The following is a 57,514-nucleotide window of genomic DNA, read 5'->3' on the forward strand; positions in this document are numbered from 1 at the left end:
CGGGCTGGTGGGAAGACTTTGTCGGCCCCGGGCTGACCGTTGATACAGACAATTACTTTGTCCTGGCCATCAACATCATTGGTGGTTGCAATGGATCCACCGGGCCCGGTTCGCTCGACGAACACGGCGAAGCCTGGGGCTCACGTTTCCCCTTCGTCACGATCAAAGACTCGGTGCGCCTTGAGGCGCGCCTGGCCGACCTGCTCGGGGTGCACACCTGGCATACGGTCATCGGTGGTTCCATGGGTGGAGCGCGGGCCCTCGAATGGGCAGTCGAATTTCCGGAACGGGTCAAGAACGTGGTTGTCATGGCCTCCAGCGCGCAAGCTACGGCGGAGCAGATCGCATTTGCGCAGGTGCAGACCGAGGCGATTCGCCTCGATCCAAATTTTGCGCAAGGCGACTACTACGTCAACGGTGTGCGCCCGGATGCCGGCTTGGGCCTAGCCCGCCGACTGGCGCATATCACCTACCGCTCCGAAGTCGAGCTGGAGACGCGTTTCGCGCGCAAGCCGCAGCCCGGGGAACAGCCACTGGATACCTCGGAAGGTGCACGCGGACGCTACCAGGTGGAAAGCTACCTGGATCACCAAGCGACCAAGCTGGTGCATCGGTTCGATGCGAATAGCTATCTGGTGATCACCGAGGCCTTGATGAGCCACGACGTTGCTCGCGGATACGATTCGCTACGTGATGCCTTGGCCCGTCTGGCTAAGGTGAACGTGGTGGTTGCCGCGGTCAGCAGCGATCGGCTGTACTTCCCGGCACAGTCTGAACTGCTCGCTGCGTCGTTGCCGAAGCCGAAACCGGTGCATTACATCGATTCACCGATTGGCCACGATGGCTTCCTGACGGATGCCAAGCAGCTTGATCCGGTCTTGCAGGCCCTGGTTTTTGACGACTAGGAACTCGCTTAGCTAAGTATCCAAACATAAAAGGAACGCAGGTTGATCCACCAGTAAGCGGTGCATCAACCTGCGTTCCATTGTGCGTCGTGGGGCTCAGTCCTGCATAGGGGCGCTATCCCCAGCGCCCAATGACTCATTCGGCGGTGGCAGGGTGAACGGGGTGGGTACCGGGCGTTTGGCCGTCACCCCGTCACCGGAAGACTGGTGTCGAATGCGGCGCAAAACCCATGGCGCAAAGTACTCGCGTGCCCACTGCAGATCTTCGATTCGCGCTTCGCGCCAGCTTCGTGGCGCGTTGTCCAGCTGAGCATTCAAGGACAGCTCGTGGGGTACGTTCAACGCATCCAAGGCCATCGCGGCGATGAGCTGATGTCCCAGTGGAGAGAAATGCAGCCGGTCGGGGTCCCACATGCGTGTTCGGCGCAGCTCATTCAAGGCCCAGAGGTCGCCCACCACAGCATCGTAACGTTGCGCAATTGCCCGCACGTTTTCGTTGTATATGGCGACTTTCCCGCGTATGCCGCCAAGGACAGGCGTATCGCGAATATCGGGTCCGGTGAGCAATAGTATTGTTGCGCCGGTCTTGCTCAGATCGCTAATCGCCCGCTCTAGCTGTTCGGCGATTCTGTCCGGATCGCCGCCGGGGCGAATGACATCGTTTCCTCCAGCGCAAATGCTGATCAAGTCTGGTTTGAGATTTATTGCCGGGGTCACTTGTTCGGAAATGATCTGGCCGATCAGCCGCCCACGGATGGCCAAGTTTGCGTAGGAAAAGTCCGGAACGGTGGTGCTCAACTGTTGGGCGAGACGATCTGCCCAGCCGCGGTGCCGCCCCGGGTTCTGCGGGTCGGGGTCCCCGATACCCTCGGTAAAGGAGTCTCCCAGCGCCACGTACCGGCGCCAGGGGTGACTTGTTTCGTGAGCGGGGAGGGATGATTCGGACGCAGAATTTTCAGACACAACAATATTGTTACTTTTCGGTAACTAGCTGTCAATGGCGCCAGCGGGAGGTCACCCCAGCAGCGCCTTGCTGCGAGCCGCGGCATATTCTTCGCGGGTGATGATTCGCCGAGCGAACAGATCAACTAGCTCTGCGAGTTTCTGCTCCAAGTTCTTATTCCGCGCCAACAGGTGAGCGTTGGCCGGCAGTATTCCTGGATCGGACTGCGGCGAGTAGTATTTGGCCCCGGATTGCTTGGTTGACTTGAAATTACGCACAAGCAAGAAGGTGGTAGCGGCCGCCATGAGGACAAAAAGAGCGACGATGGCTCCGAAAGCAAAAGGCATCGCGTTAAAGAGCGTGTCAAGAGCGCCAAAGCTTCCGGCGGAGTCATCATCCACATAACCGAAAGGAGTCGAATCATTGAGCTCGCTGAGCTCATCAAATTCTTCCTGAGTGAGTTCTGTAATTTCTGCTGCAACCTCAGTGATATTCATGTCATCCAATATGTTCGCTCCGCGCACGTCGGGTAGCCCTCAATGCGTTGTTCGGAATGCCGCAACGCATGTTGATATCGCTAGTCAACCATGGATCTTTCAGCCTTCCCTTATTTATTCCAAACGTTACATTATTGTAATGGCGACCCAGCCGGTGAATCGATTTGCCGAATCCCTGCTGGCATCTGGTTGACTTGATGCGTGAGTGAAAATATCTGGAATCCCACCGTCATTTGGTCCCGGCCCGAAGCCGAAAGAGCCGGCACGCCGCTATTGGTCTTGCTTCATGGTTATCTTTCCAACGAGGAAGATCTCATGGGGTTGGCTCCCATGCTTCCCAAAGAGTTCACCATCGTCTCGGTGCGTGCGCCTCAGGCGCTGGGGCCCGGCTTCACGTGGTTTCCGCTGATGCAAGACCTGGATTACTCCTTCGATGAGGTGAAGGCCGCAATCTCGGACCTGTGGAGCTGGCTCGAACCGATCACCAGGCAGCACTCTTCGGTGAGCCTGCTGGGCTTCTCGATGGGCATGGCCGTGGCAACTTCGCTGTTGCGGCATCAGCCGGAGGCGATCACGGCAGTTGTCGGCCTTTCGGGGTTTGCGGTGCCGGAAGAGGGCAGCGGCTTCTTCCAAGACGAAAAGCTGCGCCAGATGCGCAAGCCACTGTTTTGGGGCCGTGATCAGGATGATCCGGTGATTACCGCCGAAAAAATTGAATACACGCACGGGTGGGCCACCAGCGACGTTCACGTCACCAAGGTGCTCTACTCGAATATGCTGCACTCGGTGAACGCGCAGGAGATGGCGCACGTGCATGAGTTCCTCAGCGCCGTAGTACTCCAAGGAGCTGCAACCTAAACGCCTTGTATCAACCTATTGACACAAGGCGTTGCCTCCTGCTTGTATTGTTCCAATGATACAAGCGGGAGGCCGGTGTGCCTCTCATCACGTGAGGAATTCACATGAGCAACGTCTTGCCGTTCTTGGTGCTAATAGGATTCGGGCTTGCCCTGACCTTGCTGATTCGTCGTGGCGTGTTATCGCAGCGGCGGGCTGACCTGGTGAATCTGGCGCATCGCGGCGCCGCCGCCGAAGCGGGAATTGCGGGGAAGGTACTGCGAGCCGTGCGTGCACGGAACATGGCGGCGCTGATAGTTGCGCTACTTGCTGGCACTTGGGCAATTTACCTCAATCAAGCTTTCCCGAAGGCCAATGGGCTGCAGCTTGTCGCGGCTCCAGTCGGCATCTGGATACTGGTAGCCATTGTTTTTATCATCTTCCCCATCCCGCACGATTTCGCCGGTGCCGAAGAAGGGAACGGCGCGCGTGTCAGCGCAGACCTCACTCCGCGATCGACGGGAATGTTTGGCCCGGCTTGGGGGATAATTGTCCCTGGAGTGATGCTCGGAGCCACCCTGATCGGACTGCTCGTTGCGGGCTTAGCATCCTCCCCGGACGAACGGGGGCGATACCGCATGCTGCCCTATGCTTCCGCCAACGGCGCCAGTCTCGACGAAAACATGATGGTCACCGAGGTGTCGCTCGGTGACGGCGCCACGGGGCCATTCCCCGGCTGGTACTACGGAATTCCGCTGCTGGTGTTCCTCGTGCTGGGGGCGCTACTGACCTTGTGGGCGTTGAACCGCAATGCTCGGCGTCCGAGCCTGCGCAGCCCTGCGCTCCAAGGTTTCGACAACGCGGTGCGCACACATAATGCTTACGTGCTGAGCACCGGGTTCAGCGCAATGCTTTGTTTTCAGTTGTTGCCGTTGCTCGCCATGGCTGCGTCAGCCATCTACAACGCTGGTTACACGCTGAATTTTGTAGTTGGCGAAACCTACACACGCGGAGCCCTACCCGAAGGTTCCACGGACCTGTGGAACGCGGCACTGGCATTGAGCCTTGCGGGCCTGGGGCTGTTGGTGCTTGTCGTCGGTGCAATACTTCTCGGTCAGCTGGCTGGCTGGATTGCCACGATTTTCAAGGCGACGGATAAGGAAATAGGGGAGGGGGTAAGCGCGTGATCACCCTTGACCCTTCGGATCCCAGCGGGCCATCCGAACAAATCAGAGCCCAGCTTGCCGCGATGATCCAAGGTGGGGAGCTCGCCGCCGAGACGAGGCTACCTCCGGTGCGGCAGCTCGCAGGTGACCTGCGTGTTGCCGTAGGTACGGTGGCCAAGGCGTATAAGGAACTTGAAATCGCCGGCCTGGTACGCACCGGGCGAGCCAACGGAACCCGAGTGAATCCGGGACAGATTCTCACCACCGCGCTGCTCTCCGAAACTCGCGCACTCGCTGGCAACGCAAAGGCCGCCGGCCTGAGCCTCGCGGAATTGCAAAGACTCGTGGCGGCGGCCTGGAACTCCTAGCCGCCGCCACAAAGGGGTGTTCAACTACCTCGAACTAAGCTGTTTCGACAACGACGGATTCGCCTTGGACGGTGACCTTGTCGCCTTGGCGCATCTGAGCGCCGCGGCGCGTTTCGACCTTGCCGTTGACCCGTACAAGGCCCTCTTCGATCAGTTGCTTTGCGTGAATGCCGTCTTCTGCCAACGAAGCGAGCTTGAGCAGCTGTCCCAGACGAATCGATTCGTCGCGGATCTGGATGGAGAATACCTCGGAATTTGCCATGCTTCTATCATCGCGCACATCGGACGGCGCGCATAAATGAATTTTTGGAAAATCCCGTATCTGTGGTGGAGCCGACAGCGCATCGTCCGAGGTATGGCTAAATCTGGCATTCCGCACGACGGCGGCAGAATTCTGGGCGCCCCGAGAGCAAGGAACTGGCGACCGCCCAAACGATGTCAGGCGCGAAGCGCAAGGGAATATCCCTTGGTGTGCGCCAGCCCGAGCAGACACGATAGGCTTAACCGGTATGTGTTTCCTACGGACCGCAACCAGCGGCCTCGTACTTTCCTTTGGAGTTGAAGATGGCGCCACAGTCCAAGCTTGATCAGGTTATTTCCCTCGCGAAGCGTCGCGGATTCGTTTTTCAGGCTGGTGAAATTTACGGTGGTTCCCGATCCGCATGGGATTACGGGCCATTAGGCACCGAGCTGAAGGAAAATATCAAGCGTGAATGGTGGCAGAGCTTCGTGCGCGGACGCGAAGACATGGTGGGGCTCGACTCCTCCATCGTTCTGCCTAAGGCTGTCTGGGAAGCCTCCGGACACGTCAAGACCTTCACCGACCCGCTGGTCGAGTGCACCCAGTGCCACAAGCGCCACCGCGAAGATCACCTGATCGAGGCATTCGTAGCCAAGAAGGGCCGTGATCCAAAGGACGGCATGAGCGAGATCGCCTGCCCCGACTGCGGAACCAAAGGCCAGTTCACCGAGCCGCAGCAGTTCTCCGGCCTGATGAAGACCTTCCTCGGCCCGGTGGATACCGAAGCCGGCATGACCTACATGCGCCCGGAAACCGCGCAGGGCATCTTCGTGAACTTCGCCAACGTGCTCAACGCCAGCCGCAAGAAGCCGCCCTTTGGCATCGGCCAGATCGGCAAGGCGTTCCGCAACGAAATCACCCCAGGCAACTTCATCTTCCGCACCCGCGAGTTCGAACAGATGGAAATCGAGTTCTTCACCGCTCCGGAAGACGCCGATCAGTGGTTCAAGCACTGGGTTGACACCTGCTGGGCCTGGTTCCTGGATCTGGGCATCAACCCGGAGAACCTGCGCCAGTTCGACGTGCCGGAAGACGACCGCGCCCACTATTCGGCTGGCACCATCGACTTCGAGTACCGCTTCGGCTTCCAGGGCTCGGAATGGGGCGAGCTCATGGGCGTCGCCAACCGCACCGACTACGACCTGACCAGCCACAAGGATGCTTCGGGTTCCGATCTGTCGTACTTCAACCAGGCCTCCGGCGAACGCTACGTGCCATTCGTGATCGAGCCTTCCTTCGGCCTGACCCGTTCCATGATGGCTTTCCTGGTGGATGCCTACACCGAGGACGAAGCACCGAATACCAAGGGCGGCGTGGACAAGCGCACCGTGCTGAAGCTGGATCCGCGTCTGGCACCGGTCAAGGCGGCCGTGTTGCCGTTGAGCCGCAACGAATCGCTGTCCCCGAAGGCCAAGGACTTGGCCGCCGAGCTGCGCAAGCGCTGGAATATCGATTTTGACGACGCCGGCGCCATTGGCCGCCGCTACCGCCGCCAGGATGAGATCGGCACCCCGTTCTGCATCACCGTGGACTTCGATACTCTCGATGACCACGCGGTCACCATCCGCGAACGCGACACCATGGCGCAGGAACGCGTGGCCCTTGACCAGGTCACGACCTACCTATCCGAGCGTCTGAACGGAGCCTAGGGCGCATGAGCGATCTAGCATTCCGCGCCTGGCGTTCTGGCGATGACCTCGAATTGCTGCAGATCTTCGGCGATCCGCTGTCTCCGCAGGCGTACCAGGACCGCACCATGCTGCGCGAGGACAGCGATGCGCCGTTCTCGCGCACCCTGGTGGCCACCAGCGAATCCGTAGCTATCGGCGCCGGCGTGATCTTTGCTTCCTCGCTGCACCCGCAGCGTTTGTGGCTCTACGTGGAGGTGGCCCCAACCCACCGCCGTCAAGGCGTGGGCACCGAGCTGGTGGCGCAGCTGCGGACTTTGATTCCGGCCGGGGAAAGCACCGAACTGAAGTCGCGGTACACCGTGACCGCCGGCGACCCGGCGCAGGCCGCCGGCGGTTTCTGTGCGGCCCTCGGACTGGGAGAGATCCAGGTATCGCGGGACGTCATCCTGGAACCCGGTGCGCTGGCCGAACCGGACTTTGACAACAACGACCGGGTCATCGAGGATATCGCTACCGGCAGCGTCGAATTGACCAAGCTTGTCATGGACTTCTACAACGCCACCCACCAGTGGGACCCGGCGAAGATGACCGTGGGCTCGGCGCAGAAGATGCTGCTCGACGAAAGCACCGGCGCCCAGGGCGCCATCGTGCTGCGCGACAAGCCACGCAGCGAAGGCGGAAAGATCCTGGCCTTCGCGATCAGCTATATCCCGGCCCGCGAGGAATCACCCACCGACGTGCTGGTGGGCTCCAACCCGGCATTCAGCGATGACCAGGTGGCCGAGTCGGTTCGCGACCTGGTTGCCATGCTGGTTTACCAATACCCGGTGAAGCTGGAGGTCGACTCGTCGATGTTCGTGCTTTCCTCCTTGGTGGATGCCCTGGCCACCGTTGAGCAGGCAACGATCATCTCAACGACGCACATTCTGGCGAGCGACTACGCCAACTAAGTAGTTCCCAGGCGGGACCCGGCAGGGTCCCGCCTTTGCTTTCCCCGCAATGCATTTGCCCAGTATCTGAGAAAGAACCACGAGTGAACAATTCGCTTAGCACCACCTTGAGCCCCGGCCTGAAGCTGGTGTATCTGCTGATCGCCGTGGCCACCGGACTGCTCATGCCGATTCAGAGCCGCGTCAACGGTGCCTTGGGTGTTGAGCTGGGCGACGCGGTTGCCGCCGCGCTGGTCAGTTTTCTGGTGGGGCTGGTGGCATTGACCATCATCCACCTTGTGGTCCCCGGCGCCCGCCGGGCCGCGCGCTCGGTGCCCCGCGTCATCCGCGAGCGTCAATTCCCGTGGTGGTATCTGGCCGCCGGCGCGGTAGGCGGATTTGTGGTGGTCAGCCAGTCGGCCGCGGTTCCGTTGGTTGGCGTGGCGCTATTTACCGTGAGCCTGGTGACCGGCCAGACCGTCGGCTCGATGATCGTGGACCGGATCGGCTTCGGTCCGGCAGGGCCACGAAAGATCAGTGCGCTGCGCCTGGCCGGGGCGGCGCTCACGGTGATCGGAGTAATCTGGGCCGTCAGCCCACGCATTAATACGGACATCGAGCTGACCACGCTGCTGCTGCCCATGATCTTCTCACTCGTGGTGGGCATACTCATGGGATTCCAATCGGCTTCCAACGGGGTGCAGGCACAAGCTTATGGCACCCCGATAACCGCTACACTGATGAACTTTGTCGTGGGCAGCTTGATGCTCGCGGTGATCTTGCTGGTGCGCCTGCCCGCTGTTTCCCCGCTCGGGGCCCCGCCAAGCCAATGGTGGTTTTACGTCGGCGGGCTGCTTGGATGCGTTTTTATCGGCGTCTCCGCATTCATGGTCAAGCATCTAGGGGTGCTGTTCACCGGCTTGTGCATGATCTGCGGCCAGCTGCTCGGCTCGCTCCTGATGGATTTGCTGGTACCCACCGACGGGTCGCAGATTAGCTTTGCCACGGTAGCCGGCACCGTGCTGACCCTGCTCGCGGTAGCGCTCGCATCGGTCAGCGGCACCGGAAAACTCACCCGCAAGCGCAACTAGGGGATTCTGCTCTCTATGGCTGACGGGCCATCAGGACCGCCGATGCGATTACGGCGCTTTGGGCTCGGCCCCGGGCTGCGCGCATGACCGGGCACCGGGTGCCTATTCGGCCACGAGACTTTTCCGCATCTTTACGCTTGTGGTTTCGTATCCGAGCGACTCGTAGAGCCCTCGCGCCGAGCGATTGAAGCCGAATACGCTCAGCCCCAGGGTGCACGCTCCTTGTGATCGCGCATAATCTTCGGCCAGCAGCATGCCTGCCTTGCCATGTCCCCTGCCGCGGGCATCGGAGTCGACGACAATGTCCCACACCCACCAAGAGGTCGGATCCTTCGACTGATCCGGTCCGACCCAGATATAGCCGACCGCAGATCCGTTCTCGTCGATCAGATTAAATACCGCATTCGCTGAATTGGGGCGCTCCGTGGGAAACGCCCCGCGGAGCGTAAGCTCCGCCTGCGACCTGGCGGCTTCGGTGGTGCTTCCCAACGAGACCAGATCGGCGGCATACTCGCTGGCGCTTCGTTCCATCCATGCTGGGAACTCTGCGGGCTCCAAGGCAACCAGTCGAATAGTCATGGCTCAAGCCTAAGCCGATTTCTGCCACGGGATGAACGCCGCAATCGGCTACCAGCCGGTGAGCCCGGTGGCAGGCACCGCCCGGACGGCAACGAATCCGGTTCCCGCGTTCGCCCTAAAACGGGCGGAAACCGGATCTCGTGCCGAGATGTGGGCAACACCTTCGAGCCGGCCAGCCGCTAGGAACCGAAGGTTTTGGCATCTTCGAGAATGTCGATGAGCTGATCGAACCACTGCACGTAGCTGGCGTAGGTGTAGGGGCGTTTGTCATCCCACTCCACGACTTGGCCGGACTGCACCGCAGGCAGTGAGGAGAACACCGGATGGTCTTTGACCTGTGCTGCCGTCCCCGAGTAGCTGAGCACCACGTCTGCCGGGTAGTCACTGACCTTTTCCCAACTCAGTGAGGCCCACCCGCTATCAGCGGTCGGGCCGGCTATTTCGAATCCCAGGTCCTCGAGCAAGGCGAGCTGGCCGATGGTTTTCTGACCGACGTAGAGCTCATCGTAACCGTTGAGCGCGATGATCCTCAGCCCGGGCTTTTCGGCAGCGATGCCCTTCAGCGTCTCGAGCCGCTCGGTGAAAGCCGTTTTGTCTTGCACCGCCGACTCGGTGTTCGTATCACCGCCGAGCGCTTCGGCTAGGGCGGCATAGTCCTCGATGACGCTTTGAACCGGGCGGCCGCCTGATTTAATCGGCAGGTATGGTGCGGTGGCGGTAGCTTCGCCCTGGACCTTCTCATCCCACCAGGTCCAGCCGGTGCCTTCGGAGTTGCCGTAGCCGATAATCACCTCGGGGTCCAAGGAGAGCAGCTTCTCCAGGTTGAACTCCGCGTCCTTGCCGACGATCGTCATCTGGCTGACATCCGCGTTGCCTACCGAAAGTCCGCCTTCTTCGGTGAGTCCATAGCCAAAGACACCGGTGGGGCGGACGCCGTAGTCCCACAGCGCGGCCGCGGAGTAGGAATCCACGACAATCGATTCGGGCAGCTGGTCCAGGGTAGTGGTCTTCTCATAGAACGAGTCGGTAAACGACCACGAGCCGTGCAGGGTCTCTGGCGAAGCGCCGGTGCTCGCATTTTCAGCGCTCTGCGCTCCACAGCTGGTGAGCGCGATGATTGAGGCGGCGCTGAGCATGGTCAGCAGCGTGCGTCGGGTAGGTGCAGTCATATTCGGTTCATCTTTCGGTTAGGTGCGGCGCGTCCGGAGCCGGCCGGCCAAGGCAATATTCTGGTGGTGTTGACGAGCCGCTAGGCCCAGCTCTCTACGTCACCCAGGGGAACGACCAGCGGCGTCCGGGATACGGGGTCCTCGATGATCCGGCAGCGCAGCCCGAAGACCTCGTGAATCAGCTCTTCGGTGACGATCTCGGACGGCGCACCGGTGGCCACGATGGCGCCGTCCTTCATGGCAATCAGATGATTGGCATAACGGCATGCGTGATTCAGATCGTGGAGCACCGCGACCACCGTGTGCCCCTTGCTCCGGTTGAGCTGGCGGCAGAGCTCCATGATTTCTATCTGGTGCGAAATATCGAGGTAGGTGGTGGGTTCGTCCAGTAGCAGCAGCGGGGTTTGCTGCGCAAGCACCATCGCGACCCAGACGCGTTGGCGTTGTCCTCCGGAGAGCTCATCGACCAGCCTGCGTGAAAGGCTGGCCGTATTGGTCGCTAGCAGGGCTTCGAGCACCGCGCTCTCGTCCGCTGCAGACCATTGCGAGAGTAGCTTCTGATGCGGGTAGCGACCGCGAGCCACCAGATCTGCGACGGTGATTCCATCCGGGGCAATCGAGGACTGGGGGAGCAGCCCCAACCGCTTGGCAACGTCCTTGGCAGGAAGCCTATGGATCGGTTTTCCGTCCAAGATAACCTGCCCGGCCAGGGGCTTGAGCAGACGCGACAGCGCGCGCAGCAAGGTTGATTTGCCGCAGGCGTTCGGACCGATAATGACGGAAAATGATCCGTCGGGGATCGCGACGTTCAGCTCCTGGGAGATGGTGCGCTGTTCGTAGCCCAGAGTAAGATCGTGGCCGCTTAGCCGAGAGGTGGTTGACTCCCCAAGGCGGCCAGGGGCATTGGTGAGCTGGGGATCTCGAACCGATGGCTGGCTTGTTCTCATCTGCAACTTATTGCCTTTCAACTTCTTTTCGCCTCGCGGAGCAAGAGCCAGATCAAATAAATGCCGCCTACGCTGACCGTGACCACGCCGACCGGTAGCGCGGTCTCCGGAACCAGGCGCTGGGCCATCAGATCGCTGAAAAGCAAGAGCACCGCACCGAGAATGGCCGATGAGCCCATGCGGACTCCCGCGCTGCGCGTTAAACGCCGGGCTACTTGGGGTGCGGCCAGGGCGATAAACGAAATAGGCCCGGCGGCGGCCGTGGCCAGTGCGGTGAAGCCGACGCCGACCACCATCAGCAGGAGCCTGGCGGGCTCAACTCGAATGCCCAACGCGCTGGCGGCGTCGTCTCCCATCTCCAGCATGTGCATCCGCGGGGCCAGCATGGCGGCGGCGATGAAAAAGACGGTGACCGCGAGCAACGCCGGTTGTGCGTGCTCCCACCCCATCGCATTGAGCGACCCGGCGCCCCAGACGGCCGCGGACATCGCTTCTTCGAGCCCGGCACGCAGGATCAGCCAAGTATTCAGCGACGCGAGAATGGCGCTGAACGCAATCCCGACGATGATCAACCGGAAACCTTGGGACCCGCGGCGATAAGCCAAGAGATATACCAATGCAGCCGTCAGCAGGCCTCCGAGAAGTGCCCCAGCGGCAATCTGAAAATATCCTCCGCCAGCGAGAAAAATAACCGCCAAGGCGCCGGTGTATGCGCCGGTGTTGAACCCGATGATGTCCGGGCTGCCCAAAGGGTTCCGAGTCAGCGACTGGAAAATCGCTCCGCTGATACCCAAAGCCGCGCCGAGCGCCAGGGCCATGACTACCCGCGGCAAGCGCCAGGAGAGCACCACCAGCTCGCTCGAGCTGCTGCCGGTGCCGAGCAGCGCACGCAGAAGCTCTATGGCCGAGAAAGTTATTTCGCCTGTGGCTAGGGCCCAGAGCGCTAGCACGAGACCGAGCGCAGCAAAGATCGCGCAGACGATGATCGAACGGCGCTGCACGCGGAGCGAGAAGCGGCCGCCAGGCGATGAAAGCACCGTGTGCCCTGGCCCGAAATCCACGCGTTGAGCGGAAGCGAGAGTGTTGCCCGTGGTGGTCATAGCCCGCTGACCTGCTTTCGGCGGACCAGCCAGATCAGCACCGGCGCGCCCACGAAGGCCGTCACGATGCCGACCTGCAACTCACCGGGCGGAGCAACTACGCGGCCGATGACGTCCGAGACCAAAAGCAGCACCGGTCCCAACGCCAGGCTATAGAGGACAATCCACCGTTGATCCGCGCCGACGATCCATCGGGCGATGTGCGGAACCATCAGCCCCACGAACCCGATGGGGCCGGCAGCCGCGGTGGCGGCGCCGCACAATAATGTCACCGCAACGATGACCGCAACGCGGGTTCGCGTGACGTTGCTTCCCAATGCGCGGGCCATGTCCTCACCCAGCGAAACCGCATTGAGCGAGCGTGTGCAGAAAAAGGCCAGGCATAATCCTGCCACGACAAAAGGCAGGATCACCCAGACCATATCCAAGGTCCGGTTGTTCAAGGTACCGGCGCCCCAAAACCGCATCCGGTCGAATGCCTCCGGGTTCAGCAACGTGATGCCACTTGAGATCCCGCCGAGCATGGCGCCCAAGGCAACGCCCGAGAGGGTCAGCTTGATCGGTGTAGCGCCGGACCGTCCACGGGAGCCTATGAGATACACCAGCACGGTGGTGATGATTGCTCCACCGAATGCGAACCAGATGTAATCGGCAATGGAGACGATGCCGAATACGGCAACTGCAAGGACAACCGCGAAGGCGGCACCCGCGTTGACACCAAGAATTCCCGGGTCAGCTAGCGGATTGCGGGTCAAGGCCTGGATCAACGCGCCGCCCACGGCTAGCGCCAGCCCAGCCATGAGGCCGACCAACGTACGCGGTACGCGCAGTTCGTTGAGTATCACTAAATTTTCCTGGGTGCCCAGGCCTGCTAAACCCCGGAATACCTCGACGGCCGGAATCCACTTAGCGCCAACAGCGAGCGACAAGAGCACCGATACGCCGAGCGCTGCGAGTGCTAGCGCGAATCCAACCGCGCGGGTCGCATTGCTCGCAGCTAAACCGGTACGGGTTTCAGTTGAATTTGCTTCGGGGGCAGCAAGGCCAGGCAGGGACGCGACGGCCTCATCGGTCGCCGGAGCGGGTTCGACCCCTGGGACTAATTCCTCGGGCTCTGCGGAGATCTGCGTCGGAGTTCGCATCAGACCTTCTTGAGTTAGGTAATGCTCACCTATCTGATGGCACAAAAGAAAACAGTATCATCTTCTTATTCGGAAGTATCGCAAGATTACGACGGGGACCCCGTGGCCCCTCGGTCGAATAACCGGTCGCCGGCTTGGAATGATGGACGAGCTATGAAGAAATTCGGGTTGGAGGACCCAGTGTTGGGTGCCCTAACTAACTTCGCTGAAACGCCTTGCTCGAGCGGCAGGCGTACCGCGCTTCACGCGGTGTGCATGAAATGCTCTATTTGATCCATCGGCTGGCGCTGAGCAATTGCATTGAGATAAAAAACCGCCATCGTGCCCTGAAATAGGGCACGAAGGCGGGGTGAAGCAGGTCGCAACCGGGGCTGGAATTTCCCTATTCGGGTCGCATCTGGGCTCAGGCCAGTGAGACGAATTGCGCTTTGCCGGAAGAATCAACGGTTACCAGCAGCCCGGACGCTTCAGAATCGATTCGGGTGGAGACTTCAGTGAGCAGCTGGTCCAGGGCGTCCTGCGCAGGAGCAGTGCCTGTGCAGGGCACCCAGTGAAGTTGGATGTGCTTCAGTTGACGCAGTCCTTCGAGCAGGTAATCGGAGCCTTGCGGCGCAACGATCATCAGGCTGCGTGCAATTTCGGCTGCCGGGAGATTCTCCGAGGACACGGAGCTCAGCAGCTGGCGATCCGAACGCCACAAGAAGAAGTGGTACGTGGCAACCAGCGCGGTGGCAACTAGCCAGCCGAAAGGTGCTCGGATCATCTCCAAGAGGCTTCCCGAGCCGGTGCTAACCAGCAGGAATTCGAAGATTCGGTAGCCAACAACAAGCAGCGAAATCAGGGCCACCAGTGCACTGCAACCGAAGAACATCACCAGGTAGACGCGTCGGGAGGCCGGTTTGGCAGGTGCCATGGGGCGGAAGAAAAACACCCAAGCTAGCGCGCCGACAACCAGAAACGCGATTCCGGCGCGGAGCACCGATGCCGAGGTGCCTGTGGAGAACGGAACCGCGAGCGAGGCCAGAAGGGCATTGATGACCATGCCCAAACCGCTGGCGCCGATGGCCAGTGCGGCGCCGCTAACGATCTGCCGGGAAACCTCCGCTGACCACGTGCCGCGTGTGTTCAATTTTGCCTGATGATAGATCCACACGATTAAACTGACCAGCAGCCCGGCGATTAATGGCGGGCCGTCGATGGTGAGGTCCTCGACCCAGGTGTCCGACCCCACGGGTAGCGGGAGCAGTAGGGACAGCAGCCCCGCCGCGCAGAGCAGCGAGAACACCGCGGGCAAAGAAATTCCGATGATGACGTAGCTGAAATCCGTAAAATCATCAACCATGCTGTGCACGCGCTGCACTGTCCAATGCCACCACCATAGGAGGAGTGCGCCAAACGTCCAGACTGCAGCCGCCAATAACTGGGGGAGAGCGGTGGGCGCTCCTAGCAGGATTTCCTGCGGTGAAAGGAGCTCGCTGACGGCACGCTGCACCAAGTACACGGACGAAATGCCGGCCAGTACCAGGGCGTAGGCAGAACCCAGCGCAGGAGCGAGCGAGGGGAGCTCTGTGGGTGCGTACTTCGGGCTATTGATCAAGCGGTACTGCCACACAAAAACCAGGCCCCAGCCCAATCCGGCGCCCAGCAACGACTGCCAGCCGGTGCCGTTCCTGGGGTCGACCAACTCGGCGAATAATCGGAGGAAGGATATTGAAGACATTGCCAGGGCAAGCACGTACACGGCCGCGGCCTGCAAGGACCAAATAGCGGCGTCAACCGGATTGACCTGTTGGAGGTTTTTTCGGACCGTGCGCCACAGCAGCCAGGTGAGGGGGCCGGCGATCAAGGTGAAAGACAGTCCCACCGCGAGTTCGGTGGATCCGCTGTAGGCCGGAACGAAGCCACGCAAGAGCATCGAGATCAGGGTCGAAAGTCCCGAGCCGAGGACCATGAGCAAAATGAACAACAAGCCGTGCAGAATTAGTTGGCGAAGGCTGGTCACCGTTTGCCCGGCCACCGCGTGATTGGGCCGTTGCGTGGTGGGGTTGCTCATGGCTAGTACCCCAACATTTCTTCGTCGGTGCACATATTGACCTGCCATGGGGCAACCAGGATTTTCCACTCCGAGCCGACCTGGGTCAGCTGGAAGGAATCCTGGTACGCGTACATGCCGAAGAAGGAATCGTAAACAGCGCTGGTGTCATCGTTGAAGGTCACGTGGACCTCGGCGCTGTTGCCGGTGATCACGGTTTTTATCAGGCTCACCTCGGGGTCGCGCAGCTCTGCAGACAAGGGGTCGCAGAGCTGCTTGTCTGCAGCGTTATGAACGAAATTCTTCGCGGTATCCATATCGGCGTCGGCGATGGCCATGATGTAGCGCTGGACGGCGCCCTCCGGGGTGTTCTCGGCAAGCAACGGGGCCGCGGGGCGCAGGGCAACGGAGATCAGGGCGGCTATAACCAATGCCACACAGAGCGCACCAAGGGCTATCAATGACAGCCGTACGCGCGAATAATTACTTGTCATCCCATAATTCTGCCTGTTAGATATAAGATAATCCAGCTACGCATGGTTGCGATTTGATATAGATCTCACCCGAGATTTGCTCGGGTTTGAGATAATGGTTGTGTGACGATCCTTTCTGCTACCCAAACCACCGAGTCGACCGACGTTCCGGCCCTTGAGCTGCCCCCGCTACAGCTGGGCAAGCACACCATCGAAACCCCGGTGATCCTGGCCCCCATGGCTGGCATCACCAACCGAGCGTTCCGTCGACTGTGCCGTGAATACGGTGGCGGCGTGTATGTAACCGAAATGGTCACCGCACGCGCCCTGGTGGAGCGAAACGCCGAGTCGATGCGCATCATCTCCCACGACGAGGATGAGGAGCTGCGCTCCATCCAGATTTACGGTGTGGACCCGAATACCGTGCGCGCCGCGGTGCGCATGGTCATCGACGAAGACCGCGCCGACCATATCGACCTGAATTTCGGTTGCCCGGTCCCGAAGGTCACCCGCAAGGGCGGTGGCGCCGCGCTGCCGTGGAAGACGGACCTTTTCACCTCCATTATCGAAGCGGCCACCTCCGAGGCAGCCAAGGGCGAGGTGCCGTTGACCATCAAGATGCGCAAGGGCATCGACGAGGACCACCTGACGTACATCGAGTCGGCCAAAATCGCTCGTGACCACGGCGCCGCCGCAGTCACCCTGCACGGCCGCACCTCCCGCCAGTACTACGCAGGAAAGGCCGACTGGGAAGCCATCGCCACCTTGCGCGAAGCCCTGGCGGATATTCCGGTGCTGGGCAATGGAGACATCTTCAGTGCCGAAGACGCCATCGAGATGGTCGAGCAGACCGGAGTCGACGGCATCGTGGTGGGCCGCGGCTGCCAGGGGCGCCCGTGGCTTTTCGGCGATCTGCAGGCCGCTTTCGAAGGGCGGCCGCAGCGTTTCCGCCCCGGCGTGCGCGAAGTGGCGGACACCGTGTACCGCCACGGAGAGCTGCTGGCCGAGTACTTCGAGGATGAAGGCAAGGGGATGCGCGACATCCGCAAGCATATTGCCTGGTACTTCAAGGGCTATCCGGTGGGCGGCGATATCCGCGCCCAGCTGGCCCAGGTGCCGTCCTTGGAGCGCCTGCGCGAACTGCTGAATGAACTCGATCTGGATTTGGGCTACCCGGGCTCTGCCGCCGAGGGGACCCGTGGACGTGCCGGAACGCCGAAGAAAACCCACCTGCCAGACGGCTGGCTGAGCTCGCGTGAGATGTCCGATGAGCATCGGGTCATGATCAAGGCAGCTGAGTTAGACATCTCCGGTGGATAAGTGAACGAGTGACCCAAAAAGTCACTAGACTCTTTATATGACCGAGATCAACGGATATACCGAAGCTGATCAGGAACGTTGGGTGCCCGAACCGGCTAAGAAGTCGTATCGCACCGCGTTCGCACGTGATCGCGCCCGGGTTTTGCACTCCTCGGCGCTGCGCCGGCTGGGTGCCAAAACCCAGGTGGTCTCACCCACGCTGAACGATTTCGTGCGGACCAGGCTGACCCACTCCCTGGAAGTGGCGCAGGTGGGACGCGAACTCGGGGCCGCCTTGGGCTGCGATCCCGACATCGTAGACACCGCGTGCCTGGCCCACGACCTAGGCCACCCGCCCTTCGGCCACAACGGTGAGAAAGCCTTGAACAAGCTGTCCAAGGACATCGGTGGTTTCGAAGGCAATGCGCAGACCCTGCGCCTGCTCACTCGGCTGGAGACCAAGACATTCCGTCATAACGGCCATTCGGCCGGGCTGAACCTTTCACGAGCTGCCCTGGACGCCTCGTGCAAGTACCCTTGGCGGCGTGAAGATGCGCCGATGCGAAACGGGAAGAAGACGAAGAAATTCGGCGTCTATACCGATGACCGGCCGGTCTTCGACTGGCTGCGCAGCGGCCCGGATTCGGTGCTCGGCCAGGTGTGCATGGAAGGCCAAGTCATGGATCTGGCCGATGACATCTCCTACTCGGTGCATGACGTGGAAGACGCGATAGTCGGAGGGCGCCTGCAACTGCGCTGGCTGCTCGAATCCGCGCAAAGGGACCGCGCCCTGCAAGTGACCAAGGACTGGTACCTGCCCACCACGAACGAGTCAGATATCGAGGCGGCATTGGCTCGCCTGGAAGCCTCGGCCGAGTGGGTATCGCACGCCGACGGCTCACGCCGGGCACGAGCGGCGCTCAAGGATATGACCAGCCAATTCATCGGACGGTTCTGCCAGGCGGCCATGGACGCCACGCGCAGCGAGTACGGGCAGGGAAGCCTGACCCGGTACAACGCACAGCTGATCGTTCCCGAGGAAACCGAACACGAGATCGCGGTGATGAAGGGGATCGCCGCGAACTTCGTGATGACCAACGAAGAGCGCCAGCCAATCTATGCGCGGCAGCGGGAAATACTCACCGACCTGGTGGAGTTGTTATCCGATAAGGAAGACAAATACCTCGATTCCATCTTCGCCGCCGACTACAAGGACGCGGCGGACTCGCATGAACGTTTGCGGGTGATCATCGATCAGGTCGCCTCGTTGACCGACGCTTCGGCCCTGGAATGGCACACGGCGCTGGTCAAGGGCGAGAGCTTCGAACCGAAGCTTTTCTAGGCTGAGCATCATGCACAGCCCGTGACGCGCGCAGCCTAGGCGGCGCGCAACTTCTTAGAATGGGAAACATGGCAGGGCTGATTAAACGAGAAGACATCGACGAGGTGCGTAACCGCATCGACCTTCGTGAGGTCGTCGAATCCTATGTCACGCTCAAATCCGCGGGCGTGGGCTCCTACAAGGGCCTGTGCCCGTTCCACGATGAACGCAGTCCTTCCTTCCATATCCGCCCTCAGCTGGGAACCTTCCACTGCTTCGGCTGTGGCGAGTCCGGGGACGTGATTGCGTTCATCCAGCAGATGGACCACTCTTCATTCACCGAGACCGTTGAATCCCTGGCGGCTCGCATCAACTACGAGCTGCATTATGAGGATGGCGGAACCGGGCCCCGCCGCGAAGAATACGGTAAGCGCCAGCGACTGGTCGACGCCCATAAGGTGGCCGAGGAATTCTTCCGCACCCAGCTAGCCAGCGACGAGGCGCAAACCGCTCGAGAATTCCTGAACGGGCGCGGCTTCGAGCCTCAGGCAGCAGCCGATTTCTCCGTGGGGTACGCACCCAAGGGGTGGGACGCGCTGCTCAAGCACCTGCGTTCAAAGGGTTTTGCCGACGAGGAACTCAAACTCACCGGCATGTTCTCGGAAGGCAACCGCGGGATCTACGACCGGTTCCGTGGCCGGCTGGTATGGCCCATCCGCGACCTGTCAGGTGCCACGATTGGCTTCGGCGCGCGCAAACTCTACGAGGATGATCAGGGCCCTAAATACCTGAACACCCCCGAGACCCAGCTGTATAAGAAATCGCAGGTGCTCTACGGGCTGGATCTGGCTAAAAAACAGATTTCCAAGACCAGGCAAATCGTCGTTGTCGAAGGCTACACCGACGTGATGGCCTGCCACCTTGCGGGGATCACCACGGCGGTGGCGACCTGTGGCACCGCCTTCGGCACCGACCACATCAAGATCGCCAGGCGGCTTTTGCAGGATGACGGTACCGGTGGCGAAGTGATCTTCACCTTTGACGGCGATGCCGCCGGGCAGAAGGCGGCTTTGCGTGCCTTCGAAGAAGACCAGCGTTTTATCGCGCAAACCTATGTGTGCGTTGAGCCGACCGGTGCGGATCCCTGCGATCTGCGTTTGCATCGCGGGGATGAAGCGGTGCGTGAACTGATCGAGCTCAAGCGCCCGCTGTTCGAGTTCGCGATCCGCGCGGAGCTGAAGAAGTTCAATCTGGACACCGTTGAAGGCCGTGTGCAGGCCCTGCGGCAGACCGCACCGATCCTCGCGCAGATTCGTGACTCGTCGATCCGTCCGGCCTACGCGCGTGAACTGGCCGGCTGGCTGGGCATGAACAATGAAGACGTGAACCGTTCGGTTGCCGCCTCCATCAAACGCGCCCGGCTGCCTAAGAACACCCAGGCGGCCGCCGGTAGCGCCCAGGCTGCGGGGGAGGCGCAAGAGCAGCCCGGCAACGCCTTCGAACGTCCCGACAAGCGTGATCCGGTGATGCGTTTGGAGCGTCAGGCGCTGGAAGTTGTCATTCAGCAACCTCACCGGCTCAGTGAAGAGCAGTGGCAAGCCTTTTACGAGGCCCGCTTCATGGCTCCGGCGCACGCTGCCGTACACGACGGGGTGGTGGCTGCCAGTGCGGTAGGCGCTTCGGCATCGTCGTGGGTCGAGGTGATTCGTGATGAGGTGCCCGAACAGTTGCGTTCTTTCGTCTCCGAGCTTGCGGTGACCAGCATTCCGGCCTCCGATGAGCACAACTTGTCCCGCTATTGTTCAGACATCATCAATGGGCTGATTGAGCTTCAAATCACACATCGCAAAGCCGAGCTCATTGGCCGGTTGCAGCGGGCCGAAATGGAACCCGAAGGGGAGGAATACACCCAGATCAACCGCGAACTTATGGAACTTGAGATGCGTCGCCGAATCCTCCGTGGGACCTGAGCGGCCAGTTTTGGTTTTTGGTTGAGCGTCGGGTAAAGTTATATCTCGTTGCATTCCTCCATAGCTCAATTGGCAGAGCATTCGACTGTTAATCGAAGGGTTACTGGTTCAAGTCCAGTTGGAGGAGCTTTCAAAAGGCCCCGGTTCTCATTGCGAGATTCGGGGCCTTTGCCTTTGAGTATTCCTGCCGGATGTTTGAAGCCTCACGCCCGCCTAGGGCGCTAAAGGGATCCACTGTTGGGGCCTATGCCTGCGCGGGGTGGTTCCACAGTCTTCGAGATTCCAAATACCAGAAATAGGTGAAGAGGCCGATCTCGTACCACTCGATGATAAATAGCGCCTGCGCTACGCCCATGAGGGTAAGCACGAGCCATCCGACGATGCCCAAAGCCATGAGTACCAGCAAGACGGCGTACTGGGTTGAACGCCCACCGCTGGTATCGGTGTCGCAGAGGTCTTCGCGCCCCAGATGGCTGGCGATGGCTACTCCCATGCTGATAATCAATAGAAACGCGGCAGCATAGTGAACACCGGCAAAGTCTGTGCCTTCGATGCTGCGCCACAACAGCAAGCCGATAAACGCGATCAGCAGCACGGTACTGACGAGGGTCAAAGTTTTACTGAGCGTGCTGAAGTGCAACGAGCGCGGCGACCACTTGCTAGTTTTCCATTCAAGCCAGACAAATACCGCGGAAACCACGAGGACGGCAAACACCGATATTTGCACGGAGCGGATCAGCTGTAGTTGACCGTGCGGGGTCAGCGTGGAGAGCGTCTCGCCCAGCCGGGTTGGAACCAAGGCTACAAATATCGCGTAGAAACCGGCAAGGTTCAGGGCATAGTCCTCCAGGGGCGCGCCTTTGTAAACTACGAGCATTACTCCGGTGGCGACAAGCATTGCGACGAATAGGTCCCGGCTAGGTCCCAAGTAGTAGGAACTGATCGAGTCTTCAACTTTTCCGTTTAAAAGCCCATAAATCACGATGGCAACAACCAGTAAAAGCGGTAGGACCAGCAGAGCTAGCCTGACGTAGCGTAGCGTGTCGCGGCCATGATCGATTTCGTCGTTGGTGCCCATACTTGAATTCTGCAACAGCAACTGCGCTGGCTAGGAATTGTTTTCATCTCAGCGTGTCGCTGGGTTAAGCGGTTGAGCACCGTGAATCCCCGCATCGCTTAGCCGAGCAGCAGCCGGGATAGCGAATCCAGAACTTCCTGGATCTCTGGATCCTTCGAGGAGAATGTACGTATGCGCATCGAATTGTTGGTTATCGAGAATTGCCCCAACTCCGCCCTTGCGGCCGAGCGACTGGGCGCTGCCCTCGAAGCACTCGGAGTCAGGAATACGCCGATACTGCAACACGTTTTGAAAACAAGCGCCGAGACGCTTGGCACTGGTTTTGCCGGTTCCCCAACGATCATTGCAGGAGGCATTGATCTTTTTCCGGCGGCGACTACGCGCGAACTCGCTTGCCGCATCTATCCGACGCCGGATGGCCTGCAAGGTGCGCCAACTGTTGACCAGCTGACCGCGGCATTGTCGGCCCGAGGCTACGGGCAGCGGCAGGCAAACCGCTAGGGCGTCTGGTCTGCGGCCCTGTACCCGGCTGGGTCCGAAAGCAATTGGGCGAATGCCAATTCGGCGGCGCCAATGAGCAATAGATCCGAACCCAGCACAGCCTTTCTGATTCTGACCTCGCGGCCTAGCCCTGCAATGGGGCCGCTGGAGACCGCATCGGTCAACCGTTCGGCGCGCATTGCGTAGATGGTTCCCAAGAAACCGCCAAGGACGATCATTTCTGGGTTGAATATATTAACGAAATTGGTAAGCGCCACGGACAGCAGATCAATCTGCCGGTCGATTTCTTGGTGAAGCTGCGCGGACTCATTGCCGGCAATTGCCTGCTCAAGAGAGTCTAGGTCGGCGCTGTCGAACTGGAGGATATCCAAGAGACTTTCAACCCGCACCTCGGCATCGAGGCAACCTCGGCGCCCGCAATGGCAGAGGACCCCGCCGGTTCTGACCAAGGTATGCCCCAGTTCTCCGGCAAAGCCCGAGGCTCCACGAAGCGGGGCACCGCCGGTGAGAATGCCGCCGCCAATGCCACTGGCGCTTCCATTGAGATAGAGCACATTGGCGTAACCTTGCGCGGCACCGTGAATGCTTTCGGCAACGGAGCCTAGGGTTGCGTCGTTTCCTACGAGTACCGGAAGTCCGAGCGCGGGTTCCAGCAATGACGACAAGGATTCATTCGCCCATTGCAGGTGCGGTGCGAGGAGGATCTTTCCGTCGCTGTCTTGCACCAGAGCGGGCACCGCTACGCCCACGGCGACGATGCGATCCAGCACATCGATATCCGCGCGCATGCCGTCAAGAATTGCCTTGCTGATGTTGGCGGTTTCAACAGGAGTCGGTTTCGCGGCGGCTTCATAGCGAATTCTGCGATGGACCTTGCCGCCGAGCCCGACAAGCCCAACATGCACGGCATCGATGTCCGGGTTGATGGCGACCGCGACGACTTTGTCGTTGGGATGAACGAGCGGGCTGGGCCGGCCAGCCCTGCCAGCTGCTTGTGGCTCGCTTTCGAAGACCAGCCCCAGCTCGCAAAGTTCGGCGACTAGTGCGCCGACCGTGGAACGGTTAAAACCGGTGCGCTCGGTAAGTTGGGCACGCGATAGCCTGCCTTCGCGGTGCAACAAGGTGAGAATGACAGACAGATTATTGCGCCGCATGGTTTCAGGGCTCTGCACCGCCTTGGACGCACGGGGTGAGGCCGTCATCTAGTGTCCTTCAATTCTTCATTCTTAGGCTGAGCTGGCTAGCTGATGGATGAGCAACGGCGGCCAGCGACCGAGTGCCATAAATTCAACCGGCTGGGCAGGGGTAACGAGCCACGAGCACCAGTGGCGTCCGTCTTGTCAGTCGTTGGAACATCTTCAAACTTTCGCCATTTTATCAACTACGTTGCCGCTCCCAATGACCGTTCTTGCGCCTGCAACCCACGTGACGTGACGATGGGATGCCATGCGGCACGGGCGCGGCAGAAGATTGCCGCGTTTCAAGGAAATGGACAATCAAAATTCCCATAAGTTGTAAACGTAAACTTATAGGAGTTAGGGCGCTACATCAAGTCTATACCCCTTGTTTTACTTGGTGGAGGAACTCTGCCAATTTCGTTTATTCGCGAATGAGGGGGAAATTTTCCTTGACTCTGAGGATCGTTCTGCAATAAGTTGTTGCTAACTACAAATCATTCAGGAGTACGCATGACTTTGCAACCAACGCCAGCAGACCGTTTCACCTTTGGCCTATGGACGGTGGGATGGACCGGGAACGATCCGTTCGGCACGCCAACCCGCCAGGCACTCAACCCGGTCGAAGCGGTCAATCGGCTCAGCGAGCTGGGTGCTTACGGTATTACCTTCCACGACAACGACCTGATCCCGTTTGATGCAACGGCAGCAGAACGCGAGAGCATCCTCAAGGATTTCCGTGGCGCCTTGGAAACGACCGGTTTGAAGGTCCCAATGGTTACCACCAACCTGTTCAGCCATCCGGTCTTCAAGGACGGCGGCTTCACTTCCAACGATCGCTCCATTCGCCGCTATGCCTTGCGCAAGGTGTTGGAAAACATTGATCTCGCTGCCGAGATGGGTGCCGAAACCTTTGTCATGTGGGGTGGCCGCGAAGGCAGCGAATACGACGGATCCAAGGATCTGGCATCTTCGCTCGATCGCATGAAGGAAGGCGTTGATACCGTCGCCGCCTATATCAAGGAAAAGAACTACGGGCTGCGCCTTGCGCTGGAACCTAAGCCAAACGAGCCACGCGGTGACATCTTCCTGCCCACGGTAGGCCACGCGCTGGCTTTCATTGCCGAGCTTGAGCACGGCGATATCGTAGGCGTTAACCCGGAAACCGGCCATGAACAGATGGCAGGATTGAACTTCACGCACGGCATCGCGCAGGCGCTTTGGGCAGAAAAGCTGTTCCACATCGACCTCAACGGACAGCGCGGAATCAAGTACGACCAGGACCTCGTCTTCGGCCACGGCGATCTCACCAGCGCCTTCTTCACTGTCGACCTGCTTGAAAATGGATTCCCGAACGGCGGGCCAACCTACAACGGTCCACGCCACTTCGACTACAAGCCATCGCGAACCGACGGCTATGACGGGGTATGGGACTCCGCCAAGGCGAATATGTCCATGTACTTGTTGCTCAAGGAACGCGCTACCGCATTCCGCGCCAACCCAGAGGTGCGGGAAGCGCTGAAGACCGCAGGCGTCTTCGAGCTGGGCGAAAGCACTCTGGCCGTCGGCGAAACCACCGCGGATCTGCTGGCGGATACGTCGGCATTCGAAGGCTTTGATGCAGACGCTGCCGCCGAGCGTTCCTTCGGGTTCATCCGCTTGAACCAGCTGGCCTTGGAACACCTGATGGGCGCACGCTAAGCCTGAGGTTTTTACAAGAAAAGTTTGACCGCGTCCCCGGTTCTGTTGCCAGATCCGGGGACGCGGCGCTGTTATTCATCCCAAGCCCGAAAGTTACCTAAATGCAGCTGGTTGCCGGAGTGGATAGCTCCACCCAATCTTGTAAGGTCGTCATTCGTGACGCCGGTTCCGGAGCCCTGATCCGACAGGGCTCCGCGCGCCATCCATCGGGCACCGAGATCGACCCAGAGCACTGGTGGACGGCACTGCAGCAAGCCATCGAAGAGGCCGGCGGCCTGGAGGATGTCTCGGCTATTTCGGTGGCAGGCCAGCAACATGGCATGGTTTGCCTCGACGCCGACGGCGCGGTAGTTCGTCCCGCCCTGCTGTGGAACGACACTCGCTCGGCGGGCGCAGCTCGGCAGCTCGTCGAAGAATTCGGCGCCGACTATTGGGCGCGAAGCATTGGAACCATCCCGGTGGCCTCGCTCACCGCGACCAAGCTGTTGTGGCTGGCTACCGCGGAACCAGGGAACGCCGCGCGCACTGCCGCGGTATGCCTACCTCACGATTGGCTCAGCTGGCGCCTGGCAGGATTTGGCCCAGGCAGCGGTGCCGAAGGCCTAGCCGCGTTGCGCACCGACCGTTCGGATGCCTCGGGAACCGGGTACTGGTCACCGAGCACCGGCGAGTATCTGCCAGAGGTGCTCGAACGCACTCTGGGGCATGTGCCGGTCCTGCCAAAGGTCCTGGGGCCATTGGAAGTCGGACAGTTGACCTCAGCTGGAATGCTGATCGGCCCCGGCTGCGGCGATAACGCCGGAGCGGGATTAGGCGTGAACGCCACGCTGGGCACCGTGGTGATCTCGGTTGGCACCTCCGGGACGGTATTCACCGTGTCCGACCAGCCTACCGGGGATCGTTCGGGGCTGGTGGCCGGATTCGCCGATGCCACCGGCAGCTACCTGCCACTGGCTTGCACCTTGAATGCCTCCCGCGTGCTGGATGCGACGGCGGCGCTGCTGAAAGTCGATCTTCCGCAACTGTCCCAGCTGGCATTGACCGCGCCTGCCGGTGCCGAAGGTTTGAGCCTGATCCCTTACTTTGAGGGGGAACGAACCCCTAATCTGCCCGACGCTACAGGCTCGCTGCACGGGCTGACCTTGGAGAACTTCACCGCCCAGAATCTGGCTCGAGCCGCCTTCGAGGGGATTATCTGTTCGCTGGCGGACGGGCTGAAGGCACTGACGGACTTGGGGGTGCTGGCCGAGCGTATTGTGCTGGTCGGTGGGGCGGCGCGTTCGGTTGCACTGCAGGAAATTTCGGCCAGTGTGCTGGGCCTGCCGGTAAGCGTTCCGGAACCCGGGGAGTACGTTGCCGATGGGGCAGCGCGCCAGGCGGCGGGAGTGTTAAGCGGAGTATTGCCGCTCTGGCCAACCAATGAGGCCCTGCTGGCGACAAGCGAACCGGACAGCCGGGTCCTCCGCCAGTACCGGCAGGCTGCTTCCGGTTACTGAGAGCCCAGAGGACTGCCCTTCGACTACATGGTCAACTTGAAATCGAGGGGCAGTCCTTTGCCGGAAGCGCGAGCTAAGCCGAGGCAGGGGCGGAACTTCTCGGGAGCTGAAAATTTACTGTGAGGCTAAAGTGTCGGAGCGTCCTCGTAGTGTCGTTGATGGATCAAGCAAGATTCAATCCGGATCACGACCATGGGGTATGAGCCGGTTTCACTTAGGCGCTGGCTAAGCGCCGTCATCACTTGAGGAAATATTCATGTCTGCTGGAACTCCACTGGAGCCTGCACCGCACTCGCAGCTCCCACCCGCAAAGTCCACTGCCGGCAAGGGGCTGGGAATTGCCGCACTGGTCATTGCCATCGTTGCCCTGACCCTGTGCTGGGTCCCGATCGTGAACAACTTCGCCGCGGTTCTAGGTTTTGTCGCCCTGATCCTCGGCATCATCTCGCTCGCCATCGCCGCGAAGCGGCGCGGCAGCAAGGGGCTGGGGATCGCCTCTAGCGTGATCGCCATCGTTGCCATCGTGCTGGTCTTCGTCACCCAGTCCGCCTACGTCAAGGCCTTGGACGGTGTCTCGGCTGCCATCGATGACGCCGCGGACGGAGAGGTCGCGGCTCCGGAGAAGGTCATCGAGCAGGCGGCAGATGAGTCTCAGGTGCTCAAGCTGGGTGAGGCGGCCACTATCGGTGAATATTCGGTCAACGTCAGTTCCGTGAACCTCGAAGCCGACGAGGCCATGGCCAAGGCCAACACATTCAATGAAAAGGCCGAGGGGCAATATGTCCTCGTAGATCTTTCCGTGGTGTACAACGGCGAGGAAGAAGGCGACGCCTGGCTTGACCTGTCTCCAGAGCTGGTTGGCTCCGATTCGCGCATCTACAGCACCTCTAGCTCCATGGCCATGGCTCCGAAACCAGCCATGGATGTGCCTACGCTGACCAAGGGCGGCAAGGGAACCTACCAGGTCGTCTTCGATGTACCGGCCGATGCGCTCGATGACGCGAAGATCCGCGTCACCGAAACCCTGTCCTTCGACGACGAAGCGGGACTCTGGGAGACCAAATAGTCGAACCGCAATAACGAGCTCCAACGCGAATGCACGGGCTGCGCCGCAAGAAAAGACCATGCGGCGCAGCCCGTGCCTTGTGCGCCGCAAGCCGGTAGGCGCCCCCACGCCGGAGCCATCGAACTCACCGTCGCGCAGACCGTGATCGGGAGCCCGTAAGGTACCTTCTCACCTTCTCATATTCTTCTCATCGACGAATCATAAACCTCTCACCAGTACTTAATTTGTGTCTCACAAGGGTTTTCTAATGTAGAAGCATGATCCGTCGCATACTTCTCATCCTTGCTGTCCTGGCCGTTCCCGCCGGGCTGGCAAGCGCCAGCCAAGCGCTGGCCGACTCCGCAAGTCCGCCGACTCCGCACCAGCAGCCGATCGTGGTTCAGCTGGACGTGCGACCGCAAACTGCGCTGCCCAGCGCGCAGCCGGAACGCGGTGGCGAGGATGGCTGAATCTGCTGAGCAGCAGGGGTCCACGGTCTCGGCCCGGTTGCGGATTGTCGGCTGGATCGTTCTCACCACGGCGCTGGCCTTGCTCGCGGTGACGGTCACCATGCGTTCGATCATTTTCGGGCAGGTCGCCGAGGCGGCCAATGTGGGCATCACCCAGGAGATCGAGGAATTCAGGACCTTCGCCGCCGAGGGGCTGGATCCGCAGACCGCGCGCCCCTTCGCCTCGATGGACGAACTGCTCGAACGTTATCTCGCCCGGCAGCAGCCCATGGCGGGCGAAGCAATTGTCGGCCAGGCCAACGGCCGCGTGTTCAGCGCGCACGGCGCCTTGGACCAGACCGGTGTTGTGCTGGCCGCGGATGCGCAGCTGCTGGCTCGGATCCTCGATGATTCGCGGACCTCGGCGGTGTATGAAACCAAGTACGGCACCGTGCGCTGGGCCAAGGCGGTAGCCGAGGAAGCCGCTACCGCTAACCGGTCCGGCCCGATGCAACAAGCCCAGCTGGTCGTCGCACAGTTCACCGCCGGCGCGCAGGAAGAAGCCAACCGGCAGGCGGTGCTCCTGTTCGCGGTGGCCGCCGGAGGGTTGGTGCTGACCGCGGGGATCGCCTGGCTAGTGGCAGGCCAAATCATGCTCCCGATCCGCACCGTGCGCGAGACCTCTGCTGCCATTACGGCGCATGACCTTTCGGCCCGCATCCCGGTGTCCGGGCGCGACGATCTGGCGCAGCTGGCCCAGACGCTCAACGCAATGCTCGACCGGGTCGAGTCCTCCCATCTGGCCCAGCGGCACTTCATCGCCGAAGCGCGCGAGCATCTCAACGAACCGCAACGTCGGCTCGCGGCGACGCTGCACGAACTGGTCCGTGAAGACCTGCCCGCGGTACAACGCGCCGACATCGCTTGCGGGGCGCAGGAGCTCATCTCGCAGATGGGCCAAACCCTCGCCGACCTCGACGTACTTGCACACAGCGGCCACCCGGATTTCGTCAGGCCGCAGCTGGTGGCCGTGGGCGAGGTCACCGCGGATATTGCCGCCGAGGCAGCGCAATCGGACACCTACCTGCAACGGCATTTCCGCATCGAGCAGTCGGCTGGCGCCGAGGCGTGGCTTGACCCGGAGCGCATCACCGATGCCTTGCGCCAACTGATCCAGAACGCCGTCGCGCACACGGACCACGGGGACACCATTCGACTGGGCTCCGCCGCCGATGAACAGTCAGTCAGCTTCTGGGTGGCCAATGACGGCCCGGGCCTGGATTCCGAGGTGGCCCGCGCATTGCTTGATACCTATCGCAGCGGGGGCACCGGCACTGACCAGGAACCGGGCATGGGCCTTGGGCTGGCCGTGGTCAAGGCGGTAGCCCAAGCGCATCGGGGGACCGCGTGGGTCGAATCCGGCCCAGGCGCCGGAGCCCGCTTCGGCCTCTCGCTACCGCGACTGGCTTTGGCTCCGGAAGCAGGCTCCGAGGAGAACTTCGCCGAGCGCATGGCGAGCACTCTGGGAGCCGAGTCATGAGCACGAGGCAACGCACTACGGATACCGGATTCCGCTACAGCACCGACGCACCGCAGCCGGCGGCTGCCGTTGGACCGGCACAACGCGCCCCGCGGCGGCGCTGGAACCACCGGCGCGCCAGCGGGTTGCTGGCCGCGATGCTGCTCGCCGCCTTTCTGGTCTGGTGCGCCTTCGGGGCTTTTGGCTCCGCGGCGGGAACGGCGACCGCGCTGCCGTCCCAGGGCGCACTGACCCTGGCGGTCTTCGCCGTCGCGATCTGGCTATGGGTCTTCTCCCCGGTCGGGGACACCTATGTCGCTCTCGGCGCGGCCTTGGTGCTGGTGCTCATGGGCGTGCTGCCCGAGGACGTCCTCTTCGCCTCGCTGGGTGAAGACACCATCTGGCTGCTGTTGGCCGCGTTCGTGATTGCCGCCGGAATCACGGCAACTGGTTTGGCCACCCGCGCCGCCGCCTGGATCGCTGTCGGAGCCCGCAACCCGAGACAGTTGATGCACCTGACCACCGGTGCACTGGTGGCCACCGCATTCGCGGTGCCTTCCACCTCGGGCCGGGCGGCGCTGGCAATTCCCGTCTTCATGGCCTTGGCCAAGGTGCTTGCCGCCCGCCCGAGGGTTGTCCTGGCCCTGTCGCTGCTCTTCCCCTCGGTCATCCTGCTTTCTGCGGTCGCCTCGTATTTGGGGGCCGGGGCGCATCTGATCACCAGCCAGATCCTCGCCACCTCCGGCTATCAGGACTTCTCATTCGCAGGTTGGCTGCTCTACGGGCTGCCGCTGGCCTTCGTCTCCTCGCATCTGTGCGCGGAACTGGTGCTATGGCTCTTCACCCGCGGCTCGGATCGCCGCCAAGCGCTGGAGGTGAGCATTGGGCAGCTCCAAGAGCATTCCCTGGTACCGCTGACCGGACCGCTGAGCGTCGGGCAATCGCGCGCCGCCTTGCTGGTATCCGCGGTGGTGGTGCTCTGGTGCACCGAACCATTGCACCACTTGCACCCGGCCGTTGTGGCTCTGCTCGGATCCTTGCTCGTGGCCAGTCCGGGCTTCGGCTCGGTGGGCCTGGCCAAGGCGCTGAAGGCGGTGCCGTGGTCAATGCTGATCTTCATGGCCGCCACGCTGACCCTGGGCACCGCGCTGGCCCGCACCGGCGCCGCCGACTGGCTGGCACGCCGCGTGCTTGGACCGGTCGAGGGGCTGGGAGCCGCCGCCCCGTGGGTGTTCACCATCGTGGTGGTGGTCGTATCCGCCGCGGCCCACCTGGTGATCCAGTCCCGTTCGGCGCGCTCGGCGGTGCTGATTCCGCTGGTCGTTTCGCTTGCCCCGGGTGTGGGGGTGGACGCGGTGGCTATCGCTTTCGCCTCCACTGCCGCCGCAGGTTTCTGCCACACGCTCACCAGCAGCGCGAAGCCCGTCAACTTGTTTTCCGATATCGAAGGTGTGGACAGCTATCAACCCGCGGACCTGCTGCGGCTCAGCGCGGTGCTGGGACCGGTCATGGTCGCCCTGATCCTAGTGTTCTCCTTCTGGATCTGGCCGGCCATGGGCCTGCCGCTGTTCACCTGAGATCGCTGACCCAACAACCATTGCCTACACCTAATCACATTAAAAGGACTCATCCTCATGGTTCACGCATTGCCGCAACGCATCCTGGTTGCCCCCTCCGGATTCAAGGAATCCCTCGACGCCTCGGCCGTCGCCGCGGCAATCGGCGCCGGCGTGCGCCGCGCCTTGCCCGGGGCAGTGGTCAAGGCCGTCCCGATCGCCGATGGCGGGGAAGGGACCGCCGAAACCCTTGCCCGCGCCACCGGCGGCCATCTCGTCCCAGCGGTCGTCACCGGACCGGTAGGGCAAAAGGTCGGCTCTCACTATGCGATGCTCGGCGGAGAATCCGCCGGCACCGCCGTCGTGGAGATGGCCGCCGCGGCCGGTCTGCGGCTCGTTCCCCGGGCCCAGCGCGACCCGGGAACCACCACCAGCTACGGCGTCGGCGAACTGATCGCCGCGGCAATCGACGCGGGCGCGACCAAGGTGCTTGTCGGATGCGGAGATTCCGGAACCTCCGACGGCGGCATGGGGGCGCTGCAGGCGCTCGGGGCACGGATCCTAGATGGAAAAGGCCGGGAGCTCACCGCCGGAGGAAATCAGCTCGGACGCATCGACCGGCTTGATTTAGCCGGGCTGCACCCGGCGCTCGCCGCCGGAACCGTGCAGATCACGCTTGCGCTCAATCAGCACAACATCCTGACCGGGCCGCGCGGCGTGGCCCGAGTCTTCGGCCCGCAAAAGGGCGCGACGCCTCAGCAGGTCGAGGCAATGTCCACTGGTTTTGAGCGCTGGGCCGCGGTGCTGCGCCGCGATGCGCTTGCCTCGGCGCGTGAGACCGACTTCGCGACCGCGCCGGGCACCGGGGCCTCGGGAGGGCTGGGCGCCGGACTCGCCGCAGTGGGAGCGGTGCTGCTGCCCCGCTTCGAAGCGATCCTCGACTCCGGGCTGGCCGGAATCGACCTCGATTCGATGCTGCGCGGAGCGGACCTGGTGATCACCGCCGAGGGCGCCATCGATTTTCAGACGCCTAAGGGCAAGGTTCCCGCGGAGGTCGCGCGCCGTGCCGGCCTGCAAGGAGTGCCGGTGGTGGCTCTCGCCGGAACGCTGGGGCGCGGCTGCCGCGACGTCCACGACATCGGCATCGATGCGATTGCCTCGATCGTGCCGATCCCGATGACCCTGCAAGAAGCGGTGGATGACGGGGAACGGCTGCTCATCGAGGCCGCCGAGCGCTTCATGCGCACCATCATCCTCGGCGCCTCGATGGCAGCCAGCAAACTGAGCCCGCACGAGGCCTGGTGAGCGGACGCCGGTGAGAGCCAAGGGTGCGCTAGCCGGAGGCGCCAGCCCGGTCGATGTGCAGTTGGACCGCCGCCGCATACTGCTCGACGACCTCGTCGGAATCGAAATCCTCGGCCGCGAAATAGCCTAGGACTCGAATGCCCTCGGCCAGGCCCAGCAGCTGGCAGGCCACGGCCGAGGCATGGCGGTGGTCGGCGGTGGTATCTGCGATGGTCCTTGCCAACCCGGCCAGATAGGTCTCGCGCAGCTCGCGCTGGGTTACCTCCGGTGTGGGCGATTGCCTGATCCGCGGGACCAGGGTCTCCCATGGATCAACCACCGCGGCATCACGCCGGTTGAGGATCTGCTGCACCAGCGCCCGGCCCAGGCGTTCGCGGGGCAGGTCCAGGTCTGCCAGCGGAACGGTGATGGTGCTGGCCACGGTGTACAGCTCGGCCTTGGAACCGAAGAGCTTGATCACCAAGGCGGGGGAGACCTGGGCGGCCTCGGCGATCTCGCGCACGGTAACATCATGAAATCCGCGCTCGCCGAACAAGGCCGACGCCGCTTGGCGGATGCGTCCCCGGCCATCGATGGCGCTCATGCTGGCAACTCGATATCCACACGCTCGGTCCGCGCCCGCAGAATGAGCTTGACCGAAGTGGCGGTGTCACTGTGCGGTGACGCGGCGGTTAAAACGTAGGTTCCCACCGGAGGCAGATCCAAGGTGTAACTCCCGCGCCCGTCGGTGTGGGTCGCGGCGATGAAGTCGCCGGCTCCGGCACTCAGGCTGACCAGGGCCCCGGTCACGGCCATATTGCCGGTAGCCACCACGCCACTGAGCGAAAGCGTATCGTGCAGTTCCACATTGTGCTCCGTGGTTCCGCCGGAGAAGGTCACCAGCTGGGAATTTGGCACCCAGCCTGCGGCGTTGGCGACCACGAGATAGCGTCCTGGTCCGGGCAGCGCCGCGGTGAAAAGCCCCTCATGGTCGGTGCGCGCCCAGTCACCGGGGACGCCGTCCTGGCGCACAAAGGTCACAATGGCCGGACGCTGGGTACCGCCGGCAGCGGACATGATGACCCGGCCATGCACCATGGTCTCTTCGACGTTGTTGTCTGCCTTCGGCGTGCGCCCGCCGCTGGGGATGAACAAGGCAATGGCGATGCCGATGGCCGCGGCCAGCGCCGCGAGCCAGAACGCCAAATGCAGCGCGTCGATCGAGGGCAGCACGGTGCCGTTGTGCTCGACGACCAGCGTGGCGAGGATCAGGCCGGTCAGTGCGCTGGCCACGCTGGTGCCCAGCGAACGGATCAGCGCATTGACCCCGTTGGCCGAGGCGGTTTCGGTAATCGGCACCGCGCTCATGATCAGCGTCGGCATCGCGGCGTAGGAGAAGGCGACTCCGACGTTGACCAGGGTTGCCCCGACGATCACCTGCCACACAGCGTCATCCAGGAAGACCCGGCCCACGTAGGTGAGGGCCATAATCGCCGCGCCGAAGATCATCGTCGGTTTGCCTCCCCAGCGATTGAGCATCGCGCCGGCAACCGGGGACAAGAAGACCATGGCCAGCCCCGAAGGCACCATGGCGAGCCCGGCGACCAGCACCGACAAGCCAAAACCATAGCCGGTCTGCGTGGGGATCTGCAGCTGTTGGGTGGTGATGAGCATGTTGACGAACATCGCCACGCAGAGGAAGAACGAGGCGACGTTGGTCAGAAGCACCGGCCGCTTCACCGCGGTGCGCAGGTCCACCATCGGCTGGTTGACGCGCAGCTGCAGCGGGATCCAACCGGCAAGCAGCGCGAGTGCCAGAGCAAATAGGCCGAGTGTGAGCGGACTGTTCCAGCCCCAACTGGCACCCTTGGTGACGGCCAATAGGGCGGCGGTGAGTATTACGGAGAGGACCAGCGCCCCGGAGATGTCGAAGCGGCCGGGGGTGGTGATCGTCGATTCCTTGACCAGCAGCAGCACGCCTACGAGGAATACCAGGCCCAGGCCTGCGGAAACCCAGAACAGCGATTCCCAGCCATAGGCGTTGTAGAGCAGTCCGGACATCGGCATGCCCAGCGCCGAGCCGATGCCCAAGGTTGCGCTCATCAGCGCGACGGCCGAGGCCACCTTTTCCTTGGGCAATTCGTCGCGAAGCACCGAGATTCCCACCGGGATCAGCGAGGAGGCGAAGCCCTGCATGGCCCGCCCGGCGATCAGTGCGCCAAAGGATCCGCCGAGGGCGGCAACAAGCGAGCCGAGGGTCATCACGGCCAAAGCGAGCAGCAGCATTTTGCGCTTGCCGTACATGTCGGCCATGCGGGAAATGACCGGGGTGAAAATCGCCGCGCTGAGCAGCGTGGCGGTGACCAGCCAGGAGGAATCTTCGGCCGAGACGTCGAGGATCACCGGAAAATCAGGCAATAGTGGGACAACGAGGGTCTGCTGGAGCGCTACCACCATCCCGCACAAGGCGAGGATGGCGGTGGTCGCCCACGCGGGAACGGAACGTATCGGCACGACGGTGGCCTTCGGATAATAGATGGCGCAAATGGGGTGAACGGCTGTTTACCCTCTCTAAGAACACACGGACATTCGGTGTACTGTCAAGTAGGTTCCGGTGCCGGAGGGGGCGATGAGACCGTCGGAACCGGACTATCGGATCCTCAGCGTGCACGGCAGCAGGGCGTTCAGTGCCCTTTCGGTTGCATGGATTCCAGCTAGCAATTGTTGATCCGGAAAAGTTCATCCCGGACAATTTTTCAAAAGCGCCAGCGTACTTCTACAGAACGTAGCCGGCGATCACTTGGGAGAGGGCGCGAATATCGACTTTGCCCTTGAAATCCAGGCTCACCTTGCCCAGACCGCTAAACCACAGCTCCAATTCCGCGTCGAGATCAAAGGTTCCGGCCGTTTCGACGGAGAAGGCCTGGATGCGGGAGTAGGGCAGCGAGGTGTAGTCGCGTTTCTTGCCGGTCAGGCCTTGGACATTGACCGCAACGAGCCGCTTATTGGTGAAGACTACATAGTCGCGTGCACCCTTGAACGCGGCGAGCAGTTCTTCCCCGGAGACGAGCATGGGAGTTATTTCCGGGGCTACCTCGGCCAGATTCCATGGGCCGAGCTTGAACACCGAGGAGTTATTAAAATCGATCATGCCTTGATCCTAGGCATGACTTGGGACAATTTGGAGCGCATTTCTCGGTGGGCGTGCCTATGTGATGTTGGCAAGGAATGAAGCGCTCCGGGCGCATCTGTCGGAAGCTGGTGATACGTTGAGCCCATCGGGCCTTCGGGCGCATTACAGGGGGAACACGTGCCACTTTTCGCAATGAATTCGATCGAGCATGACGACGCAGTCGCCGATCTCAAGAAGTACTTTGAAATCCGAGAGAACGGTCGACCTCGATATTCAGGTTCGCAGTTCGAATCCTTCGCAGGTGGAGGTGACCTTCGCGAACCCAACAAGATCACTGCCGAGGATTTGATAGCGGTTTCGATGCTCTCGGTTCACGTTCCAGGACAGGCCGCATTGGGGATTTTGGGAACCTATGCGGAACAGCTCGGCGAACAACTTGCTCAGATTCCAGTGGGCCTTCGATTCGAGGAGCTGACCGAAGGAGAATTCCAGAAATTTCTGGCCGACGGATCTCCCGCAGACAAGTTGTGGGAGATCCTTCGTCAACCAGGGAACAGGTGGGGGATTGGGCAGACTACCGCGAGCAAGATCCTGGCCCGCAAGCGTCCGCATCTGATTCCTATATTCGATTCCGTGATCGCCAAGCGGGTAAAAATACCTGGCTCCGGTACTCAATGGACTCGTTGGTGGGACGCGTTCCATCAGGATCCAGCTGAGGATGTAAAACTCGTTGAGAAGCTGAAGAGCATTCGCGAGGACGCGGGGCAAACGCACCTCTCGCTCTTGCGAGTGCTGGATATTGTGCTGTGGACAAGCGGCGGAAGGCAAGGCATCGTTCCCGATGCAACACTCGACGAGGCGTAACGAGCTGAACGACGAGCATCCCGCTTAGCTCCGCAAATTCCCGCCAACGGGTCAAGAATTTCATACGAAAAAATGCGTGATGGTCGCTCCGGATAGTTCTCGAAGCGACCATCACGCATTGCGTATTAGAAGCGAACGCTACTCGCCGAGCGCCGCGATTGCACGCACCGCGCGCGCGGCTTCGGCGCCCTTCGTGACGAAGTGCTCGAAGTAGAACTTTTCGTGCTCTTCGCTGGAGTGGAAGTGGTGCGGGGTCAGGCTCACCGAGAAGGTCGGCACATTCGTGTCCAGCTGCACGCGCATCAACCCATCGACAACCGCCTGAGCGACAAAATCGTGGCGGTAGATCCCGCCGTCGACTACTAGCGCGGCGGCCACCACGGCATCATACTTTTCCGACTGCGCTAGCCGCTTGGCCTGCAGCGGCATCTCGTAGGCACCAGGCACGGTGACCACATCGATGCCGTATTCAACACCGGAAGCATCCATATCTGCTTTGAACCCTGCCAGCGACTGGTCCACGATATCTGCATGCCAGCTGGCCTTGATGAATGCGATATTTAGTGGCTTGCTCATGTAATTCTCCTGTGTCAGTTTTTCTTGTATTAGGCAAAATCTCATCGGAGCCATTCGAACTGCTCAACGGCTCGGGCAGTCTGAAAACCAAGCTCTCCCTATCCAGCCTAGTGTCCTGCGTCTCATTCGCTTCAATGGCGGCGAGAATTGTTGTAACGATTGCTCTCCGCCGAGTGCCTACCCCGTAGCAGCGCCAGCGGCACCGATCTGGAATCGATGGCTGGCCCGTTGTACTTGATGCCCGGCTAGTTCGGGGCAACCGGACTATTTTCCTGCGGCGTGCTGCACTAGGCTTAAATCGCCTCGGAATCGCGTCTGATCTCGACATCTTGTTCATCGCGACGCGCTGTGGAGTGCCATCCGGCGGAACCTGCCCCGACAAGATCAAACCGAACGGAAACTTGATGCACGAGTATGATTTCTGGAATGCAATCCACGCTGAACGGCACAGGCTCCTGGAAATATTGTCGCGACTGGATCATGAGGCTTGGCAATCTCCCACGCTGTGCAGCAATTGGTCGGTCTCCCAGGTTGTCGCGCATCTGAGCGCCGCCGCAAACACCGGCACGATGTCTTGGCTGCGCAGCATCGTGTTGGCAGGTTTCAACTCCGCTGTGCATAACGAGCGTAGGCTGCGCAGATATTTGGGCGACACTCCTGCCCAGACGCTCGCGAACCTGCGTGCATCCGCCGAGAACACAGTCGCCCCGACCAAGGATTACGCGGCGATGCTCGGGGAAGTGATCGTCCACGGTCAGGACATCGCCCGGCCGCTTGCCCTCGAGCTGATCCCTGATCCGGATGCGGTGCACGAGGTTGCCAAATTCTTCTCCGAGCGGGATTTCGCGGTGAACAGCAAACGCCTCGTCACTGGTCTGGCCCTGAAAGCCGAAGATTCTTCCTTCTCGGCGGGAGACGGGCCGCTGGTCAAAGGCAAGCAACTCGATCTTGTCATGATCATGGCGGGACGGCCTGACTACCTGTCTTCCCTTCGCGGCGACGGGGTAGCGGTGCTCGCACAGCGGCTAGCCTAGGGAATCCCGTGAAGTAGCCAGGCCGGTAAAGATCAGCTCGGCGTTCTCCCTAGCGCCAGCCCAGCAGCGGAGCGACATGTTTGAGCACCGATTCGATAACGTGTGCGTTGTACTCGACTCCTAGCTGATTGGGCACGGTCAGCAGCAAGGTATCCGCCGCGGCAATGGCCTCATCCTCGGCCAGCGTCTTGGCCAGTTCATCGGGTTCTCCGGCATAGGACTTGCCGAAAATTGCGCGGGTTTTGGCGTCGATGTTGCCGATCTGGTCGGAGCTGTAGCGGTCGCGTCCGAAGTACTGCCAGTCCCGCTCATCGGTCAGGGCAAAGATGCTGCGGCTCACCGAGACCCGCGGTTCGCGTGCATGGCCAGCGTCTTTCCATGCCTGTCGGTAGAGCTCGATTTGCTCGGCCTGCTGCACATGGAACGGTTTGCCGGATTCGTCGTCTTTCAGCGTGGAGCTTTGCAGGTTCATTCCAAGTTTCGCCGCCCACACGGCGGTGGCGTTCGAGCCCGAGCCCCACCAGATGCGCTCGCGCAAACCCTCGGAGTGAGGTTCTATGCGCAAGAGCCCCGGGGGATTGGGGAACATCGGCTTGGGGCTGGGCTGGGCGAATCCTTCTCCGGAGAGCACTTGGAGCAGACGCTCGGTATGCCGGCGTCCCATCTCGGCGTCGCTCTCGCCCTCATGCGGTTCGAAACCAAAATGGCGCCACCCGTCGATGACCTGTTCCGGTGAACCGCGGCTGATGCCCAACTGCAGGCGGCGGTTGGAGATGAGGTCGGCGGATCCGGCGTCCTCGGCCATGTACAACGGGTTTTCGTAGCGCATGTCGATGACGCCGGTGCCGATTTCGATGCGGCTGGTGCGCGCTCCGATGGCGGCGAGCAGCGGGAAGGGGGATGCGTATTGCTGGGCGAAGTGGTGCACGCGGAAGTATGCGCCGTCCGCGCCGAGTTCCTCGGCCGCAACCGCTAGATCGATTGCTTGCAGCAGCGCATCCGAGGCACTGCGGGTTCCTGACTGTGGGTGATCAGTCCAATGCCCAAAGGACAAAAATCCGATGTTCTTCATACTTGTGCCCAACGCATATTGCCCGGCCGGTATTCCGCAAGGTCGCCGCGCCCGGGGGGCTAGGCGGGAATCGGAGCCAGCGCACGGGCCGCTGCGGCCAGCGCCTCCGGGCGGCGTGCCGGATCGCGGACCAGATTTGCGGGCAGTCTCCCGGCGAAGCTCCACCCGAAACGGGTGGCTAAGGCCCGCAGACCCGCCAGATTGCATTCGGCAAGCTGCGTGGGGCGGTCCGGGTAGCTGCCCAGCACCAGCGTGCCGCGGGAGAAGCCGCGGGCCGCACAGGCCTCCAAGGTCAGCGCGGTGTGGTTCAGGGTTCCCAGGTCCGGGCGGGTGACGACCACCAGCTCCGCCGAGACGGCCGCGGCCAGATCAGCGATGGTTTCGCCCGCGGACGTCAGCTCGACCAAGAGCCCTCCGGCGCCCTCGACAAGCACCTCGTCATAGGCAGCTGCCAGCTCGCGGATCCGCCGCACGTGCTCGGCCAGGGGCGGCAGGACCTCGGCGGGGTCGGCGAATCCCGCGCACCGGGCCGCATCCAGCGGTGCCATCGGCGCACACAGCCGCACCCCCTCGGCGGTGCCCAGCCGCTCCGGGTGGCCAAGCCAGCCGGCCGCGTCTTGCACGTCTCCGGGCTGTCCGGGAAGCACACCGGTCTGCGCCGGCTTGTAGATCGCCGCCCGGGCACCGCGGGCCAGCGCCCGGGCGGCGAGCACGGCGGTGGCCACCGTCTTGCCCACCTCGGTGTCGGTTCCGGTGATGGCGTGGATCATCGGTGGGTCCTTTCGAAGGGGAATCCAGTCGGCACCGCGACCGGCGCCTGGAAGGAGAGCAGGTGGGCGAAGCGTGGGGCCGCGCCGGCGGCTTCGAGGTCCGGAAGGCAACGGGCCGTTTCGGCGAGCACCAGTTCGGCCTCCATCCGGGCCAGGCCCGCCCCCAAGCAGCGGTGGACGCCATGGCCGAAGGCCAGCGAATCGTCGCCGCCGGTGCCGAGGATTCCGCCGGACAGGCGCAGCACCAGCTCCTCGCCGACGGCGAATTCGTGATCGCCGACGCGGGCGTCCACCGCGGCGATGCGCCGCCAGGTTGGCACCGAGGAGGCGACGGCCAACACCTCGCGCACCACGGCTTGGGCCGCGGCTGGTCCGGTGTCCGGGTCGGCGCAGGCGGCCCAGTGGCCCTCGCGCAGCGCCGCGTGCAGAGTGCTCTGGATGAGCATCGCGGTGGTCTCCTGTCCGGCGATCCCCAGGAAGTAGGCCAGCGAGCGGATTTGGCGTTCGGGAACTCCCGAGCGATGCAGCACGGCATAGAGGTTCGGCTCCTGGCTCCTGACCGCCTCGTGAACCGTCTGATCCAGCCAGGCATAGAATTCGGCGGCGCTGGCGGCGAGCACCAGCTGTCGTTCCTCCTCGGGCCACCCCCAGAACAATTCCAGCGAATCCTGGCTCCAGCGTTTGAGTTTTTCGGCCGGCGGCACGCGCACCCCGGTCAGCACCGCCATGATTTCGACGGGGATCACCGCGGCCAGCTCTACGGCCAGATCCAGGGATTCCCCGTTGCGGTAGCGCGGTTCGAGCCGGGCGCAGATTTCCCGCACTCGTTCGGTGACCGGCTGGCGCTGCGACTGGACCTTGGCGGGGCTGAAGAATCCGGCGACGAGCCGGCGCACGGAGAGGTGTTCGCTGCCCGAGGCGCTGGCGAGCACCGGTGGCAGCGCGAATTTCACCGCGGCCAGGATCCGCAACGCGGCCGGGGTGAGGTTGATGGCGGTGCTCAGCGCGTTGGCCGTGGTGAATTCCCCGGGGCGGCGCAAGATGCCGCGCACCGTGTCCGGGTCCTCGACGCTGCGGTAGCGCCGGTTGATGGCTTCGGGAAAGGCCGCGGGCAGCGGGCCGGCCAGCGGGGCGTCGGCCAAGCTGCCGGCGGTGGGGGCGTAGGGGCAATTCATGATTCCTCCTCGATGGCCGCCCGGGCTACCTTCCCGATGGCCGTGGACAGTTCGGCCGGTTGCTGGTGGGCGTGGGCGGTCAGCCGGATACGGGAGATTCCGTCGGGGACGCTGGGCGGGCGGAAGCAGGATACCGCGATGCCCTGCGCGGCCAGGGTGGCGGCGGCCCGCACGGCGGCCGCGGCGCTGGGCATCTTCACCGAGTGGATCGGTCCGGCCCCGGATTCCACCCGCCCGGCCAGTTCCGGGTACTCCGCCAACAGACCGCGGATCAACCGCTGGTTCCGGGCCAGCGCGGCAAGCCGGGCCCGGTCCGCCAAGCGCAGGGCGGCCAAGGCACCGCCGGCGGCGGCGGGGGCCAGCGCGGTGTCGAAGATGAAGGTGCGGGCGGTATTGAGCAGATGTTCGCGCAGCGCTGCGGCAGCCGGGCCGCCGAAAAGCACCGCTCCGCCTTGGGCGCCCAGCGACTTGGACAGGGTTGCGGTGGTGATTACCTGGCCGCGAGCTTCGAGGCCGGCGGCGCGCAGCGCCGACCCGGATTCGCTGGCGGCCAGCGAGTGGGCCTCATCCACCAGCAGCAGCGCGCCGAACTCCCGGCACGATGCTGCCAGCTCGGTTAGCGGCGCAGCGTCGCCGAAAACCGAGTAAACCGATTCGACGGCCAGCAGCACCCGAGGCTTGGGGTGCGCGCTGCTGTGGTTGGCTTGGAGCAGCCGCCGGAAGCTGGCCAGGTCGTTGTGCCCGGCGGTGGCCACAGCCGCGCCGGAGAGCCTGGCCCCGTCGACCAGGCTGGCATGGGCATGCTCGTCCAGGATGAACAGGCTGCCCGGACCGCCCAGGGAGCCGAGCACCCCGAGGTTGGCGGTATACCCGCTGGAGAAGACCAAGGCGGCATCCCGGTGCGTATACCGGCACAGCGCGGCCTCCAGCTCCCGGTGCACTGCTAGAGTTCCGCTGGCCATTCGGCTTGCACCGGCCCCGGTGCCGTAGCTTTCCAGGGTTTCGGCGGCGGCCCGGAGCACCTCGGGATGATTCGAGAGACCCAGATAGTCGTTGGAGGCCAAATCAATGGATCCGGCCCGCAGCGCATCGCTGCGGCGCAGGCCGCGGCGCTCGCGCACGGTGGCTCGGGCGGACAGCCAGCGCTCCCAGCCGGAGGTATTCTCAGCCATGGACCTGCTCCACCGCGGCCAGCAGTCCGCGGCCGAGCGCGGCGAGCTCTTCGGGGGTGCTGATATAGGGAGGCATGACGTAGACCAGATCGCGGAACGGGCGCACCCAGACCCCCTGCGCTACCGCCGCTCGAGTCACTTCGGGTACGTCAACCGGGGCGTGAAGTTGGATGACTCCAACCCCGCCGAGCACCCGCACGTCCTTGACTGATGCCAGTCCGGCCGCCGGGGCGAGCCCGGTGCGCAGCCCGGATTCCAGCGCGGTAACCTGGGCCTGCCAGGGTGCCGCCGGTGGGCTGCCGGCCGGTGCCCCGACGAGCAGGTCAAGCGAGGCGCAGGCCACCGCGCAGGCCAGCGGGTTGCCCATGAAGGTCGGCCCATGCAGCAGCGCGGACCCGGCGGACCGAGTTCCGCTGGCAAGCGCGGAGCCGATTTTGCTGGTGCAAAGCATCGCGGCCAGGGTGAGATACCCTCCGGTCAGCGCCTTGCCCACGCACATGATGTCCGGGACGATGCCTGCATGCGCCACGGCGAACAGCTCGCCGGTGCGTCCGAATCCGGTGGCGATTTCATCGGCAATCAGCGGCAGGTCGTGTTCGTCGGCGAGTTCGCGCAGGATGCCGAGCGCCGCCGGCGGGTAGATGTGCATCCCTCCGGCGCCCTGGAGCACCGGTTCGCACACGATCCCGGCCAGCTGTGCGGAGTTTTCGGAGATCAATGCGCGCACCGTGCATTCCCAATCGGCCAGCTCGGAGACGAGGTATTCCCAGTGCCCCTGTGCGCTGCGGCGTGCGCTCGGGGGCTTGGGCAGGAACAGCTCGGCGGAGGAGCGCGGCGCGAAAGCCGCGTGCATTCCGTCCTGCGGGTCGCAGATGCCCATGGTGGCGAAGGTGTCCCCGTGGTAGCCGCCGCGCAGGGCCGCGAAGCGGTGGCGCGTGGTGCGGCCCTTTGCCTCCTGGTATTGGAGGGCGAGCTTCAGGGCCACCTCGACGCTGATCGACCCGGAATCGGCGAGGAACACGTGGCGCAGCTCGCCCGGGGCCAGGTCCACCAGCCGCTCGGCCAATTCGATGGCCGGGGCGTGGGTCAGCCCGCCGAACATCACATGGCTGAATTTCTCCAGCTGCCCGCGCGCCGCGGCATCCAGCGCCGGGTTGCGGTAGCCGTGCACGGCTGACCACCACGAGGACATCCCGTCGATCACCTCGCGGCGGATGCCGGTTTCGTCTTCGAGGACCAGCCGGGCGCCGCGTGCCTCGGTGACCGCGTAGCCTGCCCCGGCATCAAGCGCGGCATAGGGGTGCCAGAGCAATCCTGCGTCGCGGGAGAGCAGGCTGGCATCGGTGGGCATCACGCGTTGGGGTTCTCTGCGGTCCCGGCGCCGCGGCGGCGCAGCACCGGTTCGGTCTCGCCGGTGCCGCCACCGGAGGCCGCTTTGCCGCAGGCCGCCGAGGCCGCGGAGGAGCAGCAGGATCCGGCGCACCCGGCCGCCGCGGCATTGCCTGCGTCCGCTGGTTGGCGGGCGGCGTGGGCGGCGGCTGCGTGCAGGGTCTGGGCGATCTGCGCGGTGTTTTTGCCCTCCTGGCCCAGCACCACGAATCCGGCGTCGGCGATCATCGCCAGATCGGCGCGCGCATCCTGGCCTTCACTGGTCAGGTAGTCGCCCAGGAAGAGCGAATTGGCCACTTCCAGCGCGGTGGACTGCAGGGAGCGCAGGTGCATTTCTCGGCCGGCGGCGATGCGCAGTTCCTTGTCTGGACAGGCCAGACGAACCAGTGCGAGGATGCGCAGGCAAGCCAGCGGGGTGAGGTTCCAAGTTCCTTCCAGCGGAGTGCCGTCAAAGGGCATCAGGAAATTGACCGGAATTGAGTCGGTATCCAACGCACGCAGCGCGAAGACCGCTTCGATGAGCTGGTCGGTGCTTTCGCCCATGCCGACAATGAGTCCAGAACAGGGGGAGAGGCCTGCCCCCTTGGCCTGTTCGACGGTGGCTATGCGCTCCTGGTAGCTGTGTGTGCTGCAGATTTCCGGGTAGAGGGATTCTGCGGTGTTGAGATTGTGGTTGTAGGCATCGGCGCCGGCCGTCTTGAGCTGTTCGGCCTGTCCGCCTTTGAGGATGCCCAGGCAAGCGCAGACCTCTACCTGCGGATGTTCTTCTTTGAGCTGGTCAATCATGGTGCTTACGCGATTGACATCCCGGTCGGTGGGTCCTTTGCCCGAAGCCACCAAGCAGACTCGCGAGGCACCTGCGGCAATGCCAAGTCCGGCCTGGCGGACCGCTTCGTCTGGTTTGAGCCAGGTGTATTTCAGGATTTCTGCCTTGGATCCCAGGCGTTGCGAGCAGTAGGTGCAGTCTTCCGGGCACAATCCAGATTTGAGGTTCACCAAATAGTTCACCTTCACGGTGTTGGAGAAGTGCTTCCTGCGTAGCCGGCCGGCTGCCGTGACGAGCGTTAGTGTCTGCTCATCGGATGTGGCCAGGATAGCGCGGGACTCGGACGCGGTCAGGCGGTGCCCTTCGCTAATCCGTGCGGCGAGGGCAAAGGGGTCAAGCGCGGTGCGCTTCGGGCCGGTTAGTGTTGGCATCAAAAATCTCCTGTTGAACAGTGTTCAATATTGTTTGAATTCACTGTACAGCGGATTTCCGAATCATTGAACACTGTTCAGGTAATTGACTCGAAGATTAAATGAAGCAGCTCGCGTCGTTTGATGCCAACCAAACGACGCGAGCTGCGAGAAACTAGCGCTAAACCGGAGAAACCACCTGAACCAAGGGATTGTCCAAATCGCCGGCATAGAGCAACCCGCCGGATTGATCCGAAAGATCCAGCATCTGCTGGTTATTTCGCAGTTGCAGTCTGTTCAGGCAGGAGAGCGGGAAGCTGTCGGCAAACAGGCCCAAGGCCTCGAAGCGGTCTGCAAAATCAGGATGCTGTTCCCGGTAGTTCAACAGGCTTTCGGTGACGACCTGCCAGAATTCGGCTTCCGGAAGCAAGTCTTCGGCATCCAATAACGGGGCGAGGAAGCGGAAGAAGGAATCAAAAACATCGGTGAATATCGAAAGCACCGGGTCGCCACCGGTGCGCACCCGACGAATTGTTTCCGGAAGTTCTACGCGGTCCGAGAGCACCGCAATTTCTTCGCCCAGGTCCTTGAGCAGCACCCGCTGCACCGCCCCGTCGCGCAGAACCAGGATGATGTTCTCGCCGTGCGGCATGAACACCAAGTCATAGGCCGCGAGGCAATGCACCAATGGAGCCAGATAGGCGTCCAGGTATTGGTTAAGCCACACCTTCGGTTCAAGTCCGCTGCGGCGGATAAGCGCCGCGGCGTAGCTCTTGCCGTGGGCATCGACATGGAGCAAGCTGGCCATCGTGGCAAGGGTTTCGCCCGGTTCCAGCATGTCGATGGGCGACTCACGCCAGAGCGCGGCAAGCATCTTGCGCTGTGGTGCGCTGGGCGTGGTGGCCGCCTCGAACTGCTGGTTTCGATATCCGACTGCCGCGACCTCGCGCAGCAACGCTACCGGTTGCGAGGCGAGTACCGGATCCGCGGCGAAGAGCTCATAAAGCCACTGATTGATGGCCGGGGTGACCTTCATATAGTCGGCGCTGAGTCCGCGCATGAACCCCATGTTAAGAATTGACATCGCGGTCTTGACATAGTGCTTGCGCGGTGAGGTGACATTGAAGAATGTGCGTATCGACTGTTGCGCCTGATACTCGTCCGCAGAATATCCCAGCCAAATCAACTGACCACGAGCAATGTCGTTGGCAAAGGTGGTGGACAGCCGGTTCTCCCACTGCCAGGGGTGGACCGGAAGATAAATGTATTGCGCAGGATCGAGTTCGGTGCCGGCCAGGCGCCGGGAGAGGTGCCGATCCAATGTCGCTTTGGCTTCACCGCCCAGTTCTTGTTCAAGCAACGACTGGTAGTCCAGCCCGTCGATGGAGTCGAATGAGGCCTGTGAAATATGCGCGGCAACCCAACCGAGCCGGATAGCGGATCCGGTTTCCGGCGCATAACGCAGGTAGTCGGAGCTTCCTACGCCGATGCGCCCATTATTGGCCACGAAGCACGGATGCCCCTCGGTCATGGAGGATTCGATGCGCTGGAAGGATTCTGCCGGGCTGCCGGTGGCTTCGGCAAGCTGTGTGCTGTCGTGGAGCGCATGCGCCTGCTTGTAGCAATGGCTGCCTAGCGTGCTGTTTAGCTCCTCTAGATAAGTGGGGAGCTGTGCCTCGCTGAGCGTGAGTTCGGTGGCGAAAAGGGTGACAAAATCCAATACGTCTACGTCGCCACCGTGCCAGCCCTCGGCGGCCTGGATTAGATGTTCAACCGATGACTGCGAGATCTGCCAGTGATTCAGCGCGTAGCGTTGGGCGGTAAATTCGTAGCGGTGTCCCTGCTTTTCGACCCGGTAACGGTCCTCTCCCAGGGGGAGCGGCTCCAGCAGGCGCTCGTGGCTGAATTCGCCTAGGGCCTTGGCCAGAACATGCCTATTCGCCCGTTCCCAGCGGGCCGGACTTAAGTGGTTGGCGCCGGCTGATATCCCGGTGGTGCGCTCAAAATCCTCGCGGGTACAAATCGAAAGCAACGCCTGCTTGGGACCTTGCGGCTCATCAAGCGTGACTTCCTTCAGCGGCTGTAAGCCGACGCGCGAGTTGAGAGCTTGAATCGCCTTGTTCCGTACATCGGGTTCGACCACCACCCGTTCAATTCCCGGTTGCGCGAAAGCGTGCCGGATGGCCGCACCGAGGGCATGCAAGGTAAACCCGGTCTCGACTTTCCCCGCGGGGACCGGAGCAAGGAAGTGCAGCCCGCGGTCTCCACGGACATACGGGTACTTTCCCGCGAGCGTGGATGTCGAGGGATCGTAGAGTTCAACCAGGAAGCGTGGTTCACCGCGAAGCTCTCCAAGGAGCACCTCATAGTTGGGGAGCTCCAGCAGTCCGCGATATTCGGTTTCAACCTCGTCAAGGCTCGCGGTGGCCATTCCCCAATAGCGGGCATGCTCGGTGGCGATCCAGGAGTGCAATAGCTCAGCGTCGGAGGGCAGCTGAATGCTGCGGAAGGTAAATGAGTCGTAGGTCGTCATGGGGCTCCTAGTCTTGGGCCGAGATTGGCTGCGGTTGGGAAGTTGGCAAGTTCTCCAGCGATGCGGCACCGAACCGTTGGAAGGAGATGCGCTCCTCGACTCGGTAGACCTCGCGCCCGGCAATGCGGTTGATGAGTACCGAATTCCTGTAGGCGCCCATGCCGAGATCCGGGGCGGTGAATCCGTGCGTGTGCAGTTCAGCGTTTTGCACGAAGATGTCGTGGTTCGTGCCTACCGAGTAGTTGCGGTCCACGTCCAGGCGGCCGTCGGGCAGGCGGGTGATTCGGTCTTCGAGGCCTTCGAGGAAGTCTGGTGTGCCGTTGCGGTAGCCAGTGGCAAGGACCAGCGCGTCGGTGAGGAATGCGAGATTCTCCTTTTCCCGTTCGTGGTGCAGCTCGACAAGGATCGCTCCGTCCTGAGGGGCCACGGCTGTTGCGGCGCATCCTGTGCGCAGGTGAATGGGGGCCGGAGAAGTCACGCTGCGCTGGTAGAGCTCTTCATGTATTTCATCGATCAGGTCGGCATTGATGCCCTTGTACAGGCCTTTTTGCGCCTTGGACAGCGCGTCGCGCTCCGAGATCGGCAGGGCATGGAAGTGGTCAATATATTCTGGCGAAGTCATTTCCAAGGTCAGCTTCGTATACTCCAGCGGGAAGAAACGCTCGGAGCGTGTCGCCCATACCAAATGGTCTTGTTCCGGCAGGTTGCGCAGCAGGTCGAGGAAGATTTCCGCGGCGCTCTGTCCACTGCCCAGCACCGTGACGACCTTGGGCGTCTGCTCGGCCTTTGGCTCAATGATGCTCTGCCGTGAATGCAGGTACTCGGAGGAATGGGTCACCGAGCTCGTGGACAGCAACTGCTCGTCGACAAAGTCCGGGAGATAGGGCTGGGAACCGGTGCCGAGCACCAGCTTGTCCGCGCTGAAATGGGTCAGGCCTCGATCGGTGAGCACCGAAAGCTGGTAGGCGCCGTCCGCAAATTCGGCAGAAAGTACGCGATGTCCGAAGCGGACACTGGGCAGCAGTTGCGCAGCCCACGCTAGATAGTCGCTGTATTCGTTGCGCAGCGCGTAGAAGTTTTCGCGGATGTAGAACGGGTAGATTCGCCCCTTTTCCTTCAGATAGTTCAGGAAGGAAAACTTGTTGGTGGGATCTGCGAGCGTGACAAGATCTGCCATGAAGGGCACCTGCAGGTGCGCGCCGTCCAGCATCATGCCCGGGTGCCACACGAAGTTGTCGCTGGCCTCCAGCACCGCGACCTTCAACTCCGGGAGCGGGTCGGTGAGGGCAGCGAACCCTAGATTGAAGGGGCCAGCGCCAATGGCGATCACATCAAAGTGCTCCTGGGCTAATCCACGGTTCATGCGCGAGCTCCTTCTAAGCGTTCGAGCAGCAAGTCATTGCCGACGCGGCAAATTGCGTCGAGTATCTCGGTCAGGTCTTTCATGGTGGTATTCGGGTTCAGCAAGGTCAGCTTGAGCACGCGCTGACCGTCCACGGTGGTGGCAGCGATCATCGCTTCGCCGGTGCGGTAGAGCCGCTGGCGAATCTGGTTAGTCAGTTCATTCATTTCGGAGCAATTCAGGTGGCTGCCGGGATCTTTGAAGCTGAAGACCAAGGTGCTCAGTTGCACCGGGGCCGCCAGCTCCAGCTGCGGCCGGAGAGAGACCTCGGCCTCGAGGGATTCGGCGAGTTCGATCACCCGGTCGAACATGGCACCCAGACGCACCGCCCCAAGTGTGCGGAGGGTAACCCAAAGCTTCAGCGCATCGAAGCGCCGAGTGGTCTGCAGCGACTTGTCGACCTGGTTGGGGGTCTGCTGGGCTTGGGACTTCGGGTTCAGGTATTCGGCGTAGTGGACAATGGATTCGAAGGAATCTGCCTCGCGCAGGATCAAGGCGCTGGAACCTATTGGCTGGAAGAAGGACTTGTGGAAGTCCACGGTCACCGAGTCTGCAAGCTCTATGCCCGACAGCCGTTCGCGGTGCGAGGAGGAAAGCAGCAGTCCACCGCCATATGCGGCGTCGACGTGGAACCATGCGCCGACCTCATTGGCCAGGGCAGCTATGGGTCCCAGCGGATCGATGGCCCCGAAATCGGTGGTTCCCGCGGTCGCCGAGATCGCCATCGGAACCAATCCACGATTGATATCGCGGGCAATCTGCTCGCGTAACTTGTCGGCGTCCATCCGGTGGTGGCCGTCGGTTTCAATGCCGACGGCGGCCTCATGCCCCAGCCCCAGCATCATCGCTGCGTTAGAGATACTGAAGTGGGCATCTTGTGAGGTATAGATGCGCAGGTTCTGCAGCCGCTGAGGCAAGGAGCCGGAGGTTTTCGACACCGCGGCGTTGCGGGCGATCAACATGGCTTGCAGATTGGACTGGGTGCCACCGGAGGTGAAGATGCCATCCGCGGCGAGTTGCGGGAATCCAATGAGCTGCGCGGTCCACGCGGTGAGGCGACGCTCAATGAGCGTGGCCCCGGCGCTCTGGTCAAAGGTATCCATTGAGGTGTTCAGGCTGGTGACGAATGCTTCGGCGGCCACCGCAGGAATTACCACCGGGCAATTGAGATGCGCGGCGTATTTCGGGTGATGGAAATAGACGGCGTCACGCAGGTAGATCTTTTTCAGCTCGTCAAAAGACTCGGCGTTGCTCCCAAGCGGTGAGTCGAGGTCGATGGCATCGACCAGGCCTTGCAGATCCTCCGGCGAGGGGCCGGTGGTGGGTGATTCGACGGCGGCTAGCTGATCGGTGACCCGCAACAGTGCCTCTCGGGCCTCGGACTCATAATGATCTAAGGTGCCCGAGCACAGCAATGAGTCATCAAAAAGCTGCGAGTCAAACAGGGGGATGTGCAGGGTCTCAAGAGAGGTTCCCACGGATACTCCTCACATGGTGAATTAAGTATTTGGTTAGTCTTCCCTAACCGCGAACTATTAACATCACAACTAGGTAACGTATTGCAAGCCCTTTGCGGATATGACGATCCGCGGGGAACCATTTGAAGATGCTCAAGGAGTCGAAATCGCAGCGAATCTTGGGCGCGAGACGAAGATGGGAATCTCGCCAAATTTCGCCGCTCAAACACGCAAGATTGCCGGTCGACAAGGAGAAATGCTGGTCGACTCGGTTCGCGATGAGGTAGCGTTGCCGTGAGGCCTCGGTGTGACCTTTCTGACAATTTTCATGGAGCGTAATGGAAACGATTTTGCGTGGTGAGCGACGTTTCCTTTATTCAAATGCCAGCGACGCAGCCGGCAGAAACCTGGCGGACTTCACCGTGGACCTCATCTTCGTCACCGCACTTGGTGCAAGCGCCTGGCAAATGGGCCTGCTCAACACCTTGGGTTCCGCCGCATTCCTCGTCGCCACAATTCCCATCGGATACCTGGTTGACCGTTACCGGCCTCTGCGGTTGCTGCGCATTGGGCTTGCCGCCAAGCTCGTGCTGGCCGGTTGCCTCTTGCTGTTGACCTTCACCGGGACCCTGAACATCGGCTACGGATTCCTGCTGGTCACGCTGCTGGGCGTCTGCAATGTCGTAGCAGAGACTGCACAAGTCTCGGCCGTCCCGCAATTGAACACGAACACCGGCGCGAAACGCGCAACCTCGATGAGTCGGCTGATCGCTAAACTCACCGCCGCGGATCAGTCGCTGGCGATTATCATCCCTGTTGTCGCGGGCACCAGCTTCGTCATCTTCGGAGCGTCAACCCTTCTGGCGGTCGTCGTGGTTCTAGCCATGCTGGCCCTGGGGTTCGCCTATCTGGTCAGGCTCCCACGCAAGCCAGGGTCGCAAGGAAATCAAAGTCCCGGTACTGAGGAAGAAAAACACGATACCCGCTGGCTTTCCGGGCTGAAATACCTGCGCACAAACCGGATTCTGATTGCGGTCACCGTTGCGGTCATGTGCTCAAACTTCGGGCTCGCGCTAGGCTCCGCGGTAGAAGCGTTGTTCATCGTGAATTATCTAGGATTCGGTGCCCAAGGATTTGGCATTTTTGCCGGACTTGGCGGTGCCGGTGGGCTGCTAGGCGCCGCGCTGGCCACACGCATTGCCACTCGGTTTTCAACGGCTCGGCTGACGACGGTGACATTGCTCAGTCAATTTTTCTTGGCCTCCATGGTTTTTATCGCCGCATTCACTGCCCCGTTGGTTTCCATGATTCTGCTCGGTGTGCAAGCAGTGGCGTGGGGGATCGTGGTGATTGTTTTCAACATCGCCGTCTCGGCGTGGGTTGCAGAAATTACGCCGGAGCAGCTCTTGGGCAGGGTGAGCAGCGCTCGCCGATTGTTCACTTTCGGCGCGATACCGTTGGGAAGCCTTGCCGGCGGCGCCATCGGTTCGGCCTTCGGCATTCCGGCTGCGCTGGGGCTGTGGCCGCTGGCCGTTGCCGCCGGGCTCATCGGATACCTCATGGTGCGCCCGCGAAAGGCACTTTTGAGCGCAGGTCAGACTCGGTGACCTTAAACGATAAGCTTGGAAAACCAGCTCCCCAAACGAAGGCTTCCACGCTCGTGAAACTCGTCATCGATGCCCGATATACCCGGGTCACCCATCACGACGGAATCAGCCGCTATACCGCGGGACTCATCGAAGCAACGGCCAAGATCGCCGACGTGACGATGCTGATCAACGATCTGCGGCAGTTGGACCTGCTGCCAGATGTTCCGCACCTCAAGATTTCTGCCCCCACGAGCGTCCTTGAACCGTTGGTGGCGCTGCAGATCAATAAGCTGCAGCCAGATGTGGTGTTCTCCCCGATGCAAACCATGGGCACGCTGGGGCGAAAATTCCCGGTCATTCTCACCCTGCACGATCTGATTTACTATGCGCACCCGCATGCCCCGAAATTCTTGCCCGCGCCCATCCGCTGGGGCTGGTTCCTGTTCCACCAGGTCTACTTCCCGCAACGAATTCTGCTGAACCGTGCCGACGCGGTAGCTACCGTTTCACAAACCACCGCGGATCTGATGCGCAAGCACAGGCTCACTAAGCGACATATCGGCTTGGTATCCAATGCTCCGTCGCGCGAGAGCGCAAGCCGCGATCTGCGAGCGACCGCGAAGAACACGCTGCTCTACATGGGATCATTTATGGAATATAAAAACGTCGAGACGTTGATCCGGGCCATGCGGCTGCTGCCCGATTACGAGTTGCACCTGCTCAGCGGCATCAGCCAGCAGCGTCGCGCCGAGTTGGAAGCTGAAATTCCGCACAACGCCAAGGTGGTATTCCATGGGGGAGTGAGCGACGAAGAGTATGCCCGCTTGCTGGCTTCGTGCACCGCCTTGGTGACCCTGTCGCGTGAAGAAGGATATGGGCTTCCGCTGGTGGAAGCGATGAGTGCGGGCACTCCGGTGGTAGTCACCGACATGCCGATCTTCCGAGAAGTGGCCCAAGATGCGGCCCTTTTTGCGGACCCCGATAGCGCGGAAGCCTTCGCGCAACAGGTGCAGAAGCTCTCGGACCGGGATGTCTGGAGAGAATATGCGGACCGTTCGCTTGTTCGTGCCGGCCAATATTCGTGGGATGCCTCGGCCCGGCAATTAGTTGAACTGGCGCAGTACGCGATTGAGAACTCGCGCCGTTCGCCAAAATAGGTTTCGACTTGGATTTGAAAGGAATCGCCGACTCTCGGGTCGGGTAGCTGCATGCCTTGCGCGCGAGTTGAATCCCTGATTTCAAAACAGTACTTGGCTAGTGCTAAAGTAGTTCTCGTAGCTTTCCTCCATAGCTCAATTGGCAGAGCATTCGACTGTTAATCGAAGGGTTACTGGTTCAAGTCCAGTTGGAGGAGCCAAGTGAACACCCCGTATTCATCTTCAGATGAATACGGGGTGTTTTTTAGTATCGATCCGTTGTTCGGCACCCGGGCACGCGAATGGTCCTTCTGGTGGGTCAATGCCTGTGCGTTTACAGAACTATTACGCGCCACGACGGTCTCAAAAATTGCGTTGGGTTGCTGGGCGCAGCCGTCGGCGTCAATCAGGAACAAGCTTCCTCACTGGCCTAGTTGGAGAAGGAGTTATTTTCCGCGAAAACGAGTAGGGTCGGCGGTCACGAAACCAATTGATGCAAGAGGGTCCTTCACTTCCGACGCTCACGTGTTTCATGGTGGTTCTTGCCACGTCTGTTTTCGTTCGTATCATTGATATTTGCAACTGTATCCACGCGAGGGCGCGCAGACGGACGCTCCAGGAGCAGGCCAACTCCGGCAAGAATGATGAAAAGTCCGCCAATGAGTCCGAAGGTCACGGGCTCGTCCAGCCACAGCACGCCTATGGTGGAGGCCGAAATGGGAACCAGAAGCGCAACGGTCGATGCAGTCACCGGCCCAGCTTGGCGAATAACCCAGAAATAGACCAAATAGCCCGCGGCGGTAGCTCCGAGGCCCAGCGCAAGGACGGCAATTAGCGGACCGCCAGTGATTGGGCCAATCGGGGGTGCGATGGCGGTAAGTGGGACCAGAAGTGTTGCAGCGGCAAGTTGCTGGCCGAGGGCGAGTGTCATGGGAGGAGTGCCGAGAAATGACTTTCGGGCGTAGACGCCGCCCACAGCGTATAGCAGAGCCGCTGTCAAGGAGGCTCCAACCGCCACCAGTGCGCGGCTATCGACCTGCAACGGAGCTCCTCCCACGAGCATCGATACACCGACAATGCCAGTTATGACACCTACCATCTGGCGTCGAGTGACCCTTTGCCTAAGCCAGAAAGCGGCAACGAATACCGTGAACATTGGTGTTGTGGCGTTCAAGATCGACGCCATCGACGCGTTGAGTCCAACGATTGCCGTTGCGACAAGCGTGAGTGGAGCCGCGACATTAAGGGCCGCTAACAGTAGGAATGCAGGGAACCGCCGGCCGACTGCGTGCCAAGTTGCTTTGCTGGCAGCAGTCATAAGCGTAAGCGCCAACGCTGCGACGATGAAGCGACCATGGGTCGTTCCGACGGCTCCGAATGCCGGAGCGGCAATGGCAATCAAGGGGAACGAACTTCCCCAGAGCAGGCCAACTAGCAGTAGGGCGCCGGTTACTCGTACTCGGCCGGACAGGGCAACTCGCGCGCGTCGCCTTGGCCTTTGGTTGTAAGTTTTCGAAATGTCCGGTCGATGTGCGTCAGTCATGCTAAATCGCGACCTTTCGCTTCAGATCTTGGAACAACTGGAAATGCGCGGAGGATCCGTACCACGCGCTCCCTGACTGGAGTAAGTTGCTGATTCGCCGTCGTTCTCCTTGGCGCCACCGCACGGCCGTGTCACGCGGCATGTCCCGATCAATATTGGCGTTCGTGCCACTGATTCCAGCTGCGTCCAGCCGATTCGCAACGGAGTGTTCGGCTTGGTGCCAATCGAAGCCAACGGTCTCAATGCGTTTCGTCAGCAAATTAGATGCGCCGAAGAGTTCTGTGGACTCTCTCATTAGGTCTCCTTGGGTGAGGTTTCCGGAAATTCGATGTTGTTTGCCCTATGAAGAGCGTTAGCTGTCATTTGAGGTCAGCCATCGGGCCTTTCTCCTGCCGTATGACCGGTCGTGATGACGTCTCGGTGTGCTTAATTGACAGATATACCCCCCTATGGGTATACCTTATACCCATACCCCCTATGGGTATAGATTGTATCCATACCGGATATATCCTGGAATCTTTCAGGAGGAACTCACATGTCTGTCCACCCACCACCATCGCCAGCAAAGCGATGGTTCGGCTGAGCTGTCATGATGGCACTGATCGCCACGGCCCAGTTCGTAGTCATCATGGACACTTCGATCATTGGCGTCGCCCTGCCCGACATGCAACGAGATCTCGGTTTCACCCCGGAGTCCCTATCATGGGTATTCAACGCCTACGTAGTGGCATTCGGCGGCTTGCTCTTACTTGGGGGTCGTCTTGCGGATGCCTTCGGAGCGCGGAAGGTCTTTGTGTTGGGCTGGCTCGTATTGATCGCAGGATCGCTGATGGCTGGAGCAGCCACCAGCATTGGGCTTGAGATCGCAGGCCGCGCCGTTCAGGGTGCCGGATCTGCCCTGATCGCGCCGGCGGCGCTGACTCTGCTCATGATGCTCTTTGGCGGCACTGCCGATCTTCCTAAGGCCTTCGCGGTCTACGGAGCTGCGGCACCAATCGGGGGCACCGCCGGCGTCTTCCTCGGCGGAGTGCTGACCGAATACGCGAGCTGGCCCTGGGTTTTCTATGTCACCATTCCGATCGCGGTCTTCGTGCTGGCATTCACCGCAACGGTGCTTCCTCGAACCGCGAGGAAGGCGTCGGGATCAATTGACATCGCCGGGGCATCCACCGTGACTGGCGGGCTTGCTGCGACCGTCTACGCTATTGTGAATGCCCCAGAAGTGGGGTGGCTTACCGCGCCTACTCTCGGCGTCCTGGCCGGAGGCCTCGTCCTTTTGGCTATTTTCTTCGTGATTCAGGCAAGAAGTCGCAACCCCCTGCTGCGCCTCGGACTGCTTCGCACGCCGCTCCTCGGGGCGGCCAATGGCGCACAGCTCCTGCTGGGTGCGGCATGGGTATCCATGTGGTTCTTCCTGAATCTGTATCTACAGCAGGTGCTTGGTGCTACCGCTTTCGCTGCTGGTGCCGCGCTCCTGCCGATGACCGGCCTGGTCGTGCTCGTCATGGTCGCGTTGGCGCCACGGCTTCAAGCCCGGTTCGGTGCCAAGGCGCTGATTGTCACCGGGCTGCTCGTGCTGGCGGCCGGACTCATGTGGCTCTCCTTGATGCAACCGGACGGAAACTATGCCACAGACGTTCTACCGGCATCGCTGCTGGCGGCCCTCGGGATGTCATTGGCGTTCGTCCCCTCACTTGGTACCGCGATCAATGCCGCACCGCCCGTCGAAACGGGTGTTGCCTCCGGGTTGGTGAGTACCAGCTACCAGATCGGATCGGCCCTCGGCCTCGCAGCCCTCACGGCAATCGTTTACGGTATCTCCGGTGCCGAACCGTCCGCGGTGGATCTGACGCGGGGGTATTCGGCGGCCTTCATCGGTGCCGCCATCCTCGCCTTTGCAGGAGCGGTGATAACTGCCACCACTATGAGCAAATCCGCTGCTTCCACTCCCTCGTCAGGCGAATCAATCTCCGCATGACAGCGGGGACGAGGTATTAGGGCGCATCACTTCAGCTTCTTTTATTTCAGTCTGGATGCATCAACAGGTAATCAATAATCGACAGGCGGATACAAAAAGCCCAACACCAACTGCTGATCGCTCGCGAAGGGTCACTCAACTCATTGGGAGCCAAGCGATCCGCGGCAACCCTAAATCCAGAGGTAATGGGGGTGTGGCTCATAACCTGTGAGGAATTGAGGGCCGTGCGGCGGATTTAGCAGCGTCTTGACATCGCAGCCAATTCGCTAGTTTAGAAACTGGGGCCGGAGGCGGGCAACTAGCTCGTCTTCGGTTTCGTTAACTGTCCGTTGAGTTCTTCAATTATTGATACGGCTTCCGGAGCCTATATGGACACCGTCAAAGAACCGACCGTGAACTTCATGATTCGAGAGTACTGCGGACTAAGTGGGAGCTGTCACGGACCGTTGGACCGTAAAAACGTAGGCGGCCTCATTCTCTGGTGTAACGAGTGAGCATGGAGATTTTGGCATGCGGATTTGCACGCTGAAAGAAAGAAGCCAACGTGCACGGGAATCAGCTGGAGAACCTACCCTATTGAGCCGTCCGTGGTAGGGGCAGCGCACCTGCGCGAACGCTGGTGAACCGGTACCTCGCGGCGCAATCCACCATGTCACGATGGACCCCCGAAGTGAACTACAGCCAGTAGCCGGGCGATGGAACCAGTACCCTGGTCGGCGGCCCATAGGTTCTTGGCGTTACCGAAAACACGACGATCCGCCGATCTGTGTAATGCCGTGGAGCCAGCGTTCATCCGAAACCCCATGAAAAGCTCGTTAATGGGCCAAGGCGTGACGCAGGACAGTAAGTTCGTGTTTGGTCTGTACCGTTCGGGTTTGCTCCATAGCGGAAATTGTCTGGACTAGAACGTCGGCCACCAACAGGGAGGTCAGCGCTTCTGCGGTGAGTCCCGTCGGGGTATGTGGAGCGTGCAGGCAGACCTCGACCTCGCCGCTGAGTTCCTCTTGTAGT

General features: G+C 61.5%; 50 protein-coding genes and 2 tRNA genes (2 of these 52 only partly in view). 25 read left to right on the forward strand and 27 right to left on the reverse strand.

Features of this window, described 5'->3' with window-relative positions; all coding sequences use genetic code 11:
* On the forward strand, window positions 1-905 hold the 3' portion of the coding sequence (locus CQ019_RS13220; RefSeq protein WP_105569901.1) for a homoserine O-acetyltransferase. Its footprint begins 241 nt before the window's first position; only the last 905 of its 1,146 coding nucleotides appear in the window; its start codon lies beyond the left edge, outside the window; it ends in the stop codon at window positions 903-905.
* A gap of 96 nt (window positions 906-1,001) precedes the next feature.
* Here CQ019_RS13220 and CQ019_RS13225 read toward each other — a convergent pair whose 3' ends face one another.
* A complete protein-coding gene (locus tag CQ019_RS13225) occupies window positions 1,002-1,868 on the reverse strand; it encodes an SGNH/GDSL hydrolase family protein (protein ID WP_105553766.1) in 867 nt (288 codons plus the stop codon).
* Between the two features lie 51 nt (window positions 1,869-1,919).
* Window positions 1,920-2,345, reverse strand: a complete 426-nt coding sequence (locus tag CQ019_RS13230; protein ID WP_146113375.1) for a hypothetical protein — start codon at window positions 2,343-2,345, stop codon at window positions 1,920-1,922.
* A gap of 201 nt (window positions 2,346-2,546) precedes the next feature.
* On the opposite strand from CQ019_RS13230, the gene CQ019_RS13235 reads away from it, so the two are divergent.
* The 3 genes from CQ019_RS13235 to CQ019_RS13245 all read left to right on the forward strand — a co-directional run bounded on the left by CQ019_RS13235 (window position 2,547) and on the right by CQ019_RS13245 (window position 4,716).
* Window positions 2,547-3,203: an alpha/beta hydrolase gene (locus CQ019_RS13235; RefSeq protein ID WP_105569903.1), complete on the forward strand. Its 657-nt coding sequence runs from the start codon at window positions 2,547-2,549 to the stop codon at window positions 3,201-3,203.
* Between the two features lie 104 nt (window positions 3,204-3,307).
* Window positions 3,308-4,369, forward strand: coding sequence for a hypothetical protein (locus CQ019_RS13240; protein WP_105569904.1), 1,062 nt, complete (start codon window positions 3,308-3,310; stop codon window positions 4,367-4,369).
* Window positions 4,366-4,716 carry a GntR family transcriptional regulator gene (locus tag CQ019_RS13245; protein WP_105569905.1) on the forward strand — a complete coding sequence of 117 codons (351 nt, stop codon included), beginning with the start codon at window positions 4,366-4,368 and terminating at the stop codon, window positions 4,714-4,716. The genes CQ019_RS13240 and CQ019_RS13245 overlap by 4 nt, the downstream gene beginning before the upstream one ends.
* Before the next feature lie 34 nt (window positions 4,717-4,750).
* Here CQ019_RS13245 and CQ019_RS13250 read toward each other — a convergent pair whose 3' ends face one another.
* Window positions 4,751-4,978, reverse strand: a complete 228-nt coding sequence (locus CQ019_RS13250; RefSeq protein WP_105553761.1) for an RNA-binding S4 domain-containing protein — start codon at window positions 4,976-4,978, stop codon at window positions 4,751-4,753.
* Window positions 4,979-5,280: 302 nt separating this feature from the next.
* On the opposite strand from CQ019_RS13250, the gene CQ019_RS13255 reads away from it, so the two are divergent.
* The 3 genes from CQ019_RS13255 to CQ019_RS13265 all read left to right on the forward strand — a co-directional run bounded on the left by CQ019_RS13255 (window position 5,281) and on the right by CQ019_RS13265 (window position 8,668).
* Window positions 5,281-6,666, forward strand: a complete 1,386-nt coding sequence (locus CQ019_RS13255; protein WP_105553760.1) for a glycine--tRNA ligase — start codon at window positions 5,281-5,283, stop codon at window positions 6,664-6,666.
* 5 nt (window positions 6,667-6,671) lie between these two features.
* Complete coding sequence (locus tag CQ019_RS13260; protein ID WP_096287471.1) at window positions 6,672-7,598, forward strand: GNAT family N-acetyltransferase; 927 nt, start codon at window positions 6,672-6,674, stop codon at window positions 7,596-7,598.
* An 83-nt stretch (window positions 7,599-7,681) separates the two neighbouring features.
* Window positions 7,682-8,668, forward strand: coding sequence for a DMT family transporter (locus CQ019_RS13265; protein ID WP_096287469.1), 987 nt, complete (start codon window positions 7,682-7,684; stop codon window positions 8,666-8,668).
* A gap of 102 nt (window positions 8,669-8,770) precedes the next feature.
* Here CQ019_RS13265 and CQ019_RS13270 read toward each other — a convergent pair whose 3' ends face one another.
* From CQ019_RS13270 to CQ019_RS13300, 7 genes are all read right to left on the reverse strand, one after another.
* Window positions 8,771-9,247, reverse strand: a complete 477-nt coding sequence (locus CQ019_RS13270; RefSeq protein ID WP_105553758.1) for an N-acetyltransferase — start codon at window positions 9,245-9,247, stop codon at window positions 8,771-8,773.
* A 179-nt stretch (window positions 9,248-9,426) separates the two neighbouring features.
* The gene (locus tag CQ019_RS13275) at window positions 9,427-10,416 is read right to left on the reverse strand and encodes an ABC transporter substrate-binding protein (RefSeq protein WP_105553757.1); all 990 of its coding nucleotides are present in this window, start codon (window positions 10,414-10,416) and stop codon (window positions 9,427-9,429) included.
* 80 nt (window positions 10,417-10,496) lie between these two features.
* A complete protein-coding gene (locus CQ019_RS13280; protein WP_105569947.1) occupies window positions 10,497-11,363 on the reverse strand; it encodes an ABC transporter ATP-binding protein in 867 nt (288 codons plus the stop codon).
* Window positions 11,364-11,380: 17 nt separating this feature from the next.
* Window positions 11,381-12,463 (reverse strand): iron-enterobactin ABC transporter permease, encoded by a 1,083-nt coding sequence (gene fepG / locus CQ019_RS13285; RefSeq protein WP_105569906.1) that lies wholly within the window; start codon window positions 12,461-12,463, stop codon window positions 11,381-11,383.
* A complete protein-coding gene (locus CQ019_RS13290) occupies window positions 12,460-13,605 on the reverse strand; it encodes an iron chelate uptake ABC transporter family permease subunit (RefSeq protein WP_181148492.1) in 1,146 nt (381 codons plus the stop codon). Before CQ019_RS13290 ends, fepG begins: the two co-directional genes overlap by 4 nt.
* A 403-nt stretch (window positions 13,606-14,008) precedes the next feature.
* Window positions 14,009-15,658, reverse strand: coding sequence for a DUF5671 domain-containing protein (locus CQ019_RS13295; protein ID WP_105569907.1), 1,650 nt, complete (start codon window positions 15,656-15,658; stop codon window positions 14,009-14,011).
* A gap of 2 nt (window positions 15,659-15,660) precedes the next feature.
* The gene (locus CQ019_RS13300) at window positions 15,661-16,131 is read right to left on the reverse strand and encodes a hypothetical protein (protein WP_146113376.1); all 471 of its coding nucleotides are present in this window, start codon (window positions 16,129-16,131) and stop codon (window positions 15,661-15,663) included.
* A gap of 102 nt (window positions 16,132-16,233) precedes the next feature.
* On the opposite strand from CQ019_RS13300, the gene dusB reads away from it, so the two are divergent.
* The 4 genes from dusB to CQ019_RS13320 all read left to right on the forward strand — a co-directional run bounded on the left by dusB (window position 16,234) and on the right by CQ019_RS13320 (window position 20,827).
* Window positions 16,234-17,430, forward strand: a complete 1,197-nt coding sequence (gene dusB, locus CQ019_RS13305; protein ID WP_181148494.1) for a tRNA dihydrouridine synthase DusB — start codon at window positions 16,234-16,236, stop codon at window positions 17,428-17,430.
* 37 nt (window positions 17,431-17,467) lie between these two features.
* Window positions 17,468-18,751, forward strand: coding sequence for a deoxyguanosinetriphosphate triphosphohydrolase (locus CQ019_RS13310; RefSeq protein ID WP_105569909.1), 1,284 nt, complete (start codon window positions 17,468-17,470; stop codon window positions 18,749-18,751).
* Between the two features lie 68 nt (window positions 18,752-18,819).
* Entirely contained in the window at window positions 18,820-20,700 is a 1,881-nt protein-coding gene (gene dnaG, locus CQ019_RS13315; protein ID WP_105569910.1) for a DNA primase, read from the forward strand.
* Window positions 20,701-20,754: 54 nt separating this feature from the next.
* Window positions 20,755-20,827, forward strand: a tRNA-Asn gene (locus CQ019_RS13320).
* A 117-nt stretch (window positions 20,828-20,944) separates the two neighbouring features.
* On the opposite strand, the gene CQ019_RS13325 is transcribed toward CQ019_RS13320, so the two are convergent.
* Window positions 20,945-21,778, reverse strand: a complete 834-nt coding sequence (locus CQ019_RS13325; protein WP_096287451.1) for a hypothetical protein — start codon at window positions 21,776-21,778, stop codon at window positions 20,945-20,947.
* Between the two features lie 171 nt (window positions 21,779-21,949).
* Between CQ019_RS13325 and CQ019_RS13330 the strand changes: the two genes are divergently transcribed.
* Window positions 21,950-22,279, forward strand: a complete 330-nt coding sequence (locus tag CQ019_RS13330; RefSeq protein ID WP_105553752.1) for a thioredoxin family protein — start codon at window positions 21,950-21,952, stop codon at window positions 22,277-22,279.
* On the opposite strand, the gene CQ019_RS13335 is transcribed toward CQ019_RS13330, so the two are convergent.
* Entirely contained in the window at window positions 22,276-23,481 is a 1,206-nt protein-coding gene (locus tag CQ019_RS13335) for an ROK family transcriptional regulator (protein WP_105553751.1), read from the reverse strand. The two genes, CQ019_RS13330 and CQ019_RS13335, sit on opposite strands and share 4 nt — an antisense overlap.
* A 486-nt stretch (window positions 23,482-23,967) precedes the next feature.
* On the opposite strand from CQ019_RS13335, the gene xylA reads away from it, so the two are divergent.
* The 7 genes from xylA (at window position 23,968) to CQ019_RS13370 (ending at window position 32,525) form a co-directional block, all read left to right on the forward strand.
* Entirely contained in the window at window positions 23,968-25,155 is a 1,188-nt protein-coding gene (gene xylA, locus CQ019_RS13340) for a xylose isomerase (RefSeq protein ID WP_105569911.1), read from the forward strand.
* Window positions 25,156-25,256: 101 nt separating this feature from the next.
* Window positions 25,257-26,651, forward strand: coding sequence for a xylulokinase (locus CQ019_RS13345; RefSeq protein WP_105553749.1), 1,395 nt, complete (start codon window positions 25,257-25,259; stop codon window positions 26,649-26,651).
* Window positions 26,652-26,907: 256 nt separating this feature from the next.
* A complete protein-coding gene (locus tag CQ019_RS13350; protein WP_105553748.1) occupies window positions 26,908-27,717 on the forward strand; it encodes a DUF4190 domain-containing protein in 810 nt (269 codons plus the stop codon).
* A gap of 257 nt (window positions 27,718-27,974) precedes the next feature.
* Window positions 27,975-28,166 (forward strand): hypothetical protein, encoded by a 192-nt coding sequence (locus CQ019_RS13355; protein ID WP_105569912.1) that lies wholly within the window; start codon window positions 27,975-27,977, stop codon window positions 28,164-28,166.
* Window positions 28,159-29,685, forward strand: a complete 1,527-nt coding sequence (locus tag CQ019_RS13360; RefSeq protein WP_105569913.1) for a sensor histidine kinase — start codon at window positions 28,159-28,161, stop codon at window positions 29,683-29,685. The genes CQ019_RS13355 and CQ019_RS13360 overlap by 8 nt, the downstream gene beginning before the upstream one ends.
* Entirely contained in the window at window positions 29,682-31,241 is a 1,560-nt protein-coding gene (locus CQ019_RS13365) for an SLC13 family permease (protein WP_105569914.1), read from the forward strand. The genes CQ019_RS13360 and CQ019_RS13365 overlap by 4 nt, the downstream gene beginning before the upstream one ends.
* 57 nt (window positions 31,242-31,298) lie before the next feature.
* Window positions 31,299-32,525, forward strand: a complete 1,227-nt coding sequence (locus CQ019_RS13370) for a glycerate kinase (protein WP_105553745.1) — start codon at window positions 31,299-31,301, stop codon at window positions 32,523-32,525.
* A gap of 28 nt (window positions 32,526-32,553) precedes the next feature.
* Here CQ019_RS13370 and CQ019_RS13375 read toward each other — a convergent pair whose 3' ends face one another.
* From CQ019_RS13375 to CQ019_RS13385, 3 genes are all read right to left on the reverse strand, one after another.
* Entirely contained in the window at window positions 32,554-33,108 is a 555-nt protein-coding gene (locus CQ019_RS13375) for a TetR/AcrR family transcriptional regulator (protein WP_105569915.1), read from the reverse strand.
* Window positions 33,105-35,018 carry an MFS transporter gene (locus CQ019_RS13380; RefSeq protein ID WP_255248479.1) on the reverse strand — a complete coding sequence of 638 codons (1,914 nt, stop codon included), beginning with the start codon at window positions 35,016-35,018 and terminating at the stop codon, window positions 33,105-33,107. The genes CQ019_RS13375 and CQ019_RS13380 overlap by 4 nt, the downstream gene beginning before the upstream one ends.
* 262 nt (window positions 35,019-35,280) lie before the next feature.
* A complete protein-coding gene (locus CQ019_RS13385; protein WP_105553743.1) occupies window positions 35,281-35,655 on the reverse strand; it encodes a PH domain-containing protein in 375 nt (124 codons plus the stop codon).
* A gap of 174 nt (window positions 35,656-35,829) precedes the next feature.
* Between CQ019_RS13385 and CQ019_RS13390 the strand changes: the two genes are divergently transcribed.
* Window positions 35,830-36,501, forward strand: coding sequence for a DUF6308 family protein (locus CQ019_RS13390; protein ID WP_105553742.1), 672 nt, complete (start codon window positions 35,830-35,832; stop codon window positions 36,499-36,501).
* Window positions 36,502-36,639: 138 nt separating this feature from the next.
* On the opposite strand, the gene CQ019_RS13395 is transcribed toward CQ019_RS13390, so the two are convergent.
* Window positions 36,640-37,122, reverse strand: coding sequence for a 6,7-dimethyl-8-ribityllumazine synthase (locus tag CQ019_RS13395; protein WP_258133596.1), 483 nt, complete (start codon window positions 37,120-37,122; stop codon window positions 36,640-36,642).
* A gap of 359 nt (window positions 37,123-37,481) precedes the next feature.
* On the opposite strand from CQ019_RS13395, the gene CQ019_RS13400 reads away from it, so the two are divergent.
* On the forward strand, window positions 37,482-38,111 hold the full coding sequence (locus CQ019_RS13400; protein ID WP_105553740.1) for a maleylpyruvate isomerase family mycothiol-dependent enzyme: 630 nt from the start codon (window positions 37,482-37,484) through the stop codon (window positions 38,109-38,111).
* Between the two features lie 49 nt (window positions 38,112-38,160).
* On the opposite strand, the gene CQ019_RS13405 is transcribed toward CQ019_RS13400, so the two are convergent.
* The 9 genes from CQ019_RS13405 to CQ019_RS13445 form a co-directional block, all read right to left on the reverse strand.
* Complete coding sequence (locus CQ019_RS13405; protein WP_105553739.1) at window positions 38,161-39,183, reverse strand: LLM class flavin-dependent oxidoreductase; 1,023 nt, start codon at window positions 39,181-39,183, stop codon at window positions 38,161-38,163.
* A gap of 59 nt (window positions 39,184-39,242) precedes the next feature.
* On the reverse strand, window positions 39,243-39,953 hold the full coding sequence (gene bioD, locus CQ019_RS13410; protein ID WP_105553738.1) for a dethiobiotin synthase: 711 nt from the start codon (window positions 39,951-39,953) through the stop codon (window positions 39,243-39,245).
* Window positions 39,950-41,128, reverse strand: coding sequence for a cytochrome P450 (locus CQ019_RS13415; RefSeq protein ID WP_105553737.1), 1,179 nt, complete (start codon window positions 41,126-41,128; stop codon window positions 39,950-39,952). The genes bioD and CQ019_RS13415 overlap by 4 nt, the downstream gene beginning before the upstream one ends.
* A complete protein-coding gene (locus CQ019_RS13420) occupies window positions 41,125-42,300 on the reverse strand; it encodes an aminotransferase class I/II-fold pyridoxal phosphate-dependent enzyme (RefSeq protein ID WP_105553736.1) in 1,176 nt (391 codons plus the stop codon). The genes CQ019_RS13415 and CQ019_RS13420 overlap by 4 nt, the downstream gene beginning before the upstream one ends.
* Entirely contained in the window at window positions 42,293-43,651 is a 1,359-nt protein-coding gene (gene bioA / locus CQ019_RS13425; RefSeq protein WP_105569916.1) for an adenosylmethionine--8-amino-7-oxononanoate transaminase, read from the reverse strand. The genes CQ019_RS13420 and bioA overlap by 8 nt, the downstream gene beginning before the upstream one ends.
* Entirely contained in the window at window positions 43,651-44,886 is a 1,236-nt protein-coding gene (gene bioB, locus CQ019_RS13430; RefSeq protein WP_105569917.1) for a biotin synthase BioB, read from the reverse strand. Before bioB ends, bioA begins: the two co-directional genes overlap by 1 nt.
* A 160-nt stretch (window positions 44,887-45,046) precedes the next feature.
* Window positions 45,047-47,398, reverse strand: a complete 2,352-nt coding sequence (locus tag CQ019_RS13435; protein WP_105569918.1) for a GNAT family N-acetyltransferase — start codon at window positions 47,396-47,398, stop codon at window positions 45,047-45,049.
* A 7-nt stretch (window positions 47,399-47,405) separates the two neighbouring features.
* Entirely contained in the window at window positions 47,406-48,761 is a 1,356-nt protein-coding gene (locus tag CQ019_RS13440) for a lysine N(6)-hydroxylase/L-ornithine N(5)-oxygenase family protein (RefSeq protein ID WP_105569919.1), read from the reverse strand.
* A complete protein-coding gene (locus CQ019_RS13445; protein ID WP_105569920.1) occupies window positions 48,758-50,278 on the reverse strand; it encodes an aspartate aminotransferase family protein in 1,521 nt (506 codons plus the stop codon). Before CQ019_RS13445 ends, CQ019_RS13440 begins: the two co-directional genes overlap by 4 nt.
* Window positions 50,279-50,595: 317 nt before the next feature.
* Here CQ019_RS13445 and CQ019_RS13450 point away from each other — a divergent pair, with 317 nt between their 5' ends.
* The 3 genes from CQ019_RS13450 to CQ019_RS13460 all read left to right on the forward strand — a co-directional run bounded on the left by CQ019_RS13450 (window position 50,596) and on the right by CQ019_RS13460 (window position 53,203).
* Entirely contained in the window at window positions 50,596-51,864 is a 1,269-nt protein-coding gene (locus CQ019_RS13450; protein ID WP_105569921.1) for an MFS transporter, read from the forward strand.
* 53 nt (window positions 51,865-51,917) lie between these two features.
* A complete protein-coding gene (locus CQ019_RS13455) occupies window positions 51,918-53,003 on the forward strand; it encodes a glycosyltransferase family 1 protein (RefSeq protein ID WP_105569922.1) in 1,086 nt (361 codons plus the stop codon).
* A 124-nt stretch (window positions 53,004-53,127) separates the two neighbouring features.
* Window positions 53,128-53,203, forward strand: a tRNA-Asn gene (locus tag CQ019_RS13460).
* A gap of 287 nt (window positions 53,204-53,490) precedes the next feature.
* On the opposite strand, the gene CQ019_RS13470 is transcribed toward CQ019_RS13460, so the two are convergent.
* The gene (locus CQ019_RS13470; RefSeq protein WP_096287390.1) at window positions 53,491-54,525 is read right to left on the reverse strand and encodes a DMT family transporter; all 1,035 of its coding nucleotides are present in this window, start codon (window positions 54,523-54,525) and stop codon (window positions 53,491-53,493) included.
* A gap of 589 nt (window positions 54,526-55,114) precedes the next feature.
* On the opposite strand from CQ019_RS13470, the gene CQ019_RS13480 reads away from it, so the two are divergent.
* On the forward strand, window positions 55,115-56,503 hold the full coding sequence (locus CQ019_RS13480) for an MFS transporter (protein WP_105569923.1): 1,389 nt from the start codon (window positions 55,115-55,117) through the stop codon (window positions 56,501-56,503).
* 815 nt (window positions 56,504-57,318) lie between these two features.
* Here the strand turns inward: CQ019_RS13480 and CQ019_RS13485 are convergent.
* A protein-coding gene (locus CQ019_RS13485) for a MurR/RpiR family transcriptional regulator (RefSeq protein ID WP_217990394.1) crosses the window boundary here: on the reverse strand, window positions 57,319-57,514 show its 3' end. It continues 653 nt past the right edge of the window; the window shows 196 of its 849 coding nt (coding positions 654-849); its start codon lies beyond the right edge, outside the window; its stop codon occupies window positions 57,319-57,321.

The organism is Arthrobacter sp. MYb229 (assembly GCF_002975405.1).
Lineage (GTDB): Bacteria > Actinomycetota > Actinomycetes > Actinomycetales > Micrococcaceae > Glutamicibacter.

Coding starts and splice junctions, on each gene's coding strand:
- CQ019_RS13275 (WP_105553757.1), bottom strand. CDS start 10,416: ATGACTGCACCTACCCGACGCACGCTGCTGACCATGCTCAGCGCCGCC.
- CQ019_RS13255 (WP_105553760.1), top strand. CDS start 5,281: ATGGCGCCACAGTCCAAGCTTGATCAGGTTATTTCCCTCGCGAAGCGT.
- CQ019_RS13355 (WP_105569912.1), top strand. CDS start 27,975: ATGATCCGTCGCATACTTCTCATCCTTGCTGTCCTGGCCGTTCCCGCC.
- CQ019_RS13240 (WP_105569904.1), top strand. CDS start 3,308: ATGAGCAACGTCTTGCCGTTCTTGGTGCTAATAGGATTCGGGCTTGCC.
- CQ019_RS13230 (WP_146113375.1), bottom strand. CDS start 2,345: ATGAATATCACTGAGGTTGCAGCAGAAATTACAGAACTCACTCAGGAA.
- CQ019_RS13405 (WP_105553739.1), bottom strand. CDS start 39,183: ATGAAGAACATCGGATTTTTGTCCTTTGGGCATTGGACTGATCACCCA.
- CQ019_RS13370 (WP_105553745.1), top strand. CDS start 31,299: ATGGTTCACGCATTGCCGCAACGCATCCTGGTTGCCCCCTCCGGATTC.
- CQ019_RS13480 (WP_105569923.1), top strand. CDS start 55,115: ATGATGGCACTGATCGCCACGGCCCAGTTCGTAGTCATCATGGACACT.
- CQ019_RS13295 (WP_105569907.1), bottom strand. CDS start 15,658: ATGAGCAACCCCACCACGCAACGGCCCAATCACGCGGTGGCCGGGCAA.
- CQ019_RS13415 (WP_105553737.1), bottom strand. CDS start 41,128: ATGAATTGCCCCTACGCCCCCACCGCCGGCAGCTTGGCCGACGCCCCG.
- CQ019_RS13440 (WP_105569919.1), bottom strand. CDS start 48,761: ATGAACCGTGGATTAGCCCAGGAGCACTTTGATGTGATCGCCATTGGC.
- CQ019_RS13250 (WP_105553761.1), bottom strand. CDS start 4,978: ATGGCAAATTCCGAGGTATTCTCCATCCAGATCCGCGACGAATCGATT.
- dnaG (WP_105569910.1), top strand. CDS start 18,820: ATGGCAGGGCTGATTAAACGAGAAGACATCGACGAGGTGCGTAACCGC.
- CQ019_RS13365 (WP_105569914.1), top strand. CDS start 29,682: ATGAGCACGAGGCAACGCACTACGGATACCGGATTCCGCTACAGCACC.
- CQ019_RS13345 (WP_105553749.1), top strand. CDS start 25,257: ATGCAGCTGGTTGCCGGAGTGGATAGCTCCACCCAATCTTGTAAGGTC.
- CQ019_RS13400 (WP_105553740.1), top strand. CDS start 37,482: ATGCACGAGTATGATTTCTGGAATGCAATCCACGCTGAACGGCACAGG.
- CQ019_RS13270 (WP_105553758.1), bottom strand. CDS start 9,247: ATGACTATTCGACTGGTTGCCTTGGAGCCCGCAGAGTTCCCAGCATGG.
- CQ019_RS13390 (WP_105553742.1), top strand. CDS start 35,830: ATGAATTCGATCGAGCATGACGACGCAGTCGCCGATCTCAAGAAGTAC.
- CQ019_RS13300 (WP_146113376.1), bottom strand. CDS start 16,131: ATGACAAGTAATTATTCGCGCGTACGGCTGTCATTGATAGCCCTTGGT.
- fepG (WP_105569906.1), bottom strand. CDS start 12,463: ATGACCACCACGGGCAACACTCTCGCTTCCGCTCAACGCGTGGATTTC.
- CQ019_RS13260 (WP_096287471.1), top strand. CDS start 6,672: ATGAGCGATCTAGCATTCCGCGCCTGGCGTTCTGGCGATGACCTCGAA.
- bioA (WP_105569916.1), bottom strand. CDS start 43,651: ATGCCCACCGATGCCAGCCTGCTCTCCCGCGACGCAGGATTGCTCTGG.
- CQ019_RS13360 (WP_105569913.1), top strand. CDS start 28,159: ATGGCTGAATCTGCTGAGCAGCAGGGGTCCACGGTCTCGGCCCGGTTG.
- CQ019_RS13470 (WP_096287390.1), bottom strand. CDS start 54,525: ATGACTGACGCACATCGACCGGACATTTCGAAAACTTACAACCAAAGG.
- bioD (WP_105553738.1), bottom strand. CDS start 39,953: ATGATCCACGCCATCACCGGAACCGACACCGAGGTGGGCAAGACGGTG.
- CQ019_RS13350 (WP_105553748.1), top strand. CDS start 26,908: ATGTCTGCTGGAACTCCACTGGAGCCTGCACCGCACTCGCAGCTCCCA.
- CQ019_RS13330 (WP_105553752.1), top strand. CDS start 21,950: ATGCGCATCGAATTGTTGGTTATCGAGAATTGCCCCAACTCCGCCCTT.
- bioB (WP_105569917.1), bottom strand. CDS start 44,886: ATGCCAACACTAACCGGCCCGAAGCGCACCGCGCTTGACCCCTTTGCC.
- CQ019_RS13375 (WP_105569915.1), bottom strand. CDS start 33,108: ATGAGCGCCATCGATGGCCGGGGACGCATCCGCCAAGCGGCGTCGGCC.
- CQ019_RS13335 (WP_105553751.1), bottom strand. CDS start 23,481: ATGACGGCCTCACCCCGTGCGTCCAAGGCGGTGCAGAGCCCTGAAACC.
- xylA (WP_105569911.1), top strand. CDS start 23,968: ATGACTTTGCAACCAACGCCAGCAGACCGTTTCACCTTTGGCCTATGG.
- CQ019_RS13420 (WP_105553736.1), bottom strand. CDS start 42,300: ATGGCTGAGAATACCTCCGGCTGGGAGCGCTGGCTGTCCGCCCGAGCC.
- CQ019_RS13325 (WP_096287451.1), bottom strand. CDS start 21,778: ATGGGCACCAACGACGAAATCGATCATGGCCGCGACACGCTACGCTAC.
- CQ019_RS13395 (WP_258133596.1), bottom strand. CDS start 37,122: ATGAGATTTTGCCTAATACAAGAAAAACTGACACAGGAGAATTACATG.
- CQ019_RS13450 (WP_105569921.1), top strand. CDS start 50,596: ATGGAAACGATTTTGCGTGGTGAGCGACGTTTCCTTTATTCAAATGCC.
- CQ019_RS13435 (WP_105569918.1), bottom strand. CDS start 47,398: ATGACGACCTACGACTCATTTACCTTCCGCAGCATTCAGCTGCCCTCC.
- CQ019_RS13290 (WP_181148492.1), bottom strand. CDS start 13,605: ATGCGAACTCCGACGCAGATCTCCGCAGAGCCCGAGGAATTAGTCCCA.
- CQ019_RS13385 (WP_105553743.1), bottom strand. CDS start 35,655: ATGATCGATTTTAATAACTCCTCGGTGTTCAAGCTCGGCCCATGGAAT.
- CQ019_RS13310 (WP_105569909.1), top strand. CDS start 17,468: ATGACCGAGATCAACGGATATACCGAAGCTGATCAGGAACGTTGGGTG.
- CQ019_RS13280 (WP_105569947.1), bottom strand. CDS start 11,363: ATGAGAACAAGCCAGCCATCGGTTCGAGATCCCCAGCTCACCAATGCC.